53 protein-coding genes and 4 pseudogenes (1 of these 57 cut by a window edge) are annotated in these 55,885 nt (G+C 60.5%); 30 read left to right on the top strand and 27 right to left on the bottom strand.

Going from position 1 to position 55,885, the window contains the following annotated elements:
- The 3 genes and pseudogenes from ACQKP2_RS15490 to ACQKP2_RS15480 all read right to left on the bottom strand — a co-directional run.
- Positions 1 to 315, bottom strand: partial view of an acyltransferase gene (locus tag ACQKP2_RS15490; RefSeq protein ID WP_427577611.1) — the beginning only. Its footprint begins 591 nt before the window's first position; 315 of the gene's 906 nt are visible here — the first part of the coding sequence; the start codon lies at positions 313 to 315; its stop codon lies off the left edge, out of view.
- Complete coding sequence (gene pta, locus ACQKP2_RS15485) at positions 316 to 2,415, bottom strand: phosphate acetyltransferase (protein ID WP_427577610.1); 2,100 nt, start codon at positions 2,413 to 2,415, stop codon at positions 316 to 318.
- A gap of 60 nt (positions 2,416 to 2,475) precedes the next feature.
- Positions 2,476 to 2,803: pseudogene (locus tag ACQKP2_RS15480) on the bottom strand (DUF3565 domain-containing protein).
- Here ACQKP2_RS15480 and ACQKP2_RS15475 point away from each other — a divergent pair.
- The 3 genes from ACQKP2_RS15475 (at position 2,772) to ACQKP2_RS15465 (ending at position 5,193) form a co-directional block, all read left to right on the top strand.
- The gene (locus tag ACQKP2_RS15475) at positions 2,772 to 3,257 is read left to right on the top strand and encodes an FKBP-type peptidyl-prolyl cis-trans isomerase (RefSeq protein ID WP_427577609.1); all 486 of its coding nucleotides are present in this window, start codon (positions 2,772 to 2,774) and stop codon (positions 3,255 to 3,257) included. The pseudogene ACQKP2_RS15480 and the gene ACQKP2_RS15475 sit on opposite strands and share 32 nt — an antisense overlap.
- 124 nt (positions 3,258 to 3,381) lie before the next feature.
- Positions 3,382 to 3,864, top strand: a complete 483-nt coding sequence (locus tag ACQKP2_RS15470) for a glutathione peroxidase (protein ID WP_427577608.1) — start codon at positions 3,382 to 3,384, stop codon at positions 3,862 to 3,864.
- 225 nt (positions 3,865 to 4,089) lie between these two features.
- Positions 4,090 to 5,193, top strand: coding sequence for an NADH:flavin oxidoreductase (locus tag ACQKP2_RS15465; RefSeq protein ID WP_427577606.1), 1,104 nt, complete (start codon positions 4,090 to 4,092; stop codon positions 5,191 to 5,193).
- Positions 5,194 to 5,310: 117 nt separating this feature from the next.
- Here ACQKP2_RS15465 and ACQKP2_RS15460 read toward each other — a convergent pair whose 3' ends face one another.
- On the bottom strand, positions 5,311 to 6,510 hold the full coding sequence (locus ACQKP2_RS15460; protein ID WP_427577605.1) for a glycosyltransferase family 4 protein: 1,200 nt from the start codon (positions 6,508 to 6,510) through the stop codon (positions 5,311 to 5,313).
- A 54-nt stretch (positions 6,511 to 6,564) separates the two neighbouring features.
- The gene (gene cysZ, locus ACQKP2_RS15455) at positions 6,565 to 7,317 is read right to left on the bottom strand and encodes a sulfate transporter CysZ (RefSeq protein ID WP_427577604.1); all 753 of its coding nucleotides are present in this window, start codon (positions 7,315 to 7,317) and stop codon (positions 6,565 to 6,567) included.
- A 315-nt stretch (positions 7,318 to 7,632) separates the two neighbouring features.
- On the opposite strand from cysZ, the gene trxB reads away from it, so the two are divergent.
- The gene (gene trxB, locus ACQKP2_RS15450; protein ID WP_427577603.1) at positions 7,633 to 8,589 is read left to right on the top strand and encodes a thioredoxin-disulfide reductase; all 957 of its coding nucleotides are present in this window, start codon (positions 7,633 to 7,635) and stop codon (positions 8,587 to 8,589) included.
- A 258-nt stretch (positions 8,590 to 8,847) separates the two neighbouring features.
- Here trxB and ACQKP2_RS15445 read toward each other — a convergent pair whose 3' ends face one another.
- The 7 genes from ACQKP2_RS15445 to ACQKP2_RS15415 form a co-directional block, all read right to left on the bottom strand.
- Positions 8,848 to 10,098: a 2-aminoadipate transaminase gene (locus ACQKP2_RS15445; RefSeq protein ID WP_427577601.1), complete on the bottom strand. Its 1,251-nt coding sequence runs from the start codon at positions 10,096 to 10,098 to the stop codon at positions 8,848 to 8,850.
- A 258-nt stretch (positions 10,099 to 10,356) separates the two neighbouring features.
- Complete coding sequence (locus ACQKP2_RS15440) at positions 10,357 to 10,695, bottom strand: HopJ type III effector protein (RefSeq protein ID WP_427577599.1); 339 nt, start codon at positions 10,693 to 10,695, stop codon at positions 10,357 to 10,359.
- A complete protein-coding gene (locus tag ACQKP2_RS15435; RefSeq protein WP_427577597.1) occupies positions 10,688 to 10,984 on the bottom strand; it encodes a DUF1244 domain-containing protein in 297 nt (98 codons plus the stop codon). Before ACQKP2_RS15435 ends, ACQKP2_RS15440 begins: the two co-directional genes overlap by 8 nt.
- A 97-nt stretch (positions 10,985 to 11,081) precedes the next feature.
- Positions 11,082 to 11,453 (bottom strand): dihydroneopterin triphosphate 2'-epimerase, encoded by a 372-nt coding sequence (gene folX, locus ACQKP2_RS15430; protein WP_008054404.1) that lies wholly within the window; start codon positions 11,451 to 11,453, stop codon positions 11,082 to 11,084.
- 2 nt (positions 11,454 to 11,455) lie between these two features.
- Entirely contained in the window at positions 11,456 to 12,031 is a 576-nt protein-coding gene (gene folE / locus ACQKP2_RS15425; RefSeq protein WP_427577595.1) for a GTP cyclohydrolase I FolE, read from the bottom strand.
- A 20-nt stretch (positions 12,032 to 12,051) separates the two neighbouring features.
- On the bottom strand, positions 12,052 to 12,762 hold the full coding sequence (folM, locus tag ACQKP2_RS15420; protein WP_427577594.1) for a dihydromonapterin reductase: 711 nt from the start codon (positions 12,760 to 12,762) through the stop codon (positions 12,052 to 12,054).
- Positions 12,763 to 12,949: 187 nt separating this feature from the next.
- Entirely contained in the window at positions 12,950 to 13,507 is a 558-nt protein-coding gene (locus ACQKP2_RS15415; RefSeq protein WP_427577592.1) for an antibiotic biosynthesis monooxygenase, read from the bottom strand.
- Between the two features lie 210 nt (positions 13,508 to 13,717).
- Here ACQKP2_RS15415 and ACQKP2_RS15410 point away from each other — a divergent pair, with 210 nt between their 5' ends.
- Positions 13,718 to 14,677: a MerR family transcriptional regulator gene (locus ACQKP2_RS15410; protein WP_427577613.1), complete on the top strand. Its 960-nt coding sequence runs from the start codon at positions 13,718 to 13,720 to the stop codon at positions 14,675 to 14,677.
- A gap of 2 nt (positions 14,678 to 14,679) precedes the next feature.
- Here the strand turns inward: ACQKP2_RS15410 and ACQKP2_RS15405 are convergent, their stop codons facing one another.
- Positions 14,680 to 15,285, bottom strand: a complete 606-nt coding sequence (locus ACQKP2_RS15405; protein ID WP_427577591.1) for a hypothetical protein — start codon at positions 15,283 to 15,285, stop codon at positions 14,680 to 14,682.
- Positions 15,286 to 15,339: 54 nt separating this feature from the next.
- A complete protein-coding gene (locus ACQKP2_RS15400) occupies positions 15,340 to 15,816 on the bottom strand; it encodes a PAS domain-containing protein (RefSeq protein ID WP_427577590.1) in 477 nt (158 codons plus the stop codon).
- Positions 15,817 to 15,917: 101 nt separating this feature from the next.
- Here ACQKP2_RS15400 and ACQKP2_RS15395 point away from each other — a divergent pair, with 101 nt between their 5' ends.
- The 7 genes from ACQKP2_RS15395 (at position 15,918) to ACQKP2_RS15365 (ending at position 25,757) form a co-directional block, all read left to right on the top strand.
- Entirely contained in the window at positions 15,918 to 16,373 is a 456-nt protein-coding gene (locus tag ACQKP2_RS15395) for a flavodoxin (protein WP_427577588.1), read from the top strand.
- Between the two features lie 249 nt (positions 16,374 to 16,622).
- Positions 16,623 to 17,390 carry a class II aldolase/adducin family protein gene (locus tag ACQKP2_RS15390; protein ID WP_427577586.1) on the top strand — a complete coding sequence of 256 codons (768 nt, stop codon included), beginning with the start codon at positions 16,623 to 16,625 and terminating at the stop codon, positions 17,388 to 17,390.
- A complete protein-coding gene (locus ACQKP2_RS15385; protein ID WP_427577584.1) occupies positions 17,390 to 18,292 on the top strand; it encodes an alpha/beta fold hydrolase in 903 nt (300 codons plus the stop codon). The genes ACQKP2_RS15390 and ACQKP2_RS15385 overlap by 1 nt, the downstream gene beginning before the upstream one ends.
- Before the next feature lie 124 nt (positions 18,293 to 18,416).
- Positions 18,417 to 19,328 (top strand): SDR family oxidoreductase, encoded by a 912-nt coding sequence (locus tag ACQKP2_RS15380; protein ID WP_427577583.1) that lies wholly within the window; start codon positions 18,417 to 18,419, stop codon positions 19,326 to 19,328.
- Between the two features lie 551 nt (positions 19,329 to 19,879).
- The gene (locus ACQKP2_RS15375) at positions 19,880 to 21,673 is read left to right on the top strand and encodes a DUF1302 domain-containing protein (RefSeq protein ID WP_427577581.1); all 1,794 of its coding nucleotides are present in this window, start codon (positions 19,880 to 19,882) and stop codon (positions 21,671 to 21,673) included.
- A 23-nt stretch (positions 21,674 to 21,696) separates the two neighbouring features.
- The gene (locus ACQKP2_RS15370; protein ID WP_427577580.1) at positions 21,697 to 23,064 is read left to right on the top strand and encodes a DUF1329 domain-containing protein; all 1,368 of its coding nucleotides are present in this window, start codon (positions 21,697 to 21,699) and stop codon (positions 23,062 to 23,064) included.
- Positions 23,065 to 23,204: 140 nt separating this feature from the next.
- Positions 23,205 to 25,757 carry a LuxR C-terminal-related transcriptional regulator gene (locus tag ACQKP2_RS15365; RefSeq protein WP_427577578.1) on the top strand — a complete coding sequence of 851 codons (2,553 nt, stop codon included), beginning with the start codon at positions 23,205 to 23,207 and terminating at the stop codon, positions 25,755 to 25,757.
- On the opposite strand, the gene ACQKP2_RS15360 is transcribed toward ACQKP2_RS15365, so the two are convergent.
- Positions 25,754 to 26,554 (bottom strand): IclR family transcriptional regulator, encoded by an 801-nt coding sequence (locus tag ACQKP2_RS15360; protein WP_427577576.1) that lies wholly within the window; start codon positions 26,552 to 26,554, stop codon positions 25,754 to 25,756. The genes ACQKP2_RS15365 and ACQKP2_RS15360 overlap by 4 nt on opposite strands.
- A 165-nt stretch (positions 26,555 to 26,719) precedes the next feature.
- On the opposite strand from ACQKP2_RS15360, the gene hmgA reads away from it, so the two are divergent.
- The 3 genes from hmgA to maiA are packed head-to-tail and all read left to right on the top strand — an operon-like array spanning position 26,720 to position 29,980.
- Positions 26,720 to 28,024, top strand: coding sequence for a homogentisate 1,2-dioxygenase (gene hmgA, locus ACQKP2_RS15355; protein WP_427577574.1), 1,305 nt, complete (start codon positions 26,720 to 26,722; stop codon positions 28,022 to 28,024).
- A 3-nt stretch (positions 28,025 to 28,027) separates the two neighbouring features.
- Positions 28,028 to 29,332: a fumarylacetoacetase gene (fahA, locus tag ACQKP2_RS15350; RefSeq protein ID WP_427577573.1), complete on the top strand. Its 1,305-nt coding sequence runs from the start codon at positions 28,028 to 28,030 to the stop codon at positions 29,330 to 29,332.
- Positions 29,333 to 29,344: 12 nt separating this feature from the next.
- Entirely contained in the window at positions 29,345 to 29,980 is a 636-nt protein-coding gene (maiA, locus tag ACQKP2_RS15345; RefSeq protein ID WP_427577572.1) for a maleylacetoacetate isomerase, read from the top strand.
- Positions 29,981 to 30,748: 768 nt separating this feature from the next.
- Here the strand turns inward: maiA and ACQKP2_RS15340 are convergent.
- Positions 30,749 to 31,552 (bottom strand): SirB1 family protein, encoded by an 804-nt coding sequence (locus ACQKP2_RS15340; RefSeq protein WP_427577570.1) that lies wholly within the window; start codon positions 31,550 to 31,552, stop codon positions 30,749 to 30,751.
- 183 nt (positions 31,553 to 31,735) lie between these two features.
- Here ACQKP2_RS15340 and ACQKP2_RS15335 point away from each other — a divergent pair, with 183 nt between their 5' ends.
- Positions 31,736 to 32,755 (top strand): Glu/Leu/Phe/Val dehydrogenase dimerization domain-containing protein, encoded by a 1,020-nt coding sequence (locus ACQKP2_RS15335; RefSeq protein ID WP_427577568.1) that lies wholly within the window; start codon positions 31,736 to 31,738, stop codon positions 32,753 to 32,755.
- A 191-nt stretch (positions 32,756 to 32,946) separates the two neighbouring features.
- Here the strand turns inward: ACQKP2_RS15335 and ACQKP2_RS15330 are convergent.
- Positions 32,947 to 33,186, bottom strand: a pseudogene (locus ACQKP2_RS15330) (YebG family protein); the annotation flags it as partial.
- A gap of 280 nt (positions 33,187 to 33,466) precedes the next feature.
- Here ACQKP2_RS15330 and ACQKP2_RS15325 point away from each other — a divergent pair.
- Positions 33,467 to 33,967: a phosphate-starvation-inducible protein PsiE gene (locus ACQKP2_RS15325; RefSeq protein WP_427577567.1), complete on the top strand. Its 501-nt coding sequence runs from the start codon at positions 33,467 to 33,469 to the stop codon at positions 33,965 to 33,967.
- On the opposite strand, the gene ACQKP2_RS15320 is transcribed toward ACQKP2_RS15325, so the two are convergent.
- Positions 33,964 to 34,281, bottom strand: coding sequence for a DUF3509 domain-containing protein (locus tag ACQKP2_RS15320; protein ID WP_427577565.1), 318 nt, complete (start codon positions 34,279 to 34,281; stop codon positions 33,964 to 33,966). The two genes, ACQKP2_RS15325 and ACQKP2_RS15320, sit on opposite strands and share 4 nt — an antisense overlap.
- Before the next feature lie 290 nt (positions 34,282 to 34,571).
- Positions 34,572 to 35,948: an L-serine ammonia-lyase gene (locus ACQKP2_RS15315; protein WP_427577563.1), complete on the bottom strand. Its 1,377-nt coding sequence runs from the start codon at positions 35,946 to 35,948 to the stop codon at positions 34,572 to 34,574.
- Positions 35,949 to 36,083: 135 nt separating this feature from the next.
- On the opposite strand from ACQKP2_RS15315, the gene ACQKP2_RS15310 reads away from it, so the two are divergent.
- From ACQKP2_RS15310 to ACQKP2_RS15285, 6 genes are all read left to right on the top strand, one after another.
- Positions 36,084 to 37,031, top strand: a complete 948-nt coding sequence (locus ACQKP2_RS15310) for a LysR substrate-binding domain-containing protein (protein WP_427577561.1) — start codon at positions 36,084 to 36,086, stop codon at positions 37,029 to 37,031.
- A 213-nt stretch (positions 37,032 to 37,244) separates the two neighbouring features.
- On the top strand, positions 37,245 to 37,652 hold the full coding sequence (locus ACQKP2_RS15305) for an HPF/RaiA family ribosome-associated protein (RefSeq protein ID WP_427577560.1): 408 nt from the start codon (positions 37,245 to 37,247) through the stop codon (positions 37,650 to 37,652).
- 333 nt (positions 37,653 to 37,985) lie between these two features.
- Complete coding sequence (locus tag ACQKP2_RS15300; RefSeq protein WP_427577558.1) at positions 37,986 to 38,525, top strand: RNA polymerase sigma factor; 540 nt, start codon at positions 37,986 to 37,988, stop codon at positions 38,523 to 38,525.
- Entirely contained in the window at positions 38,522 to 39,511 is a 990-nt protein-coding gene (locus tag ACQKP2_RS15295) for a FecR family protein (RefSeq protein WP_427577556.1), read from the top strand. Before ACQKP2_RS15300 ends, ACQKP2_RS15295 begins: the two co-directional genes overlap by 4 nt.
- Positions 39,512 to 39,726: 215 nt before the next feature.
- The gene (locus tag ACQKP2_RS15290; RefSeq protein ID WP_427577554.1) at positions 39,727 to 42,153 is read left to right on the top strand and encodes a TonB-dependent siderophore receptor; all 2,427 of its coding nucleotides are present in this window, start codon (positions 39,727 to 39,729) and stop codon (positions 42,151 to 42,153) included.
- On the top strand, positions 42,153 to 43,199 hold the full coding sequence (locus tag ACQKP2_RS15285; protein WP_427577553.1) for a YncE family protein: 1,047 nt from the start codon (positions 42,153 to 42,155) through the stop codon (positions 43,197 to 43,199). Before ACQKP2_RS15290 ends, ACQKP2_RS15285 begins: the two co-directional genes overlap by 1 nt.
- Here ACQKP2_RS15285 and ACQKP2_RS15280 read toward each other — a convergent pair.
- Positions 43,196 to 44,071, bottom strand: coding sequence for a helix-turn-helix transcriptional regulator (locus ACQKP2_RS15280; protein ID WP_427577551.1), 876 nt, complete (start codon positions 44,069 to 44,071; stop codon positions 43,196 to 43,198). The genes ACQKP2_RS15285 and ACQKP2_RS15280 overlap by 4 nt on opposite strands.
- A gap of 138 nt (positions 44,072 to 44,209) precedes the next feature.
- On the opposite strand from ACQKP2_RS15280, the gene ACQKP2_RS15275 reads away from it, so the two are divergent.
- Positions 44,210 to 45,112: a DMT family transporter gene (locus ACQKP2_RS15275; protein ID WP_427577549.1), complete on the top strand. Its 903-nt coding sequence runs from the start codon at positions 44,210 to 44,212 to the stop codon at positions 45,110 to 45,112.
- A gap of 11 nt (positions 45,113 to 45,123) precedes the next feature.
- Here ACQKP2_RS15275 and ACQKP2_RS15270 read toward each other — a convergent pair whose 3' ends face one another.
- Both ACQKP2_RS15270 and ACQKP2_RS15265 read right to left on the bottom strand, forming a co-directional pair.
- On the bottom strand, positions 45,124 to 45,633 hold the full coding sequence (locus ACQKP2_RS15270) for a DUF2165 family protein (RefSeq protein ID WP_427577548.1): 510 nt from the start codon (positions 45,631 to 45,633) through the stop codon (positions 45,124 to 45,126).
- Between the two features lie 167 nt (positions 45,634 to 45,800).
- Positions 45,801 to 46,775: a 2-hydroxyacid dehydrogenase gene (locus ACQKP2_RS15265; protein ID WP_427577547.1), complete on the bottom strand. Its 975-nt coding sequence runs from the start codon at positions 46,773 to 46,775 to the stop codon at positions 45,801 to 45,803.
- A 198-nt stretch (positions 46,776 to 46,973) separates the two neighbouring features.
- Between ACQKP2_RS15265 and ACQKP2_RS15260 the strand changes: the two genes are divergently transcribed.
- Positions 46,974 to 47,210 (top strand): hypothetical protein, encoded by a 237-nt coding sequence (locus tag ACQKP2_RS15260; RefSeq protein ID WP_427577545.1) that lies wholly within the window; start codon positions 46,974 to 46,976, stop codon positions 47,208 to 47,210.
- A 125-nt stretch (positions 47,211 to 47,335) separates the two neighbouring features.
- On the opposite strand, the gene ACQKP2_RS15255 is transcribed toward ACQKP2_RS15260, so the two are convergent.
- The 5 genes from ACQKP2_RS15255 to norR all read right to left on the bottom strand — a co-directional run bounded on the left by ACQKP2_RS15255 (position 47,336) and on the right by norR (position 51,808).
- Positions 47,336 to 48,085: a YkgJ family cysteine cluster protein gene (locus tag ACQKP2_RS15255; protein ID WP_427577544.1), complete on the bottom strand. Its 750-nt coding sequence runs from the start codon at positions 48,083 to 48,085 to the stop codon at positions 47,336 to 47,338.
- Between the two features lie 82 nt (positions 48,086 to 48,167).
- A complete protein-coding gene (locus ACQKP2_RS15250) occupies positions 48,168 to 48,494 on the bottom strand; it encodes a hypothetical protein (RefSeq protein WP_427577543.1) in 327 nt (108 codons plus the stop codon).
- 146 nt (positions 48,495 to 48,640) lie between these two features.
- Positions 48,641 to 49,099 (bottom strand): GNAT family N-acetyltransferase, encoded by a 459-nt coding sequence (locus ACQKP2_RS15245; protein WP_427577542.1) that lies wholly within the window; start codon positions 49,097 to 49,099, stop codon positions 48,641 to 48,643.
- 39 nt (positions 49,100 to 49,138) lie between these two features.
- A complete protein-coding gene (locus tag ACQKP2_RS15240) occupies positions 49,139 to 50,041 on the bottom strand; it encodes a chemotaxis protein CheV (protein WP_427577540.1) in 903 nt (300 codons plus the stop codon).
- A gap of 216 nt (positions 50,042 to 50,257) precedes the next feature.
- A complete protein-coding gene (norR, locus tag ACQKP2_RS15235) occupies positions 50,258 to 51,808 on the bottom strand; it encodes a nitric oxide reductase transcriptional regulator NorR (RefSeq protein ID WP_427577539.1) in 1,551 nt (516 codons plus the stop codon).
- A gap of 157 nt (positions 51,809 to 51,965) precedes the next feature.
- On the opposite strand from norR, the gene hmpA reads away from it, so the two are divergent.
- The 5 genes and pseudogenes from hmpA to ACQKP2_RS15210 all read left to right on the top strand — a co-directional run.
- Entirely contained in the window at positions 51,966 to 53,147 is a 1,182-nt protein-coding gene (gene hmpA, locus ACQKP2_RS15230; RefSeq protein ID WP_427577537.1) for an NO-inducible flavohemoprotein, read from the top strand.
- Positions 53,148 to 53,391: 244 nt separating this feature from the next.
- The gene (locus tag ACQKP2_RS15225) at positions 53,392 to 53,901 is read left to right on the top strand and encodes a disulfide bond formation protein B (protein ID WP_427577536.1); all 510 of its coding nucleotides are present in this window, start codon (positions 53,392 to 53,394) and stop codon (positions 53,899 to 53,901) included.
- 839 nt (positions 53,902 to 54,740) lie between these two features.
- Entirely contained in the window at positions 54,741 to 55,676 is a 936-nt protein-coding gene (gene cyoA / locus ACQKP2_RS15220) for a ubiquinol oxidase subunit II (RefSeq protein WP_427577534.1), read from the top strand.
- 3 nt (positions 55,677 to 55,679) lie between these two features.
- Positions 55,680 to 55,790 (top strand): annotated as a pseudogene (locus ACQKP2_RS15215) (hypothetical protein); the annotation flags it as partial.
- A gap of 2 nt (positions 55,791 to 55,792) precedes the next feature.
- Positions 55,793 to 55,885: pseudogene (locus ACQKP2_RS15210) on the top strand (phosphoglycolate phosphatase); the annotation flags it as partial.

The following is a 55,885-nucleotide window of genomic DNA, read 5'->3' as shown; positions in this document are numbered from 1 at the left end:
GTATTGCAGCACCAGTATGTCGACCCAGCTCTGGTGGTTGCTGGTAATCAGGTACGAGTGTTTGTAGTCCAGGCCCTGCAGGCCGCTCAGGTGCCATCGAGTGCGGCAGACCAGATTCATCCAGCCTTTGTTGAGGCTGATCCAGGCTTCATGGGTATGGCTCATCAGCCAGCGCGCGACGCGCTGGGTGAGGGCGAACGGCAACGCCTTGAACAGCGCCACGCAGAACAGGAAGGAGCACAGTAAAACGGTGTTGAGCGCCAACAGCAGCGAGGCGATCACGCCTCGCGCGGCGGCAGGGAGAAAGGCCAGCATTTAAACATCCAGAGGTCGGTTGGCAGCTTGAATCGCGGTCAAGGCGATGGTGTAGACGATGTCGTCGACCTGTGCGCCGCGTGGCAGGTCGTTCACCGGTTTGCGCAAGCCTTGCAGCATCGGCCCGAGGCTGACGCAGTCGGCGCTGCGCTGCACGGCTTTGTGGGTGGTGTTGCCGGTGTTCAGGTCCGGGAACACAAACACCGTGGCGCGACCGGCTACCTGACTGTTCGGCGCCAGTTGCCGGGCGACGGTTTCGTTGGCGGCGGCGTCGTACTGCAACGGGCCGTCGATCAGCAGCGAGCGTTGCTGTTCGTGCGCGAGCAACGTCGCTTCGCGAACCTTCTCGACCTCTTCGCCACTGGCCGACTCGCCGCTGGAATAGCTGATCATCGCAACCCGTGGCGTGATGCCGAAGGCCTGCGCCGAGTCGGCGCTTTGCAGGGCGATTTCGGCCAGTTCGCTGGCGCTTGGGTGCGGGTTCATCACGCAGTCGCCATAGACCAGCACCTCTTCGGGGAACAGCATGAAGAACACCGATGACACCAGGGTGCAGCCCGGCGCTGTCTTGATCAACTGAAGTGCCGGGCGGATGGTGTTGGCCGTGGAGTGAACGACGCCCGACACGAGGCCGTCGACCTCATCCAGCGCCAGCATCATGGTGCCGATCACGACCGTGTCTTCCAGTTGCTGCTCGGCCATCGGCGCATTGAGGCTTTTGCTTTTGCGCAGGGCGACCATGGGCTCGACGTAGCGCTCGCGGATCAGGTCCGGGTCAAGGATTTCCAGTCCCGGTGGCAGCTCGATGCCCTGGGCGCGAGCCACGGCCTCGACGTCCGCCGGTTTGGCCAGCAACACGCAGCGGGCAATGCCGCGGGCCTGACAGATCGCCGCCGCCTGTACGGTCAGCGGTTCGCTGCCTTCGGGCAGGACAATGCGTTTGTTGGCATTCTGCGCGCGCTGGATCAGTTGGTAGCGGAACACGGCTGGCGACAGGCGCATTTCTCGCGGTGTACCGCAACGCTGGTGCAGCCAGTTGGCGTCGAGATAGCCGGCGACGAAATCGGTGATGATTTCGGCGCGCTCGCGGTCGTCGATCGGGATTTCCTTGTTCAAGCCGTTCAACAGGTTGGCGGTGTCGTAGGAGCCAGTGCTCACCGACAGCACCGGCAATCCGGCCTGCAGGGCGCCACGGCAAAGGTCCATGATGCGCGGATCGGGCAGGGTGTCGCTGGTCAGCAACAGGCCGGCCAGGGGGACGCCATTGATGGCGGCCAGGCTGACGGCGAGGATGATGTCGTCGCGATCACCGGGGGTTACCACCAGTACGCCCGGTTTGAGCAGTTCCACGGTGTTGCGCATGGTGCGTGCGCAAATGATGATCTTGGTCATGCGCCGGGTTTCATAATCGCCGGCGTTGAGCACCTGGGCGCCCATCAGGTCGGCTACGTCGCGGGTGCGCGGTGCGTTCAGTTCGGGCTGGAACGGGATGCAACCCAACAGGCGAAAATCGCCGCTGCGCAGCAGTGGCGAATGTTCCTTCAGGCGCGCGGCGAAAGCCTCCATGCTTTCGTCGGTCTTGACCTTGTTGAGGATCACGCCGAGGACCTTCGGGTCTTTCGGGCCGCCGAACAATTGCGCCTGCAATTCCACGCGACCGGACAATTCGGTCAGCACTTCGTTTTCCGGTGCCGAGACCAGAATCACTTCGGCGTCCAGGCTCTTGGCCAGATGCAGGTTGACCCGCGCGGCGTAGCTGGCGCTGCGGGTCGGCACCATGCCTTCGACGACCAGCACGTCCTTGCCGATGGCGGCCTGCTGATAGAGGGTGATGATCTCTTCGAGCAACTCATCGAGCTGACCGTCGCCGAGCATCCGCTCGACATGGGCCAGGCCCAGCGGTTGTGGCGGTTTCAGGCCGTGGGTCCGGGCTACCAGTTCGGTGGAGCGTTCCGGTCCCGTATCTCCCGGATGCGGTTGGGCGATCGGTTTGAAGAAGCCGACCTTGAGCCCGGCACGTTCAAGGGTACGCACGAGCCCGAGGCTGATGGAGGTCAGGCCCACGCCGAAATCGGTGGGTGCGATAAAAAAAGTTTGCATGCGGATTCTCTGGAGGTGCATGGCAATGGAGAGGGCCGATGACTGGCTATCTGCCGAAATTCAGTCGCCAAGGTTATCGCTAACCGAGCCTTGTGCGCACCAACCACAATCAAAGGGCTGGCCGATTTTTTCCTGGCGCTGCACCGGGTCCATCACCCAGGCGCGCGATTGCCATGGCGGCTGGTGCCGCAGGTGTTGGGTGTGGCCACAGGAAAGCTCGGCCACCCAGTGCCCGTCCTCGTCCAGATGAAAGCCTGTGATCGTCACACCCCGTCTGTCCGGGTTGTGTTCGCTTTCGGACGACGGCTTCGCTAAACTGCGTCTTTCCTCATTCTTATGCAAAAGGTCTCGCCCCCATGCTGATCGCTGCCAACAAGGCTGTGTCCATCGACTATACCCTGACCAACGACGCTGGTGAGGTCATCGACAGCTCCGCCGGCGGCGCGCCGCTGGTCTACCTGCAAGGCGCAGGCAACATCATCCCGGGCCTGGAAAAGGCTCTGGAAGGCAAGGCAGTTGGCGAAGAGCTGACCGTTTCCGTCGAACCTGAAGATGCCTACGGCGAATACGCTGCCGAACTGGTCAGCACCCTGAGCCGCAGCATGTTCGAAGGCGTCGACGAGCTGGAAGTGGGCATGCAGTTCCACGCTTCCGCTCCGGACGGCCAGATGCAGATCGTGACCATCCGTGATCTGGACGGCGACGACGTGACGGTTGATGGCAACCACCCACTGGCCGGCCAACGTCTGAACTTCCAGGTCAAGATCGTTGCTATCCGTGACGCCAGCCAGGAAGAAATCGCCCATGGTCACATCCATGGCGAAGGTGGCCATCACCACTGATTTTCTGCGCTAAGCTTTCGAGAACTGGAGAGGCGCCCCGAGGGCGCCTTTTTAGTCTGTGGTTATCCATGGCGACAGCGTCAAGCGGCTGTTTCGAAAAGAACACGGGAATCTGGAGTACGTCATGAGTGCTTTTCACGACCTTAATTTGACAGCCCTGAATGGTCAGGCGCTACCTCTGGCGCCTTTCAAGGGGCACGTCGTGCTGGTGGTCAATGTCGCCTCCAAATGTGGCTTGACCCCACAGTACGCTGCGCTGGAAAACCTCTACCAGCAATACAAAGGCAAGGGGTTCAGCGTACTGGGCCTGCCGTGCAACCAGTTTGCCGGGCAGGAACCGGGCTCCGAACAAGAGATTCAGGAGTTCTGCAAACTCAACTATGGCGTGACCTTTCCATTGTCCAGCAAGCTGGACGTCAACGGTCACGATCGCCACCAGTTGTACAAACTGCTGGCGGGCGAGGGTGCCGAATTCCCTGGCGACATTACCTGGAACTTCGAAAAGTTTCTGTTGGGCAAGGACGGGCGCGTGCTGGCGCGGTTTTCCCCGCGTACACCGCCGGATGATCCGGCTGTGGTTCAGGCGATTGAAAAAGCCCTGAGCTGACGTTCTCACCCTGTAGGAGCGAGCAAGCTCGCGATGGTCGCCAACGATGACGCTGGAAGCCTGACACCCAGCGGCGTTCTCAAGACCATCGCGAGCCTGCTCGCTCCTACAGAAGGCGGTATTCCCCTCTTTTGATCCTTAATCACTCAAATCAATAGTGCTGTTCAGCGCTGCGGGATCTCCATATTATCATCGTCATAAAGTCTATTTCCGTGGAGCGTCCCAATGCCCGTAAAAGCCCTGTTCAAGCCGTTCCATCTCGGTTCCCTCGAACTGCCGACCCGTGTCGTCATGGCGCCGATGACCCGCTCGTTCTCTCCCGGTGGCGTGCCGAATTCCAAAGTGATCGAGTACTACCGTCGTCGCGCCGCGGCCGGCGTTGGCCTGATCATCACCGAAGGCACCACCGTCGGGCACAAGGCTTCCAACGGCTACCCGAACGTGCCGCAGTTCTACGGTGAGGCGGCACTGGCCGGCTGGAAGAAAGTGGTCGACGCGGTCCACGCCGAAGGCGGCAAGATCGTTCCGCAACTCTGGCATGTCGGCAGTGTGCGCCGCATTGGCACTGAGCCGGACGCCAGCGTGCCGGGTTACGGTCCGTCGGAAAAGCTCAAGGAAGGTCAGGTCGTGGTTCACGGCATGACCCGGCAGGATATCCAGGACGTGATCGCTGCGTTCGCCCAGGCAGCAAAGGACGCGAAAAGCATTGGCATGGACGGCGTGGAAATTCACGGCGCCCACGGCTATCTGATCGACCAGTTCTTCTGGGAAGGCAGCAACCAGCGTACTGACGAATACGGCGGCAGCCTGGCCAATCGTTCGCGTTTCGCCATTGAATTGATTCAGGCGGTGCGTGCGGCGGTGGGCGAGGGCTTCCCGATCATCTTCCGCTTCTCTCAGTGGAAGCAGCAGGACTACACCGCACGTCTGGTCCAGACGCCGGAGGCGCTGGGCGAGTTCCTCAAACCGTTGTCCGATGCCGGCGTGGATATTTTCCACTGCTCGACACGCCGTTTCTGGGAGCCGGAATTCGACGGTTCCGAACTGAACCTGGCGGGCTGGACCCGCCAGCTCACCGGCAAGCCGACCATCACTGTCGGTAGCGTGGGGCTGGATGGCGAGTTCCTGCAGTTCATGGTCAATACCGACAAGGTTGCTCAGCCGGCCAGTCTGGAAAAACTGCTGGAGCGCTTGAACAATGACGAGTTCGACCTGGTGGCGGTCGGTCGTGCGCTGCTGGTGGATCCGGACTGGGCGCAGAAAGTGCGCGATGGTCGTGAGGCTGACATCCTGCCGTTCAGCCGCGAGGCGTTGATGACGCTGGTTTAAGCAGCATCCGGAAGGGCTTTATCGCGAGCAGGCTCGCTCCCACAGGTTTTGTGTGCGCCACAGAACCCATGTGGGAGCGAGCCTGCTCGCGATGGCGGACTTCATTTCACGCAGGACTCAAGGAACAGTCGGCGCATTCGGCAGCACCTGCTCCCCAACGCAAGCATTGCGCAACTGCCCCTCGAACTGCTCGATAATCGCCGCCCAACCCTGGCGACTGGCATGCTGGCGCGCATTGAGGCGCAAACAGCGCAAGGTCTCGGGATCCTCCAGCAACCACACCGCCGCATCGCAGAACGCGTCTTCATCCCCCGGCATTGCCAGCAAGCCGTTGTAGCCATGGCGGATATGCTGCGCAGCTGCCGCCTGATCGTAAGCCACCACGCCAAGTCCTGAGGCCAGTGCCTCAAGCACCACATTGCCGAAGGTTTCCGTCAGGCTTGGGAACAGAAACACATCGCCTGAGGCATAGTGGCTGGCCAGGGCTTCACCCCGTTGGGTGCCGCAGAAAATCGCATCGGGCATTTCGCTTTCCATAGGCAGGCGCTGCGGGCCGTCCCCGACCACGATCAATTTCAGCGTACGCTGTGGATAAGTCGCCTTCAGCGCGTCGAAGCAGCGCTTGAGCAAGCCCAGGTTTTTTTCCGTTGCCAAACGCCCGACATGAATGACGGCGATGTCGTTCTCGCCCAGTCCCCATTGTTCGCGCAGGGCATTCAGGCGTTTGGCCGGATGGAACAACTGGCTGTCGACGCCGCGGGACAATAGCGCCAGCCGTTCGAAATGCCGCCGCTCCAGCTCCATGCGCTGACTGATGCTGGGCACCAGGGTCAGGTTCGAGCGATTGTGGAACCAGCGCAAGTAGTGGGTCAGCAAGCGTGTGAGCAAGCCGAGCCCGTACTGGCTGGAATACTGCTGAAAGTTGGTATGGAAGCCGCTGACCACCGAAATGCCCAGGCGTCGTGCCGCACGCAGTGCCGACAAGCCCAGCGGGCCCTCGGTGGCGATATACAGCACATCCGGGCGGTGGCGCTTCCAGCGTCGCAGCAGTTTGTGCATCGACGACTGTCCCCATTGCAATCCGGGATAGCCTGGCAACGGCCACCCCCGGCACAGCAACAACTCGTCGTCGCTGCCTGCCGACTGATCGCAACCCTGGCGCGGTCGCACCAACTCCACCTGATGGCCGCGCGCGCGCAAACCGTCGCACAAGCGGCCAAGGGTATTGGCCACTCCGTTGATTTCGGGAGGGAAGGTTTCGGTGATCAGGGTGATATGCAGAGCTGTCGTCATGGCCTCAGTTTCAGCTGAGGCCATGTCGACGCCGTGACGGTCAGATGATGGATTTATGACCGCGTTCGAGGGTGGAATTCAGCGTTGAATCACGAGGTTCTCGGCCCCGCGCTCACGGACCCAGAACAAGGTCGCCCCGGCCACGGCCGCCGGCATCATCAGGATGTTGACCACCGGGATCAGCAGCACCAGATAGACGATGCCGCCGAAGCTCATGCTCTGCCAGCGCTTCTGTCGCAGCCAGGCGAGCATCTCGTTCCAGCCCAGCTTGTGGTTGTCCGCCGGGTAGTCGATGTACTGGATCGCCATCATCCACACCCCGAACAGCAGCCAAAGCGGTGCAGCAATGATGTTGACCACGGGGATGAAGGACAGAATGAACAGCCCGATCGCCCTGGGCAGGAAGTAGCCGAGCTTGCGCATTTCACGGGCCAGGGTCCGCGGGATCATGGCGAGCAATTCACCCCAGCTGAAGGTCGGGAAGTCGTCGGTGCCGCGTACGACCACTTCGACCTTTTCCGCCAGAAAGCCATTGAACGGCGCGGCGATGACGTTGGCCAGCATTGTGAAGGTGAAGAACACCATCAAGACCACCAGCACCACGAACAGCGGCCACAGGACATAGCTGAGAAAACCCAGCCAATCGGGCAGGGACGGCATCAGTGAATCGACCCACAGGCTGAATTGGTGGCCGGCCAGATAGATCAATCCGACGAACAGCACCAGGTTGATCAGCAACGGCAACAACACAAACAGACGCAGGCCAGGGCTCAGGACCAGCTTGAGGCCTTCGCGCAGGTATTGCGGGCCGGACAGAACAGGGGCGGGCATAACGTGCTCCGAGCAGAGGGAAAACGCGCCGACCTTACCGGCTTTGCCTCGGGGGTGAAAGCGCGGTAGCGGCATCGACATTAACTGTAACAAAGGCGTCCTGATTAGCCCGCCGTCGGGATAGAGACCACCTATGAGCTGGATTGTTAAACCGTATTTCCTTAATCTTCGCCCCCTCGATACGCTGCACCCATTCTTTTTACAGGACTGTCGAGTTCAAGCCTTCCCCAAGTGCTTTCAATGGTCCTTTTTTATTCCCGCCGGCAAACCGGCGTCCCGCGCCAGGTGTTCCGGGCCGGTCAACAGGAGCAGGTCATGTCTGAAGTCCGTCATTCGCGAGTGATTATTCTCGGTTCCGGCCCTGCCGGTTACAGCGCTGCGGTCTATGCCGCCCGTGCGAACCTCAAGCCACTTTTGATCACCGGCATGCAGGCCGGCGGTCAATTGACCACCACCACCGAAGTCGACAACTGGCCGGGCGACGTCCATGGCCTGACCGGCCCGGCACTGATGGAGCGCATGAAAGAACACGCCGAGCGCTTTGAAACCGAGATCGTATTCGATCACATCAATGCGGTGGACTTCGCTGCCAAGCCCTACACCCTGATCGGCGACAGCGCGACCTATACCTGCGACGCCCTGATCATCGCCACCGGTGCCAGCGCTCGTTACCTGGGCCTGCCATCCGAAGAAGCGTTCATGGGCAAAGGCGTTTCGGCCTGCGCGACTTGCGACGGTTTCTTCTATCGCAACAAGCCGGTAGCCGTGGTCGGTGGCGGTAACACTGCCGTGGAAGAGGCGCTGTACCTGGCCAACATCGCCAGCACCGTGACCCTGATCCACCGTCGTGAAACCTTCCGCGCCGAGAAGATCCTGATCGACAAGCTCAATGCCCGGGTTGCCGAAGGCAAGATCATCCTGAAGTTGAACGCGACCCTGGACGAAGTCCTGGGCGACAACATGGGCGTGACCGGTGCCCGCCTGAAGAACAACGACGGCAGCTTCGACGAAGTGAAAGTCGACGGCGTGTTCATCGCCATCGGCCACACCCCGAACACCTCGCTGTTCGAAGGCCAGCTGACCCTCAAGGACGGTTACCTGGTGGTGAACGGCGGTCGCGACGGCAATGCCACCGCCACCAACCTCGAAGGCATCTTCGCGGCCGGTGACGTGGCGGACCACGTATACCGTCAGGCCATCACCTCGGCCGGCGCCGGTTGCATGGCGGCACTGGATGCCGAGCGTTACCTCGACAATCTGCAGAACGCTTGATTCTGCCTTCGTCGAAATGAAAAAACCGGCTTCGGCCGGTTTTTTTCATCCTGAACAATGCGCCCCCCTGTAGGAGCGAGCACGCTCGCGATGGTCGTCAACGATAACGCTGGAAACCTGACACCCCGCGGCGTCTTCGAGTCCATTGTAGGAGCGAGCAAGCTCGCGATGGTCGTCAACGATAACGTTGGAAACCTGACACCCCGTGGCGTCTTCGAGTCCATCGCGAGCATGCTCGCTCCTACAGTGGGGGTGTGATCAGACCAGTTTTTTCAGGCAGGCCTCAAGAATGTCCAGGCCTTCCCCCATCACCGCCGGCTCGATGGTCAGCGGTGCCAGCAGGCGAATGATGTGGCGCGATTTGCCGCTTGGCATCAACAGCAGGCCTGCTTCGCGAGCCAGGGCCAGCAGTTGCGTCAATTGTGCTGCTGCCGGCGTACCGTCGGCATTGACCAACTCGATCCCGCGCATTGCGCCGACGCCCGTCAGGCGGCCGAGGTACGGTGACAGCTTGCGATCGCGCCAGGCCTGGTAGCGGCTGACGATGGCCTCCTCCTGTTGCGCGCCCCACATTTGCAGGTGCGCATCGGTCATCTCATCCAGGGTCGCCAGCGCGGCGGCGCACGCGACAGGGTTGCCGGAGTAGGTGCCACCCAGACCACCCTTGGGCAGGTTGTCGAGCAACGTCTTGCGTCCAACCACCGCACCCAGCGGCAGTCCGCCGCCGATGCTCTTGCCGAGCAGGATCAGGTCCGGTTCGATGCCCAGTCGCGAAAACGCAAAACGTTGGCCGGTACGACCGAAGCCAGACTGGATTTCATCGGCGATCAACACAATGCCTTTCTCGTCGCACAAACGCCGCAACGCCTGGGCGAACTCGATATCCAGTGCCAGAAAACCCGCCTCGCCCTGCACGGGCTCGACGATAAAGCAGGCCACGTCCTCAATATCGATTTCGACGCTGAACAGGCGCTCCATGGCGTTGAGTGCCTGGGCACAGGTCACGCCGTTGTCCTGGCTGGGGAAGGGCAGGTGATACACCGGGCCCGGCAGTACGCCGATTTTCTGTTTGTACGGTGCCACCTTGCCGTTGAGATTGAGGGTGGCCAGAGTCCGGCCATGGAACGCACCATCGAAGGCAATGACCGCTGTACGGCCAGTGGCGCCACGGACGATCTTCAACGCATTCTCGGCCGCTTCGGCACCGCTGTTGGTGAGCATGCCGCTGACCGGGTAATCGACCGGGATAAAAGCGCTGAGGCGATCCATCAGGGCAAGGTAGGGCGTATGGGGCGCGGCGTTGAACGCGTAATGAGTCAGTCGTGTGGCCTGCTCGCGAATGGCGTCAACGATGCGTGGATGGCAGTGACCGAGGTTCAGCACACCGATGCCACCGACAAAGTCGATGTAGCGTTTGCCGTCCGTGTCCCATACCTCGGCATTCTTGCCGTGGCTGAGGGTGACAGGGTGAACGATGTTGATCGACTGGCTGATGGTTTCGCTGCGCATGGATGATCGGCTCGGAAGAAGGAGGACTTCTTTTATCTAAGCCGTGAGCAGCGTTGGCCGGCAAACGAAATAAAGTCGCCGGGTCAATCTTAAAAGTGAGGATGTGCGGTTACGCGCTGTCCTGTAGGAGCGAGCCTGGTCCGGGCGGCGTTCCGACGATGGTCGTCAACGATATCGCTGGTAGCCTGACACCTCGCGGTGTTCAAGCGTTCATCGCGAGCGTGCTCGCTCCTACAGGGGTTCAGGTGCAGGTTTGATTCAGCGGCGCGTCAGCGGCGGCTGAGTGAATTTCACCCCGGCCAGGCCGTGGGCCATCAATGCCCGGATGTTGCCGTGATCGCTGCCTTCGGGTGTCGCCAGCACCGAACGATAATGCTCACCGAACGCCAGCAGGGTTTCTTCATCGCTCAGGCCTTCCAGCAATGCCAGGCCCAGTGTCTTGCACGAACCTTCATTCTGCCCGGCTGCGTTTTCCACACCGCCGTTGTTGAATGCCTGCGGCTGATAGTCGTAACCGGCGGCAATGAACGCCAGGGTATCGGCGAAGAGGTGTTCGCCGCTCTTGAGGCTGGCGCGAAGGGTGTTCAAATCACTCATTGGGTTTTCCTTTGGCGAACGCCGCTTGTTGTTCGGCGCTGGCTTCTTGCTGATATTGGGCTTTCCATTCGGCGTACGGCATGCCGTAAACCACTTCGCGGGCTTCGTCGAGGCTGACCTCGATCTGACGCTCGTCGGCGGCTGCCTTGTACCACTTGGACAAGCAATTGCGGCAGAAGCCCGAGAGGTTCATCAGGTCGATATTCTGCACATCCTTGCGGCTGTCCAGATGGGCCACCAGCCGGCGAAAGGCGGCGGCTTCGAGTTCGAGGCGTTCTTGATCGGTCATGGAGGTCTCTTTGAGACAGCTGCAAGCGGCAAGCTTCAAGCTGCAAGAGTGGATTGAGGTGCACGCCAGTCTACAGCTTGCGGCTTGAAGCTTGTAGCTAGCGGCTCGCTGCAAGCGTTATCGATACCGATTCGGCAAAGCGCAACGCATGCGGCTTGTCGACTTCTACCTCGGCGTACAGCACCGATTCGTTGGCCATGACCAGGTCCAGCAGTTCCTGGGTCAGGCGTTCGAGCAGGGCAAAGCGATTACCCTCGACATGGGCAATGATCGCCTTGGTGATGGTCCGGTAGTTCAACGCATGATCGATATCGTTGTCCCGCACCGCTTCCTGGGCTGCATAGAGGATGGTCAGGTTGATCAACACATCCTGCTTGTTGAGGATTTCATCCTCGTTGATTCCGATGTAGGTGCGCAGGCACAGGTCCTTGACCCGGATGCGTGCCATGCCTGGTTGAAGTTGTGGCATTACTACTTGCTCCGTCCAATCAATTGCAGGAACTCCTGGCGAGTGTTGCTCGATTCGCGGAAGGCGCCGAGCATCACCGAGGTGTTCATGGTCGAATTCTGTTTCTCGACACCGCGCATCATCATGCACATGTGTTGGGCTTCGATGACCACCGCGACGCCTGCCGCACCGGTCACTTGCTGCACCGCCTCGGCGATTTGCCGGGTCAGGTTTTCCTGGATTTGCAGGCGCCTGGCGAACATGTCCACCAACCGCGCGATTTTCGACAGGCCCAGCACCTTGCCCGTTGGAATATAAGCCACATGGGCCTTGCCGATGAAGGGCAGCATGTGATGTTCGCAGAGCGAGTAAAGCTCGATGTTATCGACGATCACCATTTCATCGTTGTCGGAGGCGAACAGTGCACCGTTGACGATCTCGTCGATGCTTTGCTCATAGCCGTGACACAAGTACTGCATGGCCTTGGCTGCGCGCAGCGGTGTATCGAGCAGGCCCTCGCGATCAGGGTTTTCACCCAGGCCGATGAGGATCTCGCGATAACTCTGGGACAGCGAATTCTGGGGCAGGGATAACGTCATGGGAGTTCCTCGCGGGACACTTATTTGATGTGCCTTCCGCCATTGACGGTCAGGGTCGTGCCGGTGACATAGGGGTTATCGAGCAAGTAGCGCAGGCTTTGGTAGATCACTTCGCTGCCGGGTTCGATGCCCAGTGCGGATTTGGCCAGCGCCTTGGCGCGATACGCTGCGTCATCATCAGCGTTGAACAGTAGCAGGGCCGGCGCGATTGCGTTGACCTTGATGGCCGGCGCGTATTTCGCGGCGAAGGACAGGGTCAGGTTTTCGAGCCCTGCCTTGCTGGCGCAGTAACCGATGTGCTTGCTGCTGCCCTTGCGGGTCACGTCGTCGCTGATGTGCACGATATCCGCCATGGGCGAGCGTTCGAGCAGGTCGACACAGTGCAGATTGATCAGGTAAGGCGCCAGCATGTGCACGCTGAACATGCGGGTGAATGCTGCGGCATCGGTGTCCGCGGTTTCTGCCAGCCATTCGGAGGCGTTATGGACAATCGCACGCAGGCTGTCGGTATGGGTTTTGAGTTCATTGATGAAGGCGAAGATTCCGGCTTCGGTGGCGAAGTCCGCAAATATCGCCGTCGCCCCCAGGTCGCGCAGGGCTTGCACGCCAGGGCGCTCGCTGCGATAGCTGAAAATGACGCGGTGGCCGTCCTCCAGCAATCGCTGTGCGCAGTGCAGGCCAACACGCTGGCCGGCACCGGTGATGAGGATAGGGGCTGGGCAAGTGGACATGAGCGGCTCGCTTCGCGGTAAGAGCAAAACTATACCAGTGCAGTGCAGCGTTCACCTACGCCCCTGTAGGAGCGAGCAAGCTCGCGATGGTCGTCAACGATAACGTTGGAAGTCTGACACCCCGCAGCGTTCTCAGGCTCTTCGTCGGAACGCCGCCCGGAGCGTGCTCGCTCCTACAGTTGGCGTGTCAGGCAGTCTCGGCCGGCAACCGCCGTGCCGGGGTGTTGTTCAACCATCCAGCCAACACCCTGGTCGACAGTGGAATGAAGAAATAAACCATCAACGGCGTCAGGCAAAGCGTGCTGATGAACACCCGGCTCAGCAGGCCCAGTTCGCTGAGCAAGGGGCCGAGTGCGAAGTTGAACAGCAACGACACCGGGAAGAACGCCAGCCAGATCGCCATGGCCTGTTTCCATCGAGGCGGGCGCTGGCCGGTGGCGCCGAACCAGCCTTCGATGCCGCTGACCCGATGCTCCGTCGGATGGGCGAACAAGTCGCTGCCCCGGGCCAGCCAGGCGGTACGTGAGGCCGAGTGCTCCCAGGTGTGCAGGGTCTGTTCGTCGGTGAAGCGAAAAATGATCTGGAATTCGTCATCGCCGGCGGGCGGAGCGAGTACGCCGGAGCCGAGATAGCCAGGGAAGTCGGTGGCCAGTTGTTCACCTTCGCGCAGCCAGGCGATCAGATCCTGGTAGCGCCCGTTGGCGACGCGGCGCGCAACCATCAGCGTGACGGGGGAGGTAGACATCATGTATCTCCGTAAACGAATGCGTTGCTCCGGGTAAGAGCTTCGCCAGGCGCAGCGCCGGGATGGTGGGCTGCGCCGTGGGACAAGCAAGGATTATTCCTGATTCCAATTGCGACGTCTGTGGCTTGAGTAACACTCAATGTCTTGGATCATGAAGGGGAGGCAGGAGTAGAATCGGGATCCAAACAACACATGGACGTTGAAGCCCAGATGCCTGTCCTGACTGATATCGCTCCAGACGTGTTGCCTTCGCGCTCGCTTGAGCAGGAGGAGCTTTTTCCCATTCGTGAAGTGGCGCGCTTGACGGGCGTCAACCCGGTCACGCTTCGTGCATGGGAGCGACGCTATGGACTGATTGTGCCTACACGCACCGAAAGTGGGCATCGCCTGTATTCGATGACCGATATCGAGCGCGTGCGCAGCATCCTCGACTGGATCGAACGCGGCGTGGCAGTGAGCAAGATCGGCAGGATTCTGGCCAAGGCCGCACCGCTTGAGGCGTTGTCGCACATCATCCCGGGCGACCTGGTGCAGGCCGATTACGCGCAATGGCAACAACAGGTCCAGGCGGCGGTGAGTGCATTCGACGACATCGCCCTGGAGCAGGTCTACGGTCAGATATTTTCCAGTTACGCCCAGCCCGTCGTATTCCAGGACATTCTTGTCCCGCTCTGGAAGCGGCTGATGCAAAACCAGGATTCATTCGGCCGGACCAGCGAGTGGTTGTTCCTGGACGGTTTTCTGCGCTCAAGGGTATTGCAGCGTCTGCTGTTGATTCGCGACAAGCAACCGCGGCGGGTGATTGTCAGCGCCCTGGCAGGCCAATGTCGGGAACTTGAACTGTTGATCGCCGCCCTGTTCCTGGGCAGTGAACAAACCGGTGTGCGCGTACTGACCGTCGGCCAGCCGTTCGATGAGTTGACGCTGATTTGCGAGCGGATCAAGCCTCAAGCGCTGGTGCTGTTTTCCAATCACGTCCCTGGCGCGGACCTGCCACGACGCTTGAATCGACTGGCGATGAGTCTGGATTGTCCGGTGTTGCTGGCCGGCGATGCATCGGACCTGGCACAGGAAAGCCTGGCCGGATCCTCGATCGGTTGTCTGGGCAGCGAGGGGACCGTCATGCGCCAGCGGCTTAAACAATTCCTGGCGGGTAACCTGGATACCTGAAGTCAGAGATGCAGGGCCGGATGAGTCAACCGATGCTGTTGCAGAATGTACTGGCGCAAGCGTTCGGTTTCGTCGGTGTCACTCTGGCTCAATTGGTAGGCATAGAAACCCTGCTCGGTTTCTTTTTCCAGCGTGCCGCGCAAGGCGATCCGTTCGTAGCCTGACGGGCTGAACCACAAGGCAAAATGTTTCGGCGCCTTGGTCTTGTTGCGAACTTCCAGCAATACGCCCTTGAACGACACTTCGTGCACAAACAGGGTGCCCGGTTGGCCTTTGGCGTTTTCCAGTGCCACCGGTTCATCGAGCACCAATCGCCAAGGGCGGACCAGTGGCCCGTCTTCATAAATGCTCGGCACACCCAGGCGCAGATGCAGCGCATGAAATTCGTCTTCCACCAGGTGCAAGGGGAAGGTCATCTGCTGGTTTTCGAAATTGGCCTGGATGGTGACTTGCTCATGAGCGGCAAGGCGCGTGAGCAAGTCACGGATTTGCGAACCGCCATTGACGAGCAGGCTCGACGTCGCATCCCGCACATTGAGTTGCGGGTTGTGTTGCATGGTCTGGATGAAGTCCAGCTCATCCTGGGTCAGGAGCGCGTCGCGTTGCATGGCAAGCTCGAAAGAAATAGTTACAAAGACATTGGTGATTGTAGTTAATGACAACTAATCCGCAGATTTGTTTGAACCGTTCGTCGCCTTGAGTGCAGCAAGCTCGGCCTGCAGCTCTGCCAGTTGCGCTTCAAGCTGGGCCACCCGCTGCTGCGCCTTGACCTGCACGGTTACGTCCTTCTGCACACCGATGAAATAAACCTGATTGTCATTGGGGTTTACCACCGTCGAAAGGGACAGCTCATTCCAGAACGGTGTGCCGTCCTTGCGGTAGTTGCGCAGAATTTCCCGGCACGAGCCTTCGCTGTTCAAAGCGTCGCGAATCTTCGGCAACGCATCCTGGTCGCGATCGCCCGATTGCAGGAAGCGGCAATCCTGGTAGAGGATTTCTTCGCTGGTGTACCCGGTCAGGCGTTCGAACGCCGGGTTGACGTAAATCAGGATCTTGTCCTGGTCGCCTTCCTTCTCGGCAATCACGATGCCGTCGTTGGAGGCATTGATGGCCAGCTGCAGCAGTTTTGCGTTGATCATCGGTCAAACCCTTCCTTGTTGGTCGTTCGGGCATTCTAAAAGAACAATGCACAGCGTGCTGTTAATATCCCGGTCTTTTACTTAGCTTCAGGATCAGATTGATGAAAGTCGCCATCATTTCCGGCTCGGTGTACGGCACGGCTGAAGAAGTCGCCCGACATGCCGCCAACCTGTTGAAAGCCGCCGGTTTCGACACATTCCATAACCCGCGCGCCTCTCTGGCCGACGTACAGGCCTACGGCCCCGAAGCCTTTCTGGCCGTGACGTCGACCACAGGCATGGGCGAGTTGCCGGACAACCTTCAGCCGCTGTACTTCGCCATTCGTGACCAGTTGCCCGCGGCCTGGCGTGATTTGCCGGGGGCGGTGATTGGCCTGGGCGATGCGAGCTATGGTGATACGTTCTGTGGCGGTGGCGAGCTGATGCGTGAGTTGTTTGGTGAGCTGGGCATTCGTGAAGTCCTGCCGATGTTGCGCCTGGACGCCAGGGAAAGCGTGACACCGGAAGCGGACGCCGAGCCCTGGCTTGGGCAACTGGTCGAAGCGCTGCGTGGGTAACCCACCGGCCGCGAACCTGTACAACGGTGGCCCGTCAGGGTTCTGACGGGGCGCCTGAACACGTACTGCGCCTTGCTTCTGGCGGCAGTCGCTTGACATGGATCCAATCCTGGTCGTTCGCTGACTCGTTCGGCCATCAAGCTGGCTGCCAACGCAACTACGCGATGTCAAAGGGCTGTCTAGACTCGGTTGTTATTGGAAACACTCCATAATAAAAACCAGAGGTTCCCAGCCGTGAGCGTAGCCCCCATGCAATCCCCCCAGAGTGTCGAAGGCCTGGTCAGCGCCGCCGAATGGCGAGCTCGTGTCGACCTCGCTGCCTGCTATCGCCTGGTGGCCCAGCATGGCTGGGATGATCTGATTTTCACGCATATCTCCGCCAAGGTGCCGGGCACCGAAGACTTCCTGATCAACCCGTACGGGCTGATGTTTCACGAAATCACCGCGTCCAATCTGGTCAAGGTCGACCAGGCCGGCAACAAGCTGATGGACAGTCCCTACGAGATCAATCCGGCCGGCTACACCATTCACAGCGCGGTGCATGAAGTCCGTCACGATGTTGCCTGCGTACTGCACACTCACACCGCGTCCGGTGTCGCGGTGTCGGCACAGAAACAAGGCGTGCTGCCTATCAGCCAGCAGTCGCTGTTCGTTCTCTCCAGCCTGGCGTATCACCCCTACGAAGGCGTTGCGCTCAACCCTGAAGAGAAAGCGCGACTGCAGGCCGACCTCGGGGAAAGCAGTTTCATGATGCTGCACAACCACGGCCTGCTGACCTGCGGCAGCACCATCGCCGATACATTCCTGATGATGTTCATCTTCCAGCGCGCCTGCGACATCCAGGTCATGGCGCAGACCGGTGGCGCCGAACTGATCGCCATCGAGCCACAGATACTGGCGGGTGCCAGGGCGATGGTCGCCGGCGTTACCAAAAGTGCTCAAGGCATGGGGGGCGCGTTGGCCTGGCCGGCGCTGCTGCGCAAACTCGATAAACTGGATCCGGGGTACAAACTCTAATGGCACTCGCAGAGATTCCCCTGTGTGTCTGGCGCAAACGCAGCCAGAGCTTCGTGTTCCGCGGCCAGACCATCCGTTTTTGGACGGCGGGGCAGGGTGAGCCATTGTTGCTTATCCATGGCTTTCCGAGTGCCAGTTGGGACTGGCATTACCTGTGGCAGCCGCTGACACAACGCTATCGCGTCATCGCCTGCGACATGCTCGGCTTCGGCGACTCGGCCAAGCCGGTGAATCATGAATACAGCTTGCTGGAGCAGGCCGATCTGCAACAGGCGCTGCTCGATCACTTGAACGTCAAGCAGCCGGTACACCTGCTGGCCCACGACTACGGTGACAGCGTGGCCCAGGAACTGTTGGCCCGGCACTGCGAATCGCAGATCCAGATTGCCAGTTGCGTCTTTCTCAATGGCGGGCTGTTTCCGGAAACCCACCGCCCGGTGCTGATGCAAAAGCTGTTGCTCAGTCCGTTGGGCTGGATGATCGGCCGCGCATTCAGTCGCGATGGGCTGGTGAAGAGTTTCCGTCAGATCTTCGGCCCGCACACCCGTCCCAGCGAAAGCGAGATGGATGATTTTTGGAGCCTGATCGAAAGTAATCATGGCCCTCGGGTCATGCATAAATTGATCAGCTACATTCCCGAGAGGCGAGTCCAGCGGGACCGTTGGGTCGGCGCGATGCAGCGCGGTGAAGTGCCGCTGCGGGTCATTGATGGCGAGGTCGACCCGATCTCCGGTGCACATATGGTTGCGCGGTATCGGGAGCTGATCCCCGATCCGGACGTGGTGCTCTTGAACGACATCGGCCATTACCCGCAGATCGAAGCGCCCTGCCAGGTGCTCAAGCACTACCTGGCCTTCCGCGATCATTTGATGTTGCCGCCACTTAAAGTGGCCTGCTCCTGAGGGCAGGGGGACTCATCATCCCCCAGCCTTATCGCGCACCATTCAGACGCCCCCCTGTTCATTGTGAGCCGCAGCGCCCTGCCTGAAACTCAAAGGCAATGTCCCTGGCCTGCTGGAGTTCCTCATGAGTGAGACTGTGCGTTTCGAAGATAAAGTCGTGATCATCACCGGTGCGGGGGGCGGTCTGGGACGGGCGCACGCACTGTTGTTCGCCAAACAGGGTGCCAAAGTTCTGGTCAACGATCTCGGTGGTTCGGCCCAGGGCGAAGGGGCCAATGCGTCGGCGGCCGACCGCGTGGTGGCGGAAATCCGTGAGGCAGGCGGCACCGCCGTGGCCAACCACGACTCGGTCACCGACGGCGACAAACTCGTTCAACATGCCCTCGACGCGTTCGGTCGCGTCGATGTGGTGGTCAACAACGCCGGGATCCTGCGTGACAAGACCTTCCACAAAATGGAAGACGCGGATTGGGACCTGGTTTATCGCGTCCACGTCGAAGGTGCCTACAAGGTCACCCGCGCCGCCTGGCCGCACATGCGCGAGCAGAATTACGGCCGCGTGATCTTCACCGCATCCACCTCGGGTATCTACGGCAACTTCGGCCAGTCCAACTACGGCATGGCCAAGCTCGGCCTGTATGGCCTGACGCGTACGCTGGCCATCGAAGGCCGCAAGAACAACATCCTGGTCAACGCCATCGCCCCCACCGGCGGCACCCGCATGACCGAGGGCCTGATTCCGCCGCAAGTGTTCGAACAACTCAAACCGGAACTGGTCAGCCCGTTGGTGGTGTACCTGGCCAGCGAAAACTGCCAGGAAACCTCCGGCCTGTTCGAAGTCGGCGGCGGCTGGATGGGCAAGGTGCGTTGGGAACGCAGTCTCGGCGCCGGGTTCGATCCACGGGTGGGCTTCTCCCCGGAGGACGTCGCGGCGCACTGGCAGCAGATCTGCGATTTCGAAGGCGCGGCGCACCCGAAGGACAATATCGAAGCGCTGAAGGAAATGATGGGGAATCTACAGAAACATTCGCTCTGATCGAACGCGACATGGCAGGCACTGCCGTCCTTGCAATTCGTCCTCTTCTCTCGATATCCCCCCGCCCAAAAAAAAGGCCGCTGCAAACGCAGCGGCCAAGGTAAGACGTTGGATCCAGGAGCTACAAATCAACGTCGGTGTACACGGGGTGATGACTCGATACCTCGAATCATCTGAAATCTGTCGCGAACCGTGCGGGTGATCAAGCCTCGTCGCGAGGGCTTTGGGCTGTTTCCCGAGAAAGCCCGGCAAGAATAAGTCTTTGTCGACACAGGAAAAATACCGATTCGCGACATGCACTGTTACGGAGCACGCAACAGTTGGATGGGCTGTCGCGTGCATTCTGTATAGCAGAGTTTCGGCAATTGCCACGGCTGCTCATGCAAGGCGTTGATAGTTCGCCATCCAACTCATCCATGCCCCGCGCAATCCCACGATCTGCTTGATCAGTCACCCTTTTGAGGTACACCGCGAATACCTCCTTGGTGCGCTTATCGCCTCCGGCGAGCGGCAGTAGGGTGGAGCCTTCTGTCACTCACCGGGGAAGACGCATGACAAGAACAACAACGCGCGCCATCTTCACACCGCAAGCGCTGGCCACCGCGCTTGCCTTGGGTTGCTGTGCCCAGGCTCAGGCCATCTCATTCAACATCGGCGAGATCGAAGGCAACTTCGATTCGTCCCTGTCCGTGGGCGCCAGTTGGGGCATGCGCGATGCCGACGACGCGCTGGTGGGCACGGTCAATGGAGGTTCCGGCCAGTCCTCGACGGGCGATGACGGGCGCCTGAATTTCAGGAAGGGCGAGACCTTCTCGAAGATCTTCAAGGGCCTGCATGACCTGGAACTGAAGTACGGCGATACCGGCGCATTCGTGCGCGGCAAGTATTGGTACGACTTCGAGTTGAAGGACGAGGACCGCGAGTTCAAACCCATCAGCGACAAGGGGCGCAAGGAGGGCGCCAAGTCTTCGGGCGGGGAAATCCTCGATGCGTTCGTCTATCACAACTATGCCATTGCCGATCTGCCGGGCTCCGTGCGCGCGGGCAAGCAAGTGGTCAGTTGGGGAGAAAGTACCTTCATCGGCAACTCGATCAATAGCATCAACCCCGTCGACGTCTCCGCGTTTCGCCGCCCGGGTTCGGAAATCAAGGAAGGCCTGATTCCGGTCAACATGCTCTACCTCTCCCAGGGGCTGACCGACAAATTGACGATGGAGGCGTTCTATCAGCTGGAATGGGACCAGACCGTTCTGGATAACTGCGGCACCTTCTTCGGCAACGACGTGGCGGCAGATGGCTGCAACAAGAACTACACCGTGGCCAGTCCGGCGATTGCGCCGTTGCAGCCGATCGCCGCTGCGTTCGGCCAGGGGTTCGAAGTCGGCAAGGAGGGTGTGATCGTGCAGCGCGCCAGTGACCGGGATGCCCGGGACTCCGGGCAGTGGGGCACGGCGTTGCGCTGGCTCGGCGACGATACCGAATACGGCCTGTACTTCATGAACTACCACAGTCGCACGCCGACGGTGGGCACCATCACCGCCGGGGCGAGCACCCTGGCGAGCATTCCGGGGATCGTTGCCGCCGCCAACCGGGTTGCGCCCGGCACCGGTTCGGCCCTGGCGCAAAGTGTGATGCTCGGTCGTGGCCAGTACTTCCTTGAATACCCGGAGGACATTCGCCTGTACGGCGCAAGCTTCTCCACGACCTTGCCCACCGGTACGGCGTGGACCGGCGAGATCAGCTATCGCCCCAACCTGCCGGTGCAGGTCAATACCAATGACCTGACCCTGGCCTTGCTCAACCCTATCGCCGGTGGTGCGGCATCCCCCATCACCACCACACCCGGTGCCGACAACAAGGGCTATCGGCGCAAGGAAGTGACGCAGGTCCAGAGCACCCTGACGCACTTCATCGATCAGGTGATGGGCGCCGATCGCCTGACCCTGGTGGGCGAAGCGGCCGTGGTACATGTCGGTGGCCTGGAACCTCGCAGCAAGCTGCGCTATGGCCGCGACTCGGTGTATGGGCAATATGGGTTCAATGGAGACACCGACGGCTTCGTGACGTCGACTTCGTGGGGTTATCGCGCCCGGGCGATCCTCGATTACAACAACCTCATCGCCGGCATCAACTTCAGGCCCAACCTGTCGTGGTCCCAGGACGTCTCCGGCTACGGGCCCAACGGGCTGTTCAACGAAGGCGCCAAGGCCGTCAGCCTCGGCGTCGATGCGGACTACCGCAACACCTACACCGCAAGCCTCAGTTACACCGACTTCTTCGGTGGCGATTACAACGTGCTCACAGACCGCGACTTCGTGGCGCTGAGCTTTGGCGTGAACTTCTGATCTGGCTGAAAAGGATGATTTGCATGCACAAGTTGATTCTGCAATGTGGTGTTCTGGCCCTGGGGCTGTTGGCCGTCAATGTCATGGCCGCGGTGTCGCCGGAGGAAGCCGCCAAGCTTGGCACCAGCCTCACACCGCTGGGCGCGGAGAAGGCCGGTAACGCCGATGGCTCGATTCCGGCCTGGACCGGCGGTATTGCGAAAAACGCCGGTGCGGTGGACAGCAAGGGCTTCCTGGCCGATCCGTTCGCCAACGAAAAGCCGTTGTTCATCATCACGGCGGCGACGGTGGACAAGTACAAGGACAAGCTCTCCGAGGGGCAAGTCGCGATGTTCAAACGTTACCCCGAGACCTACAGGATCCCGGTGTACCCCACTCACCGGACGGCGGCGCTGCCACCGGACATCTACGAGTCGGCCAAACGCAGTGCGCTGAATGTCACGCCGATCAACGACGGCAACGGACTGGCCAATTTCACCGGCAATCGCTACTACGCTTTTCCGATTCCGAAGAACGGGGTCGAGGTGATCTGGAATCACATCACCCGTTATCACGGTGGCAATTTGCGTCGCACCATTACCCAGGCAACGCCGCAATCCAATGGCGACTTCACCGTCATCCGCTTCAAGGATGAAGTGGCCGTGCCATCGCTGTTGGGCGATCTCAAACCTGGCAGTGACGACAACGTGCTCAATTATTTCAAGCAGGAAGTCACAGCCCCGGCGCGGCTGGCAGGGAACGTCCTGCTGGTTCACGAGACCCTCGACCAGGTGCGCGAGCCGCGCAAGGCGTGGATCTACAACGCGGGCCAGCGCCGTGTGCGGCGTGCCCCGCAGGTGGCCTACGACGGCGTGGGCACTTCGTCGGACGGGCTGCGCACCACCGACAACTTCGACATGTTTTCCGGCGCGCCGGACCGCTATGACTGGAAGCTGATCGGCAAGAAGGAAATGTACATCCCCTACAACAGCTACAAACTCGATTCGCCCGACCTCAAGTACACTGATGTCATCAAGGCCGGTCATATCAACCAGGACCTGACGCGCTACGAGTTGCACCGGGTCTGGGAAGTCGTCGCCACGGTCAAGCCCAACGAGCGGCACGTGTATGCCAAGCGCCACATGTATATCGATGAAGATACCTGGCAGGTGGCACTGGCCGACCACTATGACGGCCGTGGCCAGCTCTGGCGCGTGGCCGAAGGTCACGCGCAGTTCTACTACGATCATCAGGTGCCGGCGTATACGGTCGAAGCGCTGTATGACCTGATTGCCGGTCGATACATCGCACTGGGCATGAAGAACGAAGAGAAGCGCAGCTTCGAATTCAACATCGCGGCAAAAGCCGGGGACTACACGCCGGCAGCCCTGCGGGCTACGGGGGTGAGGTAGGTTTCCTACAGCCTCTTACACAAAAAGGTGACTTTACGGTCACCTTTTTTATGGCTGCAAATCAGCGTGCTGAATACTTCTTCAACAAGCGCTCCGCAGGGGGCTAGGGTGGCGCCACAACTATAAAAAGGCGCACCACTATGACTGCCATGACAACCTGTCTGGACCGTCCGGGACTCCTGCCTCGCCTGTCTTCCCTGCACTTGTCGCGCGAGCGTCTTGTCGAGCCTTTGCTGGGCTCCACTGCGCGGGTGAAACTGCTTTGTGCACCTGCCGGCAGCGGCAAGAGCGCACTGCTGACCGAGTGTCTGTTGCGAGCACCGGCACACTGCCGGGTGCATTGGCTGCCGCTGGCGGGGGAGTCGCTCGATCCTGCCGATTTCCGGCAAAGACTGGCGCAGGCATTGGGGGTGGTCTCGTCGAATGAGCAGGCGTTGCTGGAGCATGTGGCTCGCCTGCAGATACAGACCTGGTTGTTCATCGATGATTACTGCCGCGTCCCGAACCCTGAACTCGATCGTCTTCTCGATCGTTTACTGGCCGTCGCCAATCCCTCATTGACCTGGTGGCTGGGTTCGCGTCGACGCCCACCCTGCAATTGGCCGCGACTGTTGCTCGATGATGAGTTGTACGAATGCGATGCGCGCACGCTGGCGTTTACCGAAGCCGACGTCGAGCAGTTGCTCAGTCATGTGGAACCGTCGCGGGTGAGCGGCATGGCCGCAAGAATCATCCGGCGCAGCGGTGGCTGGTGTGCCGGTGTGCGCATTGCCTTGCTCGACGGTTGCCAGTGGGCAGCGGGGCAGGACAGGCAGGAGCGTTCGGCGACGCTGTTCGATTACTTGCAGCATGAACTGTTCAACACCTTGTCGCCGGAGTTGCTCGAAGCCTGGCAGGTGCTGGCGCATTTGCCGCGATTCAATGCCGGCCTGTGCGAACACCTGTTCGGCGCCGGCGAGGGCGCGCAATGGTTGCAGGCCTTGCAGGACATGGGGTGTTTCATCGAGCCCTGGGAAGACTCCACTGAATGGCTGCGGGTCTTTGCGCCGCTGGCCCGGGTCATGCGTGATGAACAGGGCTGTGCCGGTCGCTCCTGGCACCGGCGCGCTTGCCAATGGTTTTGTGCTGAAGAGGACTGGCAGGGGGCATTCGAACAGGCCTTCCTGGCCCAGGAGGCCGAGGTTGCTGTGAGCCTGTTGCAACACTTCAATTTCGAGCATTTGTTCCGGCGCGAGAATGTGCGCCTGTTGCTCAGCCTGCATGAGCGTCACGGCCAGGAGCTGACCCTCGGTTCGCCGCAACGGGTCGGGCTGATTGCCGCGGCGCTCTTGTTTGCCGGCCGCTTCGAGCAGGCATCGGCGTGCATCGACCAAATGGCGCGATTCGCACCGCAACCGACCGCGACGTTGCAGCGGCAACTGTTGGCACGCTGGCAGGCACAGCAAGGCTGGTTGCTGCATTTGCAGGGACGCACACAGGCGGCTCACGGGCATTTTCTCGAGGCATTGGCCGAGCTGGACGCGGATGCCTGGCCTGCACGGTTATTGTGCCTGTCGGGGTTGACCCAGCAGGCACTGCTCATCGGCGGTCTCGATGCCGCGCAGGCCTGGAATCGTGAAGCGCTTTGCCTGGCGCGGGCACAAGGTTCGTTGCTGTTCGAAGGCTTGCTTGAGCTGGATCATGCGCAGTTGCTGGAGCTGCGAGGCGCTCCCCGGCGGGCTGACCAATTGTTGGCCGACGTTCAGGCGTTGCTGAGTCGACAAGCCGACCGGCCGACCCCTTTGCTGGGACGGATTGCCTTGCGGCGCGGACGCCTGGCGCTCTGGCAGGGGCAGGACGAGTTGGCTGCGCAGTGGTTTCATCGCGGGCTTGAGGACTGCCTGCACGGTCAGGACAAACGCGCGCTGTACGGCTTCCTCGGGCAAGCCCAGGTTGCGGCCAATCGACACGATTACGCCCAGGCGTTCGACCGCTTGCGCGAGGCCGAGCGACTGATGCAACAACGGCAGATTCCCGACACGGTGTATCGCAGTGTGTTGCTTCAGGTCAGCAGTCAGCTGTGGTTGCAGCAAGGTCGACCGCAATTGGCCCGTGACACCCTGACGCGCGTCGTACGTCACTACCGGGGACCCAACGCGCGACAGGCACCGCCGGCCACGATGGCGCTGATTGCCCGGGTCGAGTACTTGCTGGTGCTCGCCGAGACCCGTTTGCAGGTAGCCGAACATCCGCTGGAACGTCTCCAGGCCTTGCTCGATGACGCGCAACGGCACGGTATGCAGGCGTTGGAAACGGAATTGCAGTTGGCCCTCTGCGAAGTGGCGGACCTGCTCGGCGAGCCTGAGCTGGCGTTGTCGGCCCTGCAGGCGGGCCTGGAACTGGTCAGGCGTTGCAACTTGCAACAGCCGTTGTGTGAGCTGCGGCTGCGTCAACCGACATTGCTGGGCCGTCTGGGCGTGGAAGGTGACATGCCCGTGCCCCAGCTGGACGCCAGTCCGTTGAGCGGTCGAGAACTGGAAGTCCTCGACCTGATCGCCCAGGGCAACTCCAATCAACAGATCGCCGAGCAGTTGTTCATCTCACTGCATACGGTCAAGACCCACGCGCGACGCATTCACAGCAAGTTGGGCGTCGAGCGCAGGACACAAGCGGTGGCTACCGCCAAGAAATTGGGCTTGATTGCGCAGGGTTAAGCGTCAGCGGTGGCCGCAGCGTGGCCCATTCGCCAACTCACCGCGTGACTGGCCGCCAACAGGCGTTGGGCGGCCGGGCCGTTTTCATCGGCATGGAACAGCGACGTCGGCCCCACCACGGTCAAGACGGCCACGACATTCCCCAGCGCGTTGAACACCGGCGCCGACAAGGCATCCACACCCGGCATCAGCAGGCCATGCACATGGTGCAGGCCGCGCACGCGGATCTGCTCGCACAGGGTGGCGTAGGCCTGATCGTCCGCCAGCGGGTGGACAGCCTGGGTCCGTAGTTCCTGTTCACGCAACTCCAGGGTTTCACGCTTGGGCAGATAGGCGCCAAACACCAGGCCTGTCGACGAGCTGAGCAAAGGCAGCACCGAGCCTAATTGGGTCACCACCGTCACCGCGCGTACCGCCGGTTCGATGTGCACCACGGTGGCGCCCTGGTTGCCCCAAACCGCCAGGAAGCAGGTTTCGTTCAAGTCATCGCGCAATTCGGCCAACGGCAGGGCAGCGACCTTCAGCACGTCCATACTGTTGAGTGCTGCCAATCCCACGCGCAAGGCTTCGCGTCCCAGCCCGTAGTGGTTGGTCGCAGCATTCTGCTCGGCAAAGCCGCTGGCGATCAGCGCCTGCAAATAGCGATGAACCTTGCTCGCCGGCATCTGCACATGCTCGGCCAGGCGTGAAAGTGACGTCGAAGGCGACAGCTCGGCCAGGGCCTTGAGGATGTCGGTACCCACCTCGGCGGAGCGGACTTTCTGTTTGGCGTTGCTGTCGCTGGCGGGTTTTTCCATGGTGGCGCTGTGATCCGCAGGTGAATGGGCGTCTTTATAGCTTGACGGTCATCACCAATCAAATTACGTTATTCGTAATTGAATTACGATAAAAACAACTCCGGCGTGCCAAGCGTTCTGCAGCAGAGCGAAGGGCCACGGCCAACTCCCTGTTCAGGAGGCTCCATGAACCTCGATTCAACGATGCCGGCGCTGGCGTATCAGTCGGGCTTCGGCAACGAATTCAGCAGTGAAGCGTTGCCTGGCGCACTGCCGGTCGGTCAGAACTCGCCGCAAAAAGCGCCCTATGGGCTGTACACCGAACTGTTTTCCGGCACTGCGTTCACCATGGCCCGCAGCGAAGCGCGGCGGACCTGGATGTATCGCATCCAGCCATCGGCCAATCACCCGGCGTTCGTCAAGCTCGACCGGCAACTGGCGGGCGGCCCCTTGGGTGAAGTGACCCCCAATCGCCTGCGCTGGAACCCCCTGGACATTCCCGCCGAACCGACGGATTTCATCGACGGTCTGGTGAGCATGGCCGCCAACTCCGGCGCGGATAAGCCGGCCGGGATCAGTATCTACAACTACCGGGCCAACCGTTCCATGGAGCGGGTGTTTTTCAATGCCGACGGTGAAATGCTGCTGGTGCCGCAGCAGGGGCGTCTGCGTATCGCCACGGAACTGGGCGTAATGGAGCTGGAACCGCTGGAAATCGCCGTGCTGCCTCGCGGCCTGAAGTTCCGTGTCGAGTTGCTCGATCCGCAAGCCCGCGGCTACATTGCCGAGAACCATGGCGCGCCACTGCGGCTGCCGGATCTTGGGCCCATCGGTAGCAACGGCCTGGCCAACCCGCGGGATTTCCTGACCCCGGTTGCGCATTACGAACACCTCGCGCAACCGACCACCCTGGTGCAGAAATTCCTCGGCCAGTTGTGGGGCACCGAGCTCGATCATTCGCCGCTCAACGTGGTCGCCTGGCATGGCAACAATGTGCCGTACAAATATGACCTGCGCCGTTTCAACACCATCGGCACGGTCAGCTTCGATCATCCGGATCCGTCGATTTTCACCGTGCTGACGTCGCCGACCAGTGTCCACGGTCTGGCCAACCTCGATTTCGTGATTTTCCCGCCACGCTGGATGGTCGCCGAGAAAACCTTCCGTCCGCCGTGGTTCCACCGCAACCTGATGAACGAATTCATGGGCTTGATCCAGGGTGAATACGACGCCAAGGCCGAAGGGTTCGTACCCGGTGGCGCGTCGTTGCACAGCTGCATGAGCGCCCATGGCCCGGATGGCGAAACCTGCACCAGGGCCATCAATGTCGATCTCAAACCGGCAAAGATCGACAACACCATGGCCTTCATGTTCGAGACCAGCCAGGTGCTGCGTCCGAGCCGCTTCGCCCTCGATTGTCCGCAACTGCAAACAAACTACGATGCTTGCTGGGCCACGCTGCCCGTCACTTTCGACCCGACCCGGAGATAACCCATGACGCAGACTTCCATCACTCGCAGTTGGGTTGCTTCGGCCAACGGCCATGCGGATTTCCCCCTGCAGAACCTGCCGCTGGGCGTGTTCAGCATCAAGGGCTCGGCACCGCGCAGTGGCGTGGCCATCGGTGAGCATATTTTCGATCTGGAGGCCGCACTCGATGCCGGCCTGTTCGACGGTGAGGCAAAAACCGCTGTCCAGGCCAGCCTTGGCGGACAGTTGAACGCGTTCTTCGCCCTGGGCCGCCCGGCACGCGTGGCGTTGCGTGAGCGCTTGCTGGAACTGCTGAGCGAGGGCAGCACCCTGCACGGTAAGATCGAAGCCCAAGGCGCAAAACTGCTGCCGCTGGCCGCCGATTGCGACATGCACCTGCCGGCGAAAATCGGTGACTACACCGACTTCTACGTCGGTATCGAGCATGCGCAGAACGTCGGCAAGCTGTTCCGTCCCGACAACCCGTTGCTGCCGAACTACAAGTACGTGCCCATCGGTTACCACGGCCGCGCCTCGACCATTCGCCCATCGGGCACCGACGTGCGTCGGCCCAAAGGCCAGACCTTGCCGGCCGGCCAGAGCGAACCGACCTTTGGTCCATGCGCGCGCCTGGATTACGAACTGGAGCTGGGCATCTGGATTGGCCAGGGCAACGACATGGGCGACAGCATCGCTATCGCTGACGCCGCCAATCACATCGCCGGTTTCTGCCTGCTCAACGACTGGTCGGCGCGGGATATCCAGGCCTGGGAATACCAGCCGCTGGGACCGTTCCTGTCAAAAAGCTTCATCACCAGCATTTCGCCCTGGGTCGTGACCGCCGAAGCGCTGGAGCCGTTCCGACGCGCCCAGTCGGCGCGTCCCGAAGGTGATCCGCAGCCGCTGCCTTACCTGTTCGACGAGCACGATCAGGCCGCGGGCGGTTTCGACATCGAGCTGGAAGTCCTGTTGCTGACCGAAAGCATGCGCAAACAGAACCTGCCGGCCCACCGCCTGACCTTGAGTAACACCCGGCACATGTACTGGACCGTGGCGCAGATGGTTGCGCACCACAGTGTGAACGGCTGCCAGTTGCAGGCCGGCGACCTGTTCGGTTCGGGCACCTTGTCGGGGCCGGAAAATGGCCAGTTCGGCAGCCTGCTGGAAATCACCGAAGGCGGCAAGAAACCGGTCGAGCTGGCGTCGGGCGAGGTGCGCAGGTTCCTTGAGGACGGCGACGAAATCATCCTGCGTGGTCGTTGCAGCCGCGAAGGCTTTGCCTCCATCGGCTTCGGCGAATGCCGTGGCAAAGTGCTGCCGGCGCGCTGACAGGAGCGGGTCATGGAACTCTATACCTACTACCGTTCGACGTCGTCCTATCGGGTACGCATCGCCCTGGCGTTGAAAGGTCTGGATTACCAGGCGTTGCCGATCAACCTGATCGCGCCTGCCGGTGGCGAGCATCGCCAGGCGCCGTACCTAGGCATCAATCCGCAAGGCCGCGTGCCGGCCTTGCGCACTGACGACGGCGAGTTGTTGATCCAGTCGCCGGCGATCATCGAATACCTGGAGGAACGTTATCCACAGGCGCCGCTGTTGTCCAAAGACCTCGCCGCCCGCGCCCGCGAGCGCGGTGTGGCGGCGTTGATCGGCTGCGACGTGCATCCTTTGCACAACGTCAGCGTGCTCAATCGGCTACGGCAACTGGGGCATGACGAGACGCAGGTCGTCGAGTGGATCGGCCACTGGATCAGCCAGGGGCTGGCGGCCGTCGAGCAGTTGATCGGTGATGAGGGTTACTGTTTCGGCCAGCAGCCGGGGTTGGCGGATGCGTACCTGATTCCACAACTCTACGCGGCCGAGCGCTTCAATGTTTCCCTCGAAGCCTGGCCGCGGATTCGCCGTGTGGCGGCGCTGGCAGCCACGCATCCGGCATTTATCAAGGCACATCCGGCGAATCAACCGGACACCCCCTGATACCCGCTGCTTTCCCTTTTGTAGGAGCCGGGCTTGCCGGCGAACAACGATAACGCGGTGCGACAGGTACACCGCGGCGTCTGGTTCGGTGTAGGAGCCAGGCTTGCCGGCGAAGAACGATAACGCGGTGCAGCAGATACTCCGCGGCGTCTGGTTCGGTGTAGGAGCCAGGCTTGCCGGCGAAGAACGATAACGCGGTGCAACAGATACACCGCAGCGTCTGGTTCGGTGTAGGAGCCAGGCTTGCCGGCGAAGAACGATAACGCGGTGTAGCAGATACTCCGCGGCGTCTGGTTCGGTGTAGGAGCCAGGCTTGCCGGCGAAGAACGATAACGCGGTGCGACAGGTACATCGCAGCGTCTGGTTCGCGGGCAAGCCTCGCTCCTACAGGCGAAGAACGATAACGCGGTGCAGCAGATACTCCGCGGCGTCCGGTTCGCGGGCGAGCCTCGCTCCTACAGGCGAACAACGATAACGCGGTGCGACAGGTACATCGCAGCGTCTGGTTCGGTGTATGAGCCAGGCTTGCCGGCGAACAACGATAACGCGGTGCAGCAGATACACCGTAGCGTCTGGTTCGCGGGCGAGCCTCGCTCCTACAGGCGAACAACGATAACGCGGCGCAACAGGTATGCCGCGGCGTCCGGTTCGCGGGCAAGCCTCGCTCCTACAGGCGAACAACGATAATGCGGTGCAACAGATACACCGCAGCGTCTGGTTCGCGGGCAAATCGGATCGCCGCACCGCTCGCTCCTGCAAGGGGATGGGTCAGTGAACGATGGCGTTGGGTGGCAAGTGCCCCAGCCGCTCGGTCAGGCGAATCCGCTGGATCGGATCGTCGCTGAGCAGCAGGGCATGTTCCAGGTCGAAACGCTCGGCGTTGGGGCACTCCAGGCGCTGGTACAGGCTGGCCCGGGCCAGGTAGTCGGCGGCGGTGCCGTTGCCCAGTTCCAGTACCCGTTCGGCGTCGATCAGGGCGGCGATGTAATCGTCGTGGGACAGGTGCAACTGACGCAGGTTACGTGACAGGCGTTGCAGCATTTGCACAGGCTCGGCCGTGGTCAGGTGTTCGGCACTGAGCTGCATGTTCGGGCCGTATTGGCGCTGCAGCAGTTCCCGGCAATCGTTGGGGTAAAGTCGACGGCCGCCGCAGGGGTCGAGCAAATGATCGGCTCCCGGTACGCGCAGCAGGAAATGGCCGGGGAAGTTGACGCCGACCAGGGGAATCTCCAGGCCTCTGGCCAACTCCAGTGCAATAAGGCCCAGGGCCAGGGGTTGTCCACGGCGCCGCTCCAGCACTCGATTGAGCAATGCCGCCTGCGGTCGCAAGGGGGTGAAGTCGTCCTGGGCGAACCCCAGGTCATTCATGCGCCGCAGCAACGGTTGCGCCAGTTCGCTCACCGGCAACATGGGCAGGCTGGCGCTGATCCGCTGTTGCAGCGCCTTGAAGTTCTCCAGCAATGCTTCGGGGTTGACCTCGCTGTCGTGTTCGCTGCAAATCCATAGCGCCGCCTCGAACAGCGCGGGCGGGGAACGTTGCAGACAAGCGAAAAACGACTGACGCGGGGTCATCGGAATCTCCGGGCAATGCCTCGTTTTAGCCTCGTCTGTGCCATTCGTCCAGTGCCCTGCCAAAGGCACTCGGGGTTATTTCCGAATACCTGAATGGCCGCTTTGCTTATTCCCGTGCGCTTCTGCAATTTTTGTGCGCAAGCCTATACTGGCGACTACAAGACGTGATTCGGGAGCCTTACGATGTTCGCTCTCATGCAAAGCACTCGCCTTGAATCGCTGCATCTGAGCGTCGACCCGGCCACCGGGTTGAAGGCGGTCATTGCCATTCATAACAGTCGCCTGGGGCCTGCCTTGGGGGGCTGTCGTTACCTTGCCTATCCCAGCGACGAGTCCGCGGTCGAGGATGCCGTACGCCTTGCCCAGGGCATGAGCTACAAGGCCGCGCTGGCGGGGCTGGCCCAGGGGGGCGGGGTGGCGGTGATTGTCCGCCCGGCACACGTGGCCGATCGCGCCGCGCTTTTCGAAGCCTTCGGGCGCTGCATCAATCAACTGGATGGCCGCTACATCACCGCCATCGACAGCGGCACCTCGGTGGCGGACATGGACTGCATCGCCCAGCAGACCCAGCACGTGACCAGCACCACCTCGGCCGGCGATCCTGCGCCCCATGCGGCGATGGGCGTGTTCACCGGCATTCGCGCCACGGCCATGGCGCGGTTGGGCAGTGACAACCTCGAAGGCTTGCGCGTGGCCATTCAGGGCCTGGGCAACGTGGGCTTTGCGCTGGCGGAACAATTGCACGCCGCCGGCGCCGAGCTACTGGTCAGCGATATCGATCACGGCAAGGTACAGTTGGCCATGGAGCAGTTGGGCGCGCACCCGATTGCCAACGATGCGTTGCTCAGCACGCCTTGCGATATCCTGGCGCCGTGCGGCCTGGGAGGTGTGCTCAACAGCCACAGCGTGACTCAATTGCGCTGTTCGGCAGTGGCAGGTTCGGCGAACAACCAGCTGACGCATCTGGACGTTGCCGATCAACTGGAGCGGCGGGGCATCCTGTATGCACCCGATTACGTGATCAATGCCGGCGGCCTGATCTATGTTTCACTCAAGCACCGGGGTGAGGAGCTGGCGACGATCACCGCGCACCTGTCGAAAATCAGTTCGCGCCTGACGGAAGTCTTCGCCCATGCCCAGGCTGAAAAACGCTCGCCCGCACGGGTGGCGGACGATCTGGCGGAGAAGGTCCTGTACCGATAGGGTGCGAAAGCAAATTGCAGGCATGAAAAAGGCCCTGAGCCATTTGGCTCAGGGCCTGTTCTATTCCGATGGGCCTATTTTGCTGCTTTTGGGGCCTTGGCTGGCTTGGCCGGGGCAACCGGCTCAACGACCTCGTCTTCGACAAGGGCTGGCGCTGGCGTCGTTTGCGCAACCTCGGCGGGAGCCGCCAGCAACTCGGACAAGGCATCCGGCTGGCTCTTGAAGGCCTTGGCGAACACATCGCGATTCTTCGCCATGTAGATGCCGGCTTCTTCCACTTGCTGCTCGGTCAGGGACGGAACGGCTTTTTGCAACACTTCAGCCAGCAACTCGGCCAGTTCGAGCATTTTGTCATGACGGTCAGCTTCGGCTTTATCCATGAACAAGCGCTCCAGATCTCGGCTGCTGCGGTATACCACTTCGACGGCCATTCACCACCTCACATGCCTTCACATTGGGTTATCTGTTTCGACTACTGTATCTATATACAGCAAAAGGATAAGCGAATCCCCAAGGTTTGGGTAGTGGCTTTTTAATGTAGTCCGGAATCGGGGTTTGTCAGGTGGGTAGAGGTGTCCCGCATGCGACCAAACGTCACGGAGCGCATTCTGCGACGGCTCGCCATCATGGCGTGGCCTTCTTTCTGCATACAGAACAACCGTCACGTCCAATCCGCATTATCCGGTCGAGCCGACCTAAGGAAACATCATCGTGAAAATCAACTGGGCCGAAAACCTGCGGCAGAACGTGCATGAACTGGCGGAGTCCCTGGGCAACCTGTTCGTCGAGACCTTTCACTACCTGGCCCTGTTCGCCATCGGTGCCGTGACCGCATGGGCGGCAGTCATGGAATTTCTCGGGATGATCGAGCAGGGGCACATCAAGATCGATGACATCCTGCTGCTGTTCATTTACCTGGAATTGGGGGCGATGGTCGGGATTTACTTCAAGACCAACCACATGCCGGTGCGTTTCCTGATCTACGTCGCGATCACTGCGCTGACACGCCTGCTGATCTCCAACGTGTCGCACCACAATCCGCCGGACCTGGGCATCATCTACCTGTGCGGCGGGATTCTGCTGCTGGCGTTCGCGATTCTGGTGGTGCGCTATGCGTCGTCGCAATTTCCATCGGTGAAGATCGAAAACCCGCATCGCAAGACCGGGGTGGGCTCCGGCGAACACCCGGAAGTCGAGAAGGGCGAACTTTAAAGCCTGATGGCGGGACGATGGCGGTTTTTGATCCGGGATGCCGGCACGGGCAATTGGCTGCCGTCGGTCATGGCTTCAAGGACCGCCACCGCACTTCGGCCCTGTTCGATGGCAATGCCGAACTGAATGCTTTGCACCAGACGCTTGAGGCGCTCGGGGTTATTGCGTTGCTCGGCGCTGATCATGCGTTTGGCGACGATGTGGCCGCAATCCGACAGGGTCAGCATGATGCTGCCGTCCAGTCCCTGAATGCTCAGGTTGATCTGATAATCCGCTGCAAAGGCGTCGGTAATGAGCTGAAACGGGTTGTCCATGATGCGTCACCGCCTGATTGAACGTGCAGTTGTTGACCGGTCGGTGACGGGATTAGTTCGCGACACCAGACCATCGGCCATTCCGTGGCCTCGTCGTCACTTCGATTTCATTCAGGGATTTAGCAAGGCGCATGCCGGAAAGATTGTCCGACAATGTCGGGGCGAGGTTGCTGGAGAAAACGCGTAGTACCCGGTGATTTGCGGTGTTCAGGCGTTTTTCGCGAGCGTGCTCGCTCCTACAGGGGGCGGTCCGATTCAGGGCAGTTTTGTGTAGCGTGCCTCCAAAGCGATCAGCATTCCACCCAGCTGACGGCCAGGCCGCCCCGTGACGTTTCCTTGTACTTGTCGTGCATGTCGGCACCGGTGTCGCGCATGGTGCGGATCACCCTGTCGAGGGAGATGAAATGCTTGCCGTCGCCGCGCAGCGCCATCTGCGTCGCGTTGATCGCCTTCACGGCGGCAATCGCATTGCGCTCGATGCAGGGCACTTGCACCAGCCCGCCCACCGGGTCGCAAGTCAGGCCAAGGTTGTGCTCAAGGCCGATTTCCGCCGCGTTCTCCAGCTGTTCCGGCGTGGCGCCCAATACCTCCGCCAGACCGGCAGCCGCCATGGCGCATGCCGAACCGACCTCGCCCTGACAACCGACCTCGGCTCCGGAGATCGAGGCGTTCTTCTTGCAGAGGATGCCCACGGCTGCCGCGCCCAGGAAGAAGTCGACCACATCCTCATCCGACGCGTCCGGATTGAACTTCATGTAGTAGTGCAATACCGCCGGAATGATGCCGGCCGCGCCGTTGGTCGGGGCCGTGACCATGCGCCCGCCGGCCGCATTTTCTTCGTTGACGGCAAGGGCAAACAGGTTGACCCATTCCATGGCCGAGAGGGTCGAGGTGATGACATTCGGCTTGCCGATTTCCAGCAGATTGCGGTGCAGTTTCGGAGCACGACGCGCCACGTTCAGACCACCCGGCAAAATCCCTTCGTGCTGCAGGCCGTGCTCGACGCACTCGCGCATGACCGACCAGATATGCAGCAGCCCCTCGTGGATTTGTGCGTCGCTGCGCCAGACCCGCTCGTTGGCCATCATCAGTTCGCTGACCCGCAGGCCGTGCTGTTTGCACAGTGAAAGCAACTCGACGGCACTGGAAAAATCGTAGGGCAGCACCACATCGCCGGCGGGCGCGGCACCGGACGCGACTTCACTCGCTTCGAGGATGAAGCCGCCACCGATGGAGTAGTAGGTTTGCTCGAACAGCTCACCGGTTTGGCCATAGGCCGCCAGGGACATGGCGTTGGGGTGGTAAGGCAGGTTTTCTTCGAGCAGCAGCAAGTCTTGGGACCAGTCGAAGGCAATGGTCACCTGGCCGGCCAGCGACAGTTCGGCGGTTTCGCGCAGCCGCTGGATGCGGCTGTCGATGGTCGTGGGGTCGACACGATCCGGCCATTCGCCCATCAAGCCCATGACACAGGCCCGGTCGGTGGCATGGCCGACGCCGGTCGCCGAAAGCGAGCCATAGAGGCGAATTTCCACTCGCTTCACGTCATGGACGTATCCCTGATCGACCAGCGCCTGAGCGAACGTCGCGGCCGCACGCATCGGACCGACGGTATGGGAGCTGGATGGGCCGATACCGACTTTGAAGAGATCGAAAACACTGATAGCCATGCTAAAGCCTATTCCTGCAATGGAAGATCAATCGCCGCCATTTTTGTAGGACAAGCGCACTTTCAGCGATACTGCCTCTCTGCGTCCAACGTGACCAACGAAACTTCCTAAGACAGCCTTTAGCAGGACTAAACGATGAGCCGGCAATTGCACGCCCAGACATACGTATGGCTACAGGTGTTTTCCTGCGCCGCCCGGCACTTGTCGTTCACCCGTTGTGCCGAGGAACTGCACATCACGCCGGGGGCGGTCAGCCAGCAGATACGCCAATTGGAGGAGCGCCTGGGGTTTCGCCTGTTTCACCGCCGCGCGCGTGGCGTGGAGTTGAGCGCGGAAGGCCAGCGGCTGGCTATTACCGTCAACGAGGCCTACGGCAGCATCGATGCGGAGTTGCGCCGACTGGACGCGGGCATGATCAGCGGAACCCTGCGGGTGCGTTCGATTCCATCGTTCCTGAGCAAATGGCTGACGCCCCGCCTGCCGCGCCTGCAGCAGCGCTTTCCGGATATTCAACTGCGTCTGGTGGCCGAGGACAGCAGTGTGCCGTTGCATGAGGGGGACTTCGATTTGGCCATCGATCTGAACGACGGCAGCTACCCCGGATTGTTATCCACAGCCTTGCTCGATGAACAAATCTTTCCGGTCTGCGCGCCGGGCCTGTTGCGCGGCCGCCCGCCGCTGCATGGCCCTGCGGACCTGATGCATTTTCCGTTGCTGCATGACATCACCGCCTGGCGCGGCAGCTACGAATATGCGGAATGGGAATTCTATCTCAACGCCATCGGTTTCGAAGGGGCCGATGTGCGGCGCGGGCACACGTTCAATCGCAATCACCTGACCATCGAGGCGGCCATCGCCGGAATGGGGGTGGCGATTGCGCGGCGAACGCTGCTCAACGATGAGCTGGAACGCGGCGCGTTGATCGTGCCGTTCGGCCTGACAGTGCCCAACCACAAGCGCTACATGTTGCTCTATGCGCCGGGCGCGTTGAGTCATCCCGGCGTGCGCGCGGTGCATGACTGGCTGGTGGAGGAGGCGGGGATTTTTCGCGGGCTTCACCCGCTTGGAGAGCGGCAGGTGTAAAAATTTCGGACAGGTGCCGGGGCGACCCAACTGCCGACCTTAACAGCGCTTTTGCCCGTTGTCCGGCTTTTTTTGCGATTGAAAATTTATCTTTTTTCAGGGGTTGAATTGTTCAGCGTACAGACCGATTGTGTAAGCAAGAGGTCACGGTGATGACGCCCAAGGGCTTAGCTGACCGGCCTCTTGCGAGCTAGCTGAAATAAGGGATGAACTATGCAAATCCAAGTCAATAGCGATAACCATATTCAAAGCAGCATCCGACTGGAGGAGTGGGTACGTACAACCATTGAGAGCACGCTCGAACGTTATGAGGAGGACCTGACCCGCGTCGAGGTTCACTTGCGGGACGAGAACGGCGACAAGCCCGGTCCCCACGATTTTCGCTGCCAGCTGGAAGCGAGGCCAAAAGGCCACCAACCCATTTCCGTGACCCAGAAAGCCGATACGCTGGAACAGGCGATCGAAGGTAGCTGCACCAAACTGGAGCATGCGCTGGAGCACTTGTACGGTAAATTGCGCGGCAAACGCGCCAACGTGGTTCGGCTCGAACGAGGCGAGCACGCCGACAAGCTTCTGGAAGAAGAATTTCTGGAAAACGAACAGGCAGCGATCAACGGCTGATCTGCTGATCATCTAATCCGACCCATGAAAACGGGCCTGCATCGCAGGCCCGTTTTGCGTTTCATGGCCAACGGCCCGGCACCGATATCACCACACCGCAGGTGCGCCCGCTAACCGCAAGCCATCGAATGACGATTGCGTACGCCAATTTTGCGTATGAGAATATTTATCATTAATATTGCGCTTCGCCGGCCGTGGTCGCATCGTCTCGACACTGGCCAGCCCCCCCGACCGCATTTGCGCAGTATCGAATCGATGATCAGCCATCCTCCCGTGCCTTGTGAACTAGAGGCCAGTGAAATAAAGCCTGGTGAAATTCAGCCCCATGAAATCGTGCGCGATGAACCGCGCGGCGATCGTGCGCATTTTCTTCAGGTGTTTCTCTCGCAGCGCTCGCAGATGGAGGCGCTGGTGAGTCGTCGCGTGGGGTGTCGTGCAACGGCAGCGGACCTGGTGCAGGACCTGTTTCTGCGATTCTGGAAGCGGCCGCTGGTTCAGGTCGAGGAACTGAGCACCTACTTGTTGCGGTGTGCTGGCAACATTGCCATCGATCATTTGCGCAGCGAAGGCACCCGGGTCAGGGCCAGCGAAGGCTTGATGGCCGAACCGTCGGACAGCCTGGGTGGCGAGCCGCAAGCGGCGCTGGAGGCGGGCAACGATTTGCGTCATGTCGAGGCGGCGTTACGCGCACTGCCCGAACGCACGCGGCAGATTTTTTTGCTCAATCGCATCCATGGCCGCAAATACGCCGAAATCGCCAAGGCCATGGGGTTGTCCCAAAGTGCCGTGGAAAAACATATGATGCGCGCGCTCGAGGCCTGCAAGGCCAGCCTGCGGGAACCGCAACCGCGAATGCCAGGGAAAGCACCGTGAACAACTTTCGATCCGTCACTCCGACGCCCGCCCAGGAGCAGGCTGCGCTGGCCTGGCTGAGTCTGCTGCACGACCAGCCCAGCAGCGGTGACCAGGCGACGTTCAGCCAGTGGCTGCAGGCCGATCCGGCCCACGCCGAGGCCTACGCCCGTGCGCAAGTCGTGTGGGAAATGAGTGAAGTGCCGGCACGCACCCTGGCCGATGAGGATGCATTGGCCCTGCAGGGTTATCTCAACGCCATGAATCGCTCACGCCGCAACAGTGTTCGACGCGGGTTCGGTGCGTTGGCGATGGCCGCGTGCCTGATGTTGATGATCAGCCTCGGCACCGGTTGGCAGCCATCGCGCTGGATCGATGACCTGGGCGCCGATTATGTCTCGGCACCGGGGGAGATCCGCACCGTCACCCTGGCCGATCGCTCGCAAGTCACCCTGGACGCCGACAGCGCCATCGCCGTGGATTTCAGTCGCGGCGAGCGGCGCGTGCAGGTGCGTCGCGGTGCCGGTTTTTTCAGTGTGACCCACACGGGTGAACCGTTTGTGGTCGAGGCCGAAAGAGGTCAGGCGCGGGTGCTGGGGACGCAGTTCGAGGTGCGACGGCAACCCCAGGGTGCCCAGGTCACAGTTCTGTCCGGGCGAGTCGGCGTGACGGCGGACAAAGAGGGCGAACAGCAAATCCTCACGGCCGGTCAGCAGGTGACCTATGGTGAAGGCGCCGCACAACCCCTGCACCCTGTGGACAGCGAAGCGCAGTTGGCGTGGCGTCAGGGTTGGCTGAATTACTACAAGGCGACGCTGGCCGACGTGGTGCAGGATTTGCGTCGTTATTACCCGGGGCGAATCGTGCTGCTCAATGATGAAATGGCCAATCGGCGAATCAGCGGCAGCTTTCCGAGCAAAGACCCGCAAGCCGTGTTGAATTCGCTGCAAGGGGTGTTGGGGTTTGAGCAGCATCAGGTGTTGGGGCATCTGATCATTCTTCGTTAAGGCCGCTGGCCTCTTCGCGAGCAGGCTCGCTCCCACCTTTGAAATGCGTTCCCCTGTGGGAGCGAGCCTGCTCGCGATGGCGGTAGATCAAGCACCACATTTACCAGGAAAAATTATTTTCAACTTTCTGATGAGGTAAAACCGGAGCCCATCCGTGTAGTGGCTGAAACTGCGATTCATTCGCATCCGCTGCGGTTCTACACAGGTCATGAGTCATGAAGTCCAGGGCAAAATCCGGTTCGGTCAAACAATGGTTGGGTGTTTCTGCGTTGAGTTTTTCGACGCTGGCGTTGCTGCCGCTGAGCGTGTCGATGGCCGCACAGACCAGTAGCCAGCAACAGACGCAATTCAGCTTTTCCATGGCCGCCAAACCGCTGCCCCAGGCCTTGAGCGACTTCAGCCGCATCACCGGCATCAGTGTGGTCTACACCGATGAAGCACCTTACGGCATCACCGCACCGGCCGTCAGTGGCCAGTTGAGTGCCGAGCAGGCCTTGCAGCGGTTGCTCGCCGGTTCAGGCCTCAGCTTCCGGCGCTCCGACGGCCATACGATGGTGCTGGAACCCTTGCCCACCGAAGGCGCCCTGAACCTGGGCGCGACCACCATTACTTCGGTGCTCGATGAGTCCACAAGCTACCAGCCACCGCCCACCAGCTCGGTGATGCGCACCTCGGCGCCGCTTCAGGAAATTCCCCAGACCGTCAACGTGGTCGCCTCCCAGGTCATTCGCGATCAGGCACCGCGCAATCTGGACGATGCCCTGGCGAACGTCAGCAGCATCACCCAGGGCAATACACTGGGCAGCACCCAGGATTCGGTGATGACCCGCGGCTTCGGCGACAACCGCAACGGCTCGATCATGCGCGACGGCATGCCGCTGGTGCAGGGGCGTGGCATGAACGCCACCGTGGACCGGGTCGAAGTGCTCAAGGGACCCGCCTCGTTGCTCTACGGAATTCAGGACCCGGGCGGCGTGGTCAACATGGTCAGCAAGAAACCGGAGCTTGAGCAATACAACGCCATGACCCTGCGTGGATCGACCTACGGTGAGGGCAAGAACGGCAGCGGAGGCACCTTCGACAGTACCGGCGCCCTGGGCACTTCCGGGTTGGCCTATCGCATGGTGCTCGACCATGAGGACGAGGATTACTGGCGCAATTTCGGCGTGCATCGCGAGTCCCTGGTCGCCCCCTCGCTGGCCTGGTTCGGTGAAAGCACCAAGCTGTTGTTCGCCTATGAACACCGTGAATTCCTGACGCCGTTCGATCGCGGCACAGTGATCGACCCGCGAAGCAACCATCCGCTGGACATTCCTCGCGATCGCCGGCTCGACGAGCCTTTCAACAACATGGAAGGACGCTCGGATCTCTATCACTTCGAGGCCGATCACGACCTCAACGACAACTGGAAAGCTCACTTCGGCTATAGCTGGAACCGCGAAACCTACGACGCCAGCCAGGTGCGGGTGACCGCCATCGACACCAAAAAGGGCACCCTGACCCGCAGCATGGACGGCACGCAGAATGCGATCAGCACTGACCGTTTCACCACGGCCAGTCTCGAAGGCAATGTCGTTTTCGGCGGCATGCAGCATGACCTGGTGTTCGGTGTCGATGACGAGTATCGCAAGATCTATCGTGCCGACCTGATTCGGCAAAAGAGCCGGACCACCTTCAGCTACCTGAGCCCGGTCTATGGCCTGGAAGTGCCGGGCTCCACCGTCAGCCCCGCCGATAGCGCGCAGACCGATCTGCTGCGCAGTGATTCGGTGTTCCTGCAGGACTCGATCCACCTCACCGACCAATGGATTCTGGTGGCCGGAGGGCGATTCCAGGAGTACGACCAGTACGCCGGCAAAGGCGTGCCGTTCCAGGCCAATACCGACGGCAACGGGCAGAAGTTCGTGCCACGCGCGGGGCTCGTGTATCGCTACACCGATGAACTGTCCTTTTACGGCAGCTACACCGAATCGTTCAAACCCAACTCCACCATCGCACCGTTGAGTGGCAGCTCCACCGTACTGGACGGCAGCATCGCACCCGAAGAAGCCAAGTCCTGGGAGATCGGCGCCAGGCTCGACATACCGGGTCGCGTGACCGGCAACGTTGCGTTGTACGACATCAAGAAGCGCAACGTACTGGTGGCCAACGCCGAAGGTCCGACCACGATTTACAGCGCCGCCGGCGAGGTACGTTCCCGTGGTCTGGAAGTGGATGTGAGCGGGCAGCTCACCGACCGCTGGAGCATGATCGGCAGCTACGCCTATATCGACGCCGAAGTCACCAAGGACCCGGATTATGAGGGCAACCGATTGCAAAACGTGGCGAAGAACAGTGGCTCGCTGTCGGCGGTCTACGACTTCGGCACGATCGTGGGTGGCGATCAATTGCGCGTCGGCGCAGGCGCGCGGTATGTCGGGGAGCGGGCGGGCAACGCCGTCAACGATTTCGATCTGCCCGGCTACACAGTGGCCGATGCGTTCGCCACCTATGACACCCGGCTCGACGGGCAGAAGGTCAAATTCCAGCTCAACGTGAAGAACCTGTTCGATCGCACGTACTACACCTCGGCGGTGAGCCGGTTCTTTGTGTCGATGGGTGATTCGCGGCAGGTCACCTTGTCCAGCACCCTGGAGTTCTGATGAAAACCTGGAGCCTTTTGTTTTTGCTGGTCAGCGCGATGGTCAATGCGGCGCCGGCACCGGATGCGCGGGTGTATCACCGTGAACAGCAGGTGACGTTGCCGGGGTCGGGCGACAGTTGGGGATTCGTTGCCCTGGACCCGACGCGGCCCTATCTGTTTTTGGCCCGTCGGGAAAACGGCTTGAGCGTGTTCGATGTGAGCCGCCAGCGTCTGATCAAAACCGTCGAGGGCTCCGAAGGTGCCAACGGTGTGGTGTTCGTGCCGCCATTCAACCGGGCATACGTGCTCAATACCGATGGCAGTCTGGGCGTGCTGGAGTTGTCTTCGCTCAAGTTGCTCAAGCGGATTGCGATTGCGCAAAGCAACCTCAACAGCGCGGTTTATGAGCCCGGCACCGGTCAAGTCATCATCGTCAGTGGCCGGCGTGCGGATCGTTCGACACTCTTTGTGTTCGATCCGAAGCAAGAGCGCATCGTTGCTGACCATGAACTGGACGTGAAGAAAATCGACCCGTTGCTGCTCAAGGGTGACGGCAGTTTCTTCCTGCCGATGCGCGATGAAGGCAAGGTTGCCCGATTCTCCGCCCGTACTTTTGCCATCCTCGACACCTGGCAATTCGACGGCTGCCCGCGCCCCAGCGCCCTGGCGCAGGATATCGAGCGCAAGCGCCTGTTCGTGGCCTGTCGCGGGGATGAACCGCGGCTGGTGGTCGCCGACCTTGATACCGGTGCAGTCAAGGCGAGCCTGCCGATCACTCGCGACGTCAACGCCGTGGCCTTCGATGCGGACAACCGGCGGTTGCTGATACCCAGCGGCGTTGACGCCAACCTGACGGTGATCCGCCAACTGGACGCCGACCATTACCAGGTCCAGGCGAGCATCAGCACCTTGCCGATGGCCTACAACATGGCGTTCGATGAAAAGAGTAAAAAGGTCTATCTGCCGGCGATGGACTTCACCCAAGCGGTGACGGTCAAGGGGCAACCCAAGCTTGATCCGGTGTTCCACGCCGATACGTTCAGCGTCACGACACTGGCACCCTAGCGCAGGAACGCCGCTCGATATTCCCCCGGCGTTGCGCCCTGGGTTTGCCGAAACCGGTTGGTAAAGTGGCTGGCGCTGGCAAACCCGCAGGCCAATGCAATCTCGCCCAAGGGTTGAGAAGTCGAGCGCAGCAACGTCTGCGCCAGGCACAGGCGCCGCGCCAGAACGTACTGATGGGGCGGCAGGCCGAAGCTTTCGCGGAACATCCGCGCGAAGTGGTATTCCGACAGCGTGCACAGCGCTGCCAATTGTCCCAGGCTGATGGCTTCGGCCAACTGGCTGTCGATGTACTCGACCAGCATCCGCCGTTGATGGGCCGCCAGCCCGCCCTTGAGGCGCAGGTCCGGGCGAGTGCTGACCTGGCTGAGCAGGGCATGGCTGAGCATCTCGTGGGCCAGGCTGCTGGTAAGCAGGCGCTCACCGGGCTCATCCCAGTTGAGGCGGATCAACTGTCGAAAACGCAACGCCTGTTGCGGATCATCCAGGAAGGTTTGCTCGCGCAGTTGCAATTCCCGTGGTTCGCGATCAAGCAGCGTGACGCAGCCAAGGGCAAATTGTTCGGGGCTGAAATACAGGTGAGCCAGGCGAATGTCACCGTTGATCACCCAGCCGGACTGGTGATCGGCAGGCAGGATGCACAGTTTGTCCGGCCCGCCCTTGGTGCCGGGCTGGTCGCGACGAAAGGTGCCGGTGCCGCCGGCGATGTAGCACGACAGCGTGTGATGGCTGGGGGCTTCGTAATCCTGGGCATCGTGATGGTTGCTCCACAGGGCCGCAGCCAGGCCGTCACCGAGCTCGGCGCTGTGCTCCAGGCGAGCATTGGGCGAGCGGTTGAGGGCTTGAAAAACCTGTAGTGAATCCAGTGCGGCCATGTGCGATTTTCTCCAACGCCTTGCATCCTACTCCGTAGCCGTTCACCTGCCATCCTGGCATGCGACAAAAGCGCAAGTTTATGCAAGTGCGCCAAGGCTCTGCGCGGGACAATCGGCTCCTGTCGAGGAGTCTTTGCCATGAACCTTTTTCTGTACCTGCTGACCGTTCTGATCTGGGGCACCACCTGGATTGCCTTGAAATGGCAATTGGGCGTGGTGGCGATTCCCGTGTCGATTGTCTATCGCTTCGGCCTTGCCGCACTGGTGCTGTTCGCCCTGTTGCTGGTCAGCCGACGCCTGCAAACGATGAACCGGCGCGGGCATCTGATCTGCCTGGCGCAGGGCTTGTGCCTGTTCTGTGTCAATTTCATGTGTTTCCTGACCGCCAGCCAGTGGATTCCCAGCGGTCTGGTGGCCGTGGTGTTTTCCACCGCGACCCTGTGGAACGCCCTGAATGCGCGAGTGTTCTTCGGCCAGAAAATCGCCCGTAATGTGCTGATGGGCGGCGCGTTGGGCCTGCTGGGTCTGGGCCTGCTGTTCTGGCCGGAACTGGTCGGCCACACCGCCAGTCCGCAAACGTTGCTCGGTCTTGGGCTGGCCCTGTGCGGCACCTTGTGTTTCTCGGCGGGTAACATGCTGTCGAGCCTTCAACAGAAAGCCGGGCTCAAGCCATTGACCACCAATGCCTGGGGCATGGCCTACGGTGCGGCGATGCTGTCGGTGTGGTGCCTGGTCAAAGGCATTCCGTTCGACCTGGAGTGGAGTGCGCGCTACATCGGTTCACTGCTGTATCTGGTCATTCCGGGTTCGGTGATCGGCTTTACCGCCTACCTGACGCTGGTCGGTCGCATGGGACCGGAGCGTGCCGCCTATTGCACGGTGTTGTTCCCGGTGGTGGCGTTGAACGTCTCGGCGTTTGTCGAAGGCTACCAGTGGACCGCCCCGGCGCTGGCAGGGCTGCTCATGGTCATGTTGGGTAACGTGCTGGTGTTCCGCAAACCCAGGCCAAGCGTGAGTCCTGTTGCGGGCAAGTTGGCATGAGATAAATCTGTTCAGCCGTCTTTTGCCACCAGCAGATAAATGAGGCCAAGAAACATGTATTCAATGTTGTTTCTTGCCCATTCAAAGGCATTGCGCTGAGCGGAATATTCCATGTCGAACCACTCGTTAAGAATGATTACGTATAAAGTCTGGTAAGTGAAAAGTGCGCTGCTGAAACCGATAATGGCGAACTTCTTGGCTTCATGAAAATCTTTGCGGGGTGCAGCGAGTTTTCGCCAAAGTTGGTAAGTGCCTACCAGGAAACTGAAGGTGAAGATGGTTTCGAGTGTGATGATCGCCCAGTAAAACCGGTGGTGGAACATGGGTGAACTGATGGCTCGGTAGCGCCTGGATTCGTTGCCTTCGGTGTGGCTCATACTGAGGATCTGGCCGATGTATTCGGAGTAAGCGGTGTAATCGGTGAAATTGTTGGCAAGTGTCATCAATCCGAATAAAGCGGCCATCGCGACAATCAATATTTTGCTCCGCCGGATAATGCTGGCGGTGGTGTAATGACTCATGCATAAAACTCCGAATGCGTTGTTTTTCGGAGTTTATAGCTGTTTTTTGTGGGTCGGCCGGGGACTGAGTTGCAAGTTATGTCTCTGTTTTATATTTAGAAAAATACGGCGGTGGGTATTCCGGCGCCATGCGCGCGGCACGTCGATGAAGACGTGCCGCGTGTCATTCAACCTTTCCATACCTGCGGATTGACCAGGTCCTGTGGCCTTTCGCCCAACAGGGCACTGCGCAAATTGCTCAGCGCCCGATTGGCCATTGCATCGCGGGTTTCATGGGTGGCCGAACCGATATGCGGCAAGGTCACGGCATTCTTGAGCTGGAACAGCGGTGACTCGGCCAATGGCTCCTTCTCGTACACATCCAGCCCGGCGCCGCGAATCCGGTTATTTTGCAGCGCTTCAATCAGTGCAGGCTCATCCACCACCGGCCCGCGCGCGATGTTCACCAGGATCGCGCTGGACTTCATCAGCGCCAATTCGCGATGGCTGATCAGGTGTTTGGTTTTCTCGCTGAGCGGCACCACAAGGCACACGAAATCGGCTTCGGCCAGCAATTGATCCAGGCTGCGGTACTGGGCGCCGAGTTCCTGTTCCAGCGCGGTCTTGCGCGTGTTGCCGCTGTAGATGACCGGCATGTTGAACCCCAGGCGACCCCGGCGTGCGATGGCCGCGCCGATGTTACCCATACCGACGATACCCAGGGTCTTGCCATGGACATCGCAGCCGAACAGCGGCGCGCCGACACTGGCTTGCCATTGCCCGGCCTTGGTCCAGGCATCGAGCTCGGCCACACGCCGGGCACTGCTCATCAACAGGGCGAACGCCAGGTCGGCCGTGCTTTCGGTGAGAACGTCGGGGGTATTGGTCAACATGATGCCGCGTTCATTGAAGTAGGCCAGGTCATAGTTGTCGTAGCCCACCGAAACGCTGGAGACCACTTCAAGCTTCGCGGCGTTCTCCAGTTGCGCACGGCCGAGCTTGCGCCCGACACCGATCAAACCGTGGGCGTTGGGCAAGGCCTCGTTGAACTGGGCATTGATGTCGCCGTTTTTCGGATTCGGCACGATGACGTCGAAATCCTGTTGCAGGCGTTCGACCATTGCCGGCGTGACGCGGCTGAAGGCGAGGACGGTTTTTTTCATGGGGCAGGGCTCATCGGGCGGAGGTGAATGCTTAGCAAGCTACAAGTATCCAGCCGCAAGCTGCAAGCTTAAAAGCAACCCGGCTCGCTTTTAACTCGAAGCTTGTGGCTTGAAGCTCGAGACTGTAGTTCAGATATACTGCCGCCTTTCGCGGCTCGCCGAGCGGGCCCGACACTTTGCGCATCACCCGGAGCATTCATGACTTCCCCGAAACAACCGCCGGTCGCCGACACCCCGAACGACGAGCAGGTAGCCAGCGCCGAAAGCGAAACCCCTTCCGCGATCCCGGCATTCAAATTCCCGTTCAGGCCCGGTGAGCTGGCGGCAGCCAAGGGTTCCAGCCAGCCGTATTACAAAGGCGGTGCCAAAAACAGTCATACCAAGACGCCGGGGATGGCACCTCCGGGGACGCGTCGCTCGATGGGCAAGCGCTAGGTCTCAGTTTTTTGGTGGCGGGGCTATCGCAATCGCGAGCAGGCTCGCTCCCACAAGGGTTCTGTGGCGCACACAAAACCTGTGGGAGCGAGCCTGCTCGCGATAAAGCCATCGAAGACAACAGATCAAGCCGCCCGCAATGAAATGAACCCATAGTTCGCCGGCTCACCCGTCGCTACCTGTGCTCCCGCCGCCAGGACCTGTGCGGCGATCTCCTCATCCGATACATGGAACAGCCACTCGCTGCTCCACTGCGGCAGCGCCTGCCCGGCCAATTCGTCGATGATCGTGGCGAATTCATTCATGTCCGGGAGATAAGCGGTGAATCCATTGCCTTTCAGCGCGGTGGTGCGAATCCCCAATAACGCGCAAATCGCGTCCTTCATCTGAATGTCATCACGGTCGGCCTGACGGGAGCGCTGGATCAGTTCTGCCAGTTGCTGGTCAACCAGTTCACCGCCAACGATCAGTGGCAGTCCCTGTTCCCAGGATTGTGGTGGACATTCCTTCGCGGCGATGCTCAGGGGAATGTGCGGGTTGATTTCCATCGGATAGATGCGGCACACCAGCGGCCGGCGTTCGTAGATGCGGCAGAGGTTGTTTTCGTCAAGATTCCGGCAGGCACCGACGTTGTAGGCGGCGAAGGTAATGGCGACATGAGCCTGTGCCTCGGCACTGCGAACGGCCGCGGAACGCCGCTCGGCATGTTCACGTTGATGCGTTGGCAGACCCGGGCCGTCGCTCAGGAAGGCCTCCACCAGCACGATCACTTGACCGCCGTCGGCTGCCCACATGCGGGCTTCGGACAGGGTCAGTGGCACATGGTGATCGTTGCAGCATTTGCCGCAACCTACGCAGGAAAACGTCGTATTCATTGAACGGCCAATCGCCTCCGGGGCGTGAAACGGCGACATGATGCCGCCACAAAGGCCGCTGTCTAAGCAAGTTATGCGCCACTCACTTCGACCGAGTGTTCGGACGGACCGAGTCCCATTCGGTGACGTAAGCGGTTTTGTTCTGTTTGTTGTAGAGGCACAACTCGGTGCCTTGAGCGCCTTTCATGTGTTTTTGCGGGTACACGCCCTGCAGCAACAGTGCGGTGTAACCGACCCGGTCGTCGAACTGCGCGGCGTTGCCGACGGGTTTGGCATCCTTCAGGCCGCTAGCCTTGGTACAACTGGCCAAAACGGCTTTGTCATAAGCCGCCCAGGCATCGGGGCTGGAGGCGTGGGCTTGAAGGGTGAGGGCGCAGAGACAGAGGAGCGTCAGGGGTAAAGCTTTCATCAATTGGCATCCTTGGTTGTATGGCGCTTTCTGTAGGAGCGAGCACGCTCGCGATGGTGGTCAACGATAACGCTGGAAGCCTGACACCCCGCGTCGCTCTCAGGTTCATCGCGAGCATGCTCGCTCCTACAGTAAAGGGGTGAATGTCAGTGGGGCAAAGGTTCGCGGCGAACCGGGCGCATCCTGACACGCTCATACAACCGGCGCGCCTGCAGGTTGGTTTCCAAAACCTTCAGATCCACAAACCCCTCCCCGCGCTGACGGAACACGGTGAACGCGTGAAGCAGTAGCGCGCGGCCCAATCCCTGCCGCCGGGCCCGTGGATGCACCACCAGATCCTTGATGTAGGCACTGGTCCAGCATTGGCAAACGGCAACGACGCCATCGTCATCCAGGGCGATGAAACACAGGGCGGGATCGTATTCGGGGTCCGTTTCGAACGATTGTTGCCAGATCGCCAGCGCGGGCACTTGGCCGCTACCGTCGCGGTAGCCCAGTTCCAACAGTTGATGCACAGCGGCGGCCAGATCCGGATGGTAAGGCGTCAGGCCGATGCCGGGTGGCCAACTGATCGCAGGCACAACCTCGCCGAGATCGCGCCGCATCAGCCAGCACCCTGTTTCTTCCGGGGCTCCGGCCAAGGCTCAATGACCTTGTTCGGCCACGTGCTTGGCGGCGTCGATCAGGCACTTGGTCAGTTCTGGCGAAGAGAACTTGGTCAGTACCGCGTTGGCCCCGGCCAGGCGCGCCTTCTCGCTGTTCATCGCGCTGTCCAGCGAAGTGTGCAACAGCACATAGAGGTGTGCGAAGTCGGGGGTTTCGCGCAGCGTGCGGGTGAAGGCGTAGCCATCCATCTCGGACATTTCGATGTCCGAGACAATCAGGTTGATCTGCTGGGCAGTGCCTTGCAGGTCCAGCAGGCAGTCGATGGCTTCCTTGGCACTGCGTGCCGTATGGCATTGCAGACCGAGGTTGCGCAGGGTGTGCACCGATTGCTGCAGGGCCACCTGGCTGTCATCGACCACCAGGATTCGCGCATTGCCGAGCACTTCGGCATCTTCCATGCTCAGTTCGGTCGGTGCCATTTCGATTTGTACCGGCGCGATGCCGTGGATCACTTTTTCAATGTCCAGCACTTGCACCAGCGTGCCGTCCACCGAGGTCACACCGGTGATGTACGCGCGCAGTCCGCCGGAGCCGAAGGGCGGTGGCTTGATGTCGGTGGTCAGGCAGTGAACGATCTTGCTCACGGCCTGAACGTGCAGGCCCTGCTTGGAGCGGCTGATGTCGGTGACGATCAGGCAGCCACCGTTCGGGTCTTCCAGTGGGCGCTCGCCAATGGCGCGGCTAAGGTCGATCACCGACAGGGAAGCCCCGCGCAAGGTGGCGATGCCTTTTACGTGAGGGTGCGACTCCGGCAATTTGGTCAGTGGCGGGCAGGGGATGATTTCACTGACCTTGAGCAGGTTGATCGCCATCAGCTTGCCGCTGCGCAAGGTGAACAACAGCAGTGAAAGTGAATCCGCGCGGCCTTTGGTGGAGGACATAAGTACCTTCTGTGGAAAAAGGTGATGGGCGACCGCGAGGGTCGCCAACAACATCAATACCGGGTTATCGACTCATCAAAGCCAGGCTTTAACCCAATCCCCTGTAGGAGCGAGCATGCTCGCGAAGATAGACGATGCACCGCGGAGTGTCAGGCTGCCAGCGTCATCGTTGAAGTCCATCGCGAGCATGCTCGCTCCTACAACAGTAGGGGGTGTTCATTTCATGCCCAGTCGCTTGGCCATTCGGCCCAGGTTCGCCCGGTCCAGCCCCAGCTCCCGCGCGGCACTCGCCCAGTTATGGTGGTGACGTTCCAGGCACGCACCGATCAACTGGCGCTGATAGTTCTCCGTGGCCTGGCGCAGATCCCCCGTGACCAGCGCCACGGCCGCGGCGGCGGGAGGCTCGGCGCTGGCGCCGATGCTGGCGTCGGGCAGGTCAAGGTCGGCCGCGTTCAAGCTCAGGATTTTCGGTCGTTCCCGGCAGTTGCCCAGGGCTTTCAAGGCGCTGCGGCCGATCAGGTGTTCCAGCTCTCGGACGTTGCCCGGCCAGTCGTAGGCGAGCAGCGCAGCCTGGGCGTCGCTGCTCAGTCGCAGGCTGTTGAGGCCCATGCGCGAGCGGTTCTGCTCCAGGAAATAACCGCTGAGCAGCAGTACGTCCCGCCCGCGATCACGCAGGGCCGGCACTAATAAAGGATAAACGCTGAGGCGATGATAGAAATCGGCGCGGTAACGACCACTGCGCACTTCTTCGGCCAGGTCACGGTTGGTCGCCGCGATCAGCCGCACGTCGACCTGATGTTCCTTGTCCGAACCCAGGCGTTGCAGTTGGCCGCTTTGCAATACCCGCAGCAACTTGGCCTGTACCGTCAGCGACAGTTCACCGACTTCATCGAGAAACAGCGTGCCGCCGTTGGCCAGTTCGAACTTGCCGCGTCGCTCATTCAACGCGCCGGTGAAGGCGCCGCGCACGTGGCCGAACAACTCGCTCTCCACCAGCGTATCGGGCAGCGCGGCACAGTTGAGGCTGATGATCGGTTTGTCCGCGCGGGGCGAAGCGGCATGGATGGCCTGCGCCACCAATTCCTTGCCGACCCCGGTTTCCCCGGTGATCAGCACGGTCAGATCGCTGCCGCCCACCAGATTGATTTCTTCGACAAGGCGTTTGTGTGCCTTGCTCTGGCCGATCATTTCGCGATTCTGCTGGCCGCTGGCCTGGCGATACACCTCGGCACGCTGGTGTTCGTCCTCGACGCGATTGTTCAGGCGTTCGATGCGCTCGGCGGCGTTGACGGTGGCGGCGGCGAGGCTGGCGAAGGCGCCCAGGGCGTCCAGCTCGATCGGTTCGAATCGTTCGGGGTCCAGGGCATCGAGGGTCAGCAAGCCCCACGGGCGCTCATCGATGAACAGTGGGCATCCCATGCAGTCATGGACTTCCAGGTGATCGTCCAGGCCGTCGACCAGACCGTCGTAAGGGTCGGGCATGGCGCTGTCGGCGGCGAACCGGGTCGGGCCCGGGCTGCTGAGCAAGGCTTCGAAGCGCGGGTGTTCGCTTACCTTGAAGCGCCGCCCCAGGGTATCGGTGCTCAAGCCGTCGACGGCCAGCGGCACCAGCCACTCGCCATCCAGGCGCAAGAGGGCGGCTGCGTCGCAAGGCAGCAGGGCACGCATGGCTTCCAGCAGGCGCCGATAACGCTCGCTTTCGGGGAGTTCGCGGGACAGGTCCGAGACCAGCGGCAGCAGTGCAGTGAGCAGGGGTTTTGCGGTCATAGTGACTCCATGTAGTCAGTGTGACTATAAAGCAGTCTGTGTCGATATGACTATCTTGTTGTTAAGTTATTGATTTATAAGGGCTTATCAATTGGCATGGAAACTGAAATGCACAAGGCATCAGTCAAATGAAACCTCGCTGCCCAGGAGTCACTTTATGCTTAGCGTTCAAGACCGTGCCATCATCAAATCCACTGTGCCGCTGCTCGAGAGCGGCGGTGAAGCGCTGATCACCCATTTTTACCGCATGATGCTCTCCGAATACCCGCAAGTGCGCCCACTGTTCAACCAGGCGCATCAGGCCTCGGGCGATCAGCCGCGTGCATTGGCCAACGGTGTACTGATGTATGCACGGCACATCGATCAGCTCGACCAGTTGGGCGATCTGGTGGCCAAGATCATCAACAAGCACGTGGCCTTGCAGATTCTGCCGGAACACTACCCGATCGTTGGCAGCTGCCTGCTGCGCGCCATTGCCGAAGTCCTGGGCGAAGAAATCGCCACCCCGGAAGTGATCGCGGCGTGGGGTGCAGCCTATGGCCAACTGGCGGACATTCTGATCGGTGCCGAAGCCAGCATCTATGACCAGAAAGAACAGGCACCGGGTGGCTGGCGCGGGGCGCGGGCATTCATCGTGACGGACAAGGTCGAGGAAAGCGCGGAAATCACCTCGTTCTACTTCGAACCCGCTGACAAAGGTCCGATTTTAGCCGCAGAACCCGGTCAGTACATCGGCATGAAACTGATGCTCGATGGCGAAGAAATTCGTCGCAACTACTCGCTGTCGGCCCTGACGAACAAAGGCCAGTACCGCATCAGCGTCAAGCGTGAGGCGGGCGGTCGCGCCTCCAATCACCTGCATGACCAGCTGCACGTGGGCGCCAGCATCGAGCTGTTCCCGCCATCGGGCGAGTTCACCTTGACCGCCAGCGACAAGCCGCTGGTGTTGATCAGCGGCGGCGTGGGCATCACGCCGACCCTGCCAATGCTCGAAGCGGCGCTGGAAACCCAACGGCCGGTGCATTTCATCCACTGCGCACGCAACGGCAGCGTTCACGCCTTCCGCGACTGGATCGACGGACTGGCCGAGCGTCACCCTCAGCTCAAGCGTTTTTACTGCTACGCCGAAGATGACGGCGTGAGCCCGGCGGCCGACAAGGTCGGACTGTTGAGCCAGGAGCAACTGGGGCAGTGGCTGCCACAGGAGCGCGATGTGGATGCTTACTTCCTGGGGCCGAAGGGCTTCATGGCGGCGATCAAGCGTCACCTCAAGGCATTGGGTGTGCCGGAGAAACAGAGCCGCTACGAATTCTTCGGGCCGGCTGCGGCGCTGGAGTAACCCCCTCTCCATGATCGTTCCCACGCTCTGCGTGGGAACGCCTCCACGGACGCTCTGCGTCTGCCTTTGGGACGCAGAGCGTCCCTTGCTGCATTCCCACGCGGAGCGTGGGAACGATCAATTAATCCCTTCTTAACCCGCTTATCGTCTATTGCCTTCGTAATCCCCCAGTGCGTGCCACGCTCTTAAAGAGCAGGGGCAACGTGTAGACTGGCGGGCAATCGAAAACCTGAAGGGAAACGCGATGAGCGAGGAAACAATGCGGTTGGGACGTGAGCGGCGCTATCTGGTGTTGCTCGGCATTATTTGCCTGGCGTTGATCGGCGGTGCGCTGTACATGCAGATCGTCCTGGGCGAGGCGCCGTGCCCGCTGTGTATCCTGCAACGCTATGCCTTGCTGTTGATCGCGATCTTCGCCTTTATCGGCGCGGCCATGCGCAGCCGTCGCAGCATCACCCTGTTTGAAACCCTTGTGGTGATCTGCGCACTGGCGGGTGTCGCAGTGGCCGGGCATCACGTTTACACGCAATTCTATCCAGCGGTCAGTTGCGGCATCGATGTACTGCAACCCATCGTCGATGGTCTGCCGCTGGCGAAGATCTTCCCGTTGGGCTTCCAGGTCGATGGTTTCTGCTCCACGCCATACCCGCCCATCCTTGGTTTGTCGCTGGCGCAGTGGGCGCTGGTCGCTTTCGTGCTGGTGGTGGTCCTGGTGCCTTTGCTTACAATGCGCAACCGCAAAGCGCTGCGCTGAGGTCATCTGCAACAACGCGGCAATGCTTGAGAAAAGCCCCGTTCCTCGACGAGAGGAGCGGGGCTTTTTCATAGGCGAGATCGCATTTCAGAGGCCAGGTCAAAAGACCGTGACGGATGGCAATAAGGGATGTGACAGATGTGCGACACGTTGTCACATCTTGAGTGTCGCACCGGCTTTCGATGTCCCGGATTGGTATGCGAACAGCTCAGGGAATTGGCCTGTTCGGCGAGTGATGGAGCCTGCCGTTGCCAGGCGGGAGCAGGCAGTTTTAACAGGGACTGGCAATTTGCCAGAGCCCTTGCCATATGGGCGCTTGGGCGAGGTCGGACGCAGTCGTCGAGGCCGTGAGGCTGTCCGAATTGCGCGTGGTACACCTACAAAATTTGGTGTTTTTGTTGAGAATCTATTTCGATAACATGCGCAACTTTTGCAAAAAATGCGACGGATTGTTGCGGTGCCGGATAAAAATTATTTCGGGATGAGACATGGTTTAAAAAACGCTAAATATCTACAATCGCCCGCACTGAATTCCCGGCGCTGTTCACGCTCCACAGGTGTTTGAGCAGAATCAGGGTGTCGAGAGGCCGGGCGGCTTCATGCGGCTCCCAGGTGTCGGTGCCTCCAATTATCCGCACCAAATGGAATTGGTCTGTAACAAGGCCTTTGACCACGAATTCGAATAAGAACTCAATGCTGGCCCAGGATTTGTCGAAACGCCTCTGACGCTAGACGGGCAAGCCCTTATTCAATCCAAGAAAAATGCCAACCCTTGGCAGGGTGAAGTGTTGGCGATCAAAACCCAACTGCATTGCGCAAGCTGCTTTAGAGGTCGTGAGATGAGTAAAAACAGGTACCCCAGACTACTAGGCTTATTGCCGCTGCTCGGCACATTGTTGCTGTCGGGCTGCAACATGACCTTGCTCAATCCCAAGGGCCAGGTTGGCCTGGATGAGCGAAACCTGATCATCACCGCAACGCTGCTGATGCTGTTGGTCGTGGTTCCGGTCATCGTGATGACCTTCCTGTTCGCCTGGAAATACCGCGCGTCCAACACCAGCGCCACCTACACCCCGAAATGGAACCACTCCACCAAGATCGAGATCGCGGTGTGGGCGGTTCCAATCATGATCATCATTGCCCTGGGTTACGTCACCTACAAGTCGACCCACGCTCTGGATCCGTACAAGCCGCTGGAATCGGACGTCAAGCCTGTGACGATCGAAGTGGTCGCACTGGACTGGAAGTGGCTGTTCATCTACCCGGAACAAGGCATCGCCACCGTCAACAAGATCGTGTTCCCGGCGCACACCCCGGTCAACTTCAAGATCACCTCGGACGCCGTGATGAACTCGTTCTTCATCCCTGCGCTGGGCGGCCAGATCTACGCGATGGCGGGCATGCAGACCAAACTGCATCTGATCGCCAATGAAAACGCCGAGATGGACGGTATCTCCGCCAACTACAGCGGCGCCGGTTTCACCGGTATGAAATTCAAAGCGATCGCAACTACTCAGGAAGATTTCGACGCTTGGGTAAGTGAAGTCAAAAAGGCACCTAAACAGCTTGAACAAGCTGAATACGCAGCCCTTTCCAAGCCGAGCCAGAACAACCCAGTCGAGCTCTACTCCTCGGTCACGCCGAACCTGTTCCAGACCATCGTCGACAAGTACGAAGGCATGAAACCAGGTCCGAAAGTGCATCACGAGAAGAAAGAGAAAGAAGTGGCCGCTACGGACATGAACTCGCATTCAGCTGCCGGGGCAGAGGAGTAAACGATGTTTGGTAAATTAAGTTGGGAAGCGGTCCCGTTCCACGAGCCGATCGTGATGGTGACCATCGCCATGATCGCGCTTGGCGGTCTGGCACTGTTTGCAGGTATCACGTACTGATGTTCGATCTGGACGGCACATTGATCGATTCGGTCCCGGACCTGGCAGTGGCTGTGGATAAAATGCTGCTCAAACTCGGTCGCCAGCCTGCC

It is taken from the genome of Pseudomonas sp. NPDC089569, from assembly GCF_050280625.1.
Lineage (GTDB): Bacteria > Pseudomonadota > Gammaproteobacteria > Pseudomonadales > Pseudomonadaceae > Aquipseudomonas.
Note: the sequence above shows the minus strand (reverse complement) of the source record. Positions and strands in the feature narration are given on the sequence as shown.

Coding starts and splice junctions, on each gene's coding strand:
- pta (WP_427577610.1), bottom strand. CDS start 2,415: ATGCAAACTTTTTTTATCGCACCCACCGATTTCGGCGTGGGCCTGACC.
- ACQKP2_RS15475 (WP_427577609.1), top strand. CDS start 2,772: ATGCTGATCGCTGCCAACAAGGCTGTGTCCATCGACTATACCCTGACC.
- ACQKP2_RS15470 (WP_427577608.1), top strand. CDS start 3,382: ATGAGTGCTTTTCACGACCTTAATTTGACAGCCCTGAATGGTCAGGCG.
- ACQKP2_RS15465 (WP_427577606.1), top strand. CDS start 4,090: ATGCCCGTAAAAGCCCTGTTCAAGCCGTTCCATCTCGGTTCCCTCGAA.
- ACQKP2_RS15460 (WP_427577605.1), bottom strand. CDS start 6,510: ATGGCCTCAGCTGAAACTGAGGCCATGACGACAGCTCTGCATATCACC.
- cysZ (WP_427577604.1), bottom strand. CDS start 7,317: ATGCCCGCCCCTGTTCTGTCCGGCCCGCAATACCTGCGCGAAGGCCTC.
- trxB (WP_427577603.1), top strand. CDS start 7,633: ATGTCTGAAGTCCGTCATTCGCGAGTGATTATTCTCGGTTCCGGCCCT.
- ACQKP2_RS15445 (WP_427577601.1), bottom strand. CDS start 10,098: ATGCGCAGCGAAACCATCAGCCAGTCGATCAACATCGTTCACCCTGTC.
- ACQKP2_RS15440 (WP_427577599.1), bottom strand. CDS start 10,695: ATGAGTGATTTGAACACCCTTCGCGCCAGCCTCAAGAGCGGCGAACAC.
- ACQKP2_RS15435 (WP_427577597.1), bottom strand. CDS start 10,984: ATGACCGATCAAGAACGCCTCGAACTCGAAGCCGCCGCCTTTCGCCGG.
- folX (WP_008054404.1), bottom strand. CDS start 11,453: ATGCCACAACTTCAACCAGGCATGGCACGCATCCGGGTCAAGGACCTG.
- folE (WP_427577595.1), bottom strand. CDS start 12,031: ATGACGTTATCCCTGCCCCAGAATTCGCTGTCCCAGAGTTATCGCGAG.
- folM (WP_427577594.1), bottom strand. CDS start 12,762: ATGTCCACTTGCCCAGCCCCTATCCTCATCACCGGTGCCGGCCAGCGT.
- ACQKP2_RS15415 (WP_427577592.1), bottom strand. CDS start 13,507: ATGTCTACCTCCCCCGTCACGCTGATGGTTGCGCGCCGCGTCGCCAAC.
- ACQKP2_RS15410 (WP_427577613.1), top strand. CDS start 13,718: ATGCCTGTCCTGACTGATATCGCTCCAGACGTGTTGCCTTCGCGCTCG.
- ACQKP2_RS15405 (WP_427577591.1), bottom strand. CDS start 15,285: ATGCAACGCGACGCGCTCCTGACCCAGGATGAGCTGGACTTCATCCAG.
- ACQKP2_RS15400 (WP_427577590.1), bottom strand. CDS start 15,816: ATGATCAACGCAAAACTGCTGCAGCTGGCCATCAATGCCTCCAACGAC.
- ACQKP2_RS15395 (WP_427577588.1), top strand. CDS start 15,918: ATGAAAGTCGCCATCATTTCCGGCTCGGTGTACGGCACGGCTGAAGAA.
- ACQKP2_RS15390 (WP_427577586.1), top strand. CDS start 16,623: ATGCAATCCCCCCAGAGTGTCGAAGGCCTGGTCAGCGCCGCCGAATGG.
- ACQKP2_RS15385 (WP_427577584.1), top strand. CDS start 17,390: ATGGCACTCGCAGAGATTCCCCTGTGTGTCTGGCGCAAACGCAGCCAG.
- ACQKP2_RS15380 (WP_427577583.1), top strand. CDS start 18,417: ATGAGTGAGACTGTGCGTTTCGAAGATAAAGTCGTGATCATCACCGGT.
- ACQKP2_RS15375 (WP_427577581.1), top strand. CDS start 19,880: ATGACAAGAACAACAACGCGCGCCATCTTCACACCGCAAGCGCTGGCC.
- ACQKP2_RS15370 (WP_427577580.1), top strand. CDS start 21,697: ATGCACAAGTTGATTCTGCAATGTGGTGTTCTGGCCCTGGGGCTGTTG.
- ACQKP2_RS15365 (WP_427577578.1), top strand. CDS start 23,205: ATGACTGCCATGACAACCTGTCTGGACCGTCCGGGACTCCTGCCTCGC.
- ACQKP2_RS15360 (WP_427577576.1), bottom strand. CDS start 26,554: ATGGAAAAACCCGCCAGCGACAGCAACGCCAAACAGAAAGTCCGCTCC.
- hmgA (WP_427577574.1), top strand. CDS start 26,720: ATGAACCTCGATTCAACGATGCCGGCGCTGGCGTATCAGTCGGGCTTC.
- fahA (WP_427577573.1), top strand. CDS start 28,028: ATGACGCAGACTTCCATCACTCGCAGTTGGGTTGCTTCGGCCAACGGC.
- maiA (WP_427577572.1), top strand. CDS start 29,345: ATGGAACTCTATACCTACTACCGTTCGACGTCGTCCTATCGGGTACGC.
- ACQKP2_RS15340 (WP_427577570.1), bottom strand. CDS start 31,552: ATGACCCCGCGTCAGTCGTTTTTCGCTTGTCTGCAACGTTCCCCGCCC.
- ACQKP2_RS15335 (WP_427577568.1), top strand. CDS start 31,736: ATGTTCGCTCTCATGCAAAGCACTCGCCTTGAATCGCTGCATCTGAGC.
- ACQKP2_RS15320 (WP_427577565.1), bottom strand. CDS start 34,281: ATGGACAACCCGTTTCAGCTCATTACCGACGCCTTTGCAGCGGATTAT.
- ACQKP2_RS15315 (WP_427577563.1), bottom strand. CDS start 35,948: ATGGCTATCAGTGTTTTCGATCTCTTCAAAGTCGGTATCGGCCCATCC.
- ACQKP2_RS15310 (WP_427577561.1), top strand. CDS start 36,084: ATGAGCCGGCAATTGCACGCCCAGACATACGTATGGCTACAGGTGTTT.
- ACQKP2_RS15305 (WP_427577560.1), top strand. CDS start 37,245: ATGCAAATCCAAGTCAATAGCGATAACCATATTCAAAGCAGCATCCGA.
- ACQKP2_RS15290 (WP_427577554.1), top strand. CDS start 39,727: ATGAAGTCCAGGGCAAAATCCGGTTCGGTCAAACAATGGTTGGGTGTT.
- ACQKP2_RS15285 (WP_427577553.1), top strand. CDS start 42,153: ATGAAAACCTGGAGCCTTTTGTTTTTGCTGGTCAGCGCGATGGTCAAT.
- ACQKP2_RS15280 (WP_427577551.1), bottom strand. CDS start 44,071: ATGGCCGCACTGGATTCACTACAGGTTTTTCAAGCCCTCAACCGCTCG.
- ACQKP2_RS15275 (WP_427577549.1), top strand. CDS start 44,210: ATGAACCTTTTTCTGTACCTGCTGACCGTTCTGATCTGGGGCACCACC.
- ACQKP2_RS15270 (WP_427577548.1), bottom strand. CDS start 45,633: ATGAGTCATTACACCACCGCCAGCATTATCCGGCGGAGCAAAATATTG.
- ACQKP2_RS15265 (WP_427577547.1), bottom strand. CDS start 46,775: ATGAAAAAAACCGTCCTCGCCTTCAGCCGCGTCACGCCGGCAATGGTC.
- ACQKP2_RS15260 (WP_427577545.1), top strand. CDS start 46,974: ATGACTTCCCCGAAACAACCGCCGGTCGCCGACACCCCGAACGACGAG.
- ACQKP2_RS15255 (WP_427577544.1), bottom strand. CDS start 48,085: ATGAATACGACGTTTTCCTGCGTAGGTTGCGGCAAATGCTGCAACGAT.
- ACQKP2_RS15250 (WP_427577543.1), bottom strand. CDS start 48,494: ATGAAAGCTTTACCCCTGACGCTCCTCTGTCTCTGCGCCCTCACCCTT.
- ACQKP2_RS15245 (WP_427577542.1), bottom strand. CDS start 49,099: ATGCGGCGCGATCTCGGCGAGGTTGTGCCTGCGATCAGTTGGCCACCC.
- ACQKP2_RS15240 (WP_427577540.1), bottom strand. CDS start 50,041: ATGTCCTCCACCAAAGGCCGCGCGGATTCACTTTCACTGCTGTTGTTC.
- norR (WP_427577539.1), bottom strand. CDS start 51,808: ATGACCGCAAAACCCCTGCTCACTGCACTGCTGCCGCTGGTCTCGGAC.
- hmpA (WP_427577537.1), top strand. CDS start 51,966: ATGCTTAGCGTTCAAGACCGTGCCATCATCAAATCCACTGTGCCGCTG.
- ACQKP2_RS15225 (WP_427577536.1), top strand. CDS start 53,392: ATGAGCGAGGAAACAATGCGGTTGGGACGTGAGCGGCGCTATCTGGTG.
- cyoA (WP_427577534.1), top strand. CDS start 54,741: ATGAGTAAAAACAGGTACCCCAGACTACTAGGCTTATTGCCGCTGCTC.